Origin of the sequence: Pseudomonas nunensis (assembly GCF_024296925.1) — a bacterium.
Lineage (GTDB): Bacteria > Pseudomonadota > Gammaproteobacteria > Pseudomonadales > Pseudomonadaceae > Aquipseudomonas > Aquipseudomonas nunensis.
Map to the genome: position 1 here is coordinate 3845673 of NZ_CP101125.1, position 57671 is coordinate 3903343.

Annotated in this window: 44 protein-coding genes and 4 tRNA genes; 7 read left to right on the forward strand and 41 right to left on the reverse strand. The window is 60.2% G+C overall.

Annotation, left to right across the window (positions count from 1 at the left end; all coding sequences use genetic code 11):
• The first annotated feature begins 69 nt into the window (after window positions 1-69).
• Complete coding sequence (locus NK667_RS16560; protein ID WP_054615484.1) at window positions 70-894, forward strand: hypothetical protein; 825 nt, start codon at window positions 70-72, stop codon at window positions 892-894.
• Window positions 895-913: 19 nt separating this feature from the next.
• The gene (locus NK667_RS16565; RefSeq protein ID WP_054615485.1) at window positions 914-1483 is read left to right on the forward strand and encodes a hypothetical protein; all 570 of its coding nucleotides are present in this window, start codon (window positions 914-916) and stop codon (window positions 1481-1483) included.
• Window positions 1484-1764: 281 nt separating this feature from the next.
• Here the strand turns inward: NK667_RS16565 and NK667_RS16570 are convergent.
• Window positions 1765-1841, reverse strand: a tRNA-Val gene (locus tag NK667_RS16570).
• 183 nt (window positions 1842-2024) lie between these two features.
• Here NK667_RS16570 and NK667_RS16575 point away from each other — a divergent pair.
• Complete coding sequence (locus tag NK667_RS16575) at window positions 2025-3308, forward strand: NAD(P)/FAD-dependent oxidoreductase (protein ID WP_054615486.1); 1284 nt, start codon at window positions 2025-2027, stop codon at window positions 3306-3308.
• A gap of 265 nt (window positions 3309-3573) precedes the next feature.
• Here NK667_RS16575 and NK667_RS16580 read toward each other — a convergent pair whose 3' ends face one another.
• On the reverse strand, window positions 3574-4422 hold the full coding sequence (locus NK667_RS16580) for an oxidoreductase (RefSeq protein WP_054615487.1): 849 nt from the start codon (window positions 4420-4422) through the stop codon (window positions 3574-3576).
• Window positions 4423-4537: 115 nt separating this feature from the next.
• Between NK667_RS16580 and NK667_RS16585 the strand changes: the two genes are divergently transcribed.
• Window positions 4538-5440, forward strand: a complete 903-nt coding sequence (locus tag NK667_RS16585; RefSeq protein WP_054615488.1) for a LysR family transcriptional regulator — start codon at window positions 4538-4540, stop codon at window positions 5438-5440.
• Between the two features lie 126 nt (window positions 5441-5566).
• Here the strand turns inward: NK667_RS16585 and NK667_RS16590 are convergent, their stop codons facing one another.
• The 32 genes from NK667_RS16590 to truA form a co-directional block, all read right to left on the reverse strand.
• Window positions 5567-6538: an XdhC family protein gene (locus NK667_RS16590; protein ID WP_054615489.1), complete on the reverse strand. Its 972-nt coding sequence runs from the start codon at window positions 6536-6538 to the stop codon at window positions 5567-5569.
• A 1-nt stretch (window position 6539) separates the two neighbouring features.
• Window positions 6540-7775, reverse strand: a complete 1236-nt coding sequence (locus NK667_RS16595) for a c-type cytochrome (protein WP_054615490.1) — start codon at window positions 7773-7775, stop codon at window positions 6540-6542.
• A gap of 2 nt (window positions 7776-7777) precedes the next feature.
• Complete coding sequence (locus tag NK667_RS16600) at window positions 7778-8317, reverse strand: (2Fe-2S)-binding protein (RefSeq protein WP_054052983.1); 540 nt, start codon at window positions 8315-8317, stop codon at window positions 7778-7780.
• A complete protein-coding gene (locus NK667_RS16605; protein WP_054615491.1) occupies window positions 8310-11141 on the reverse strand; it encodes a xanthine dehydrogenase family protein molybdopterin-binding subunit in 2832 nt (943 codons plus the stop codon). Before NK667_RS16605 ends, NK667_RS16600 begins: the two co-directional genes overlap by 8 nt.
• 372 nt (window positions 11142-11513) lie before the next feature.
• Window positions 11514-12146, reverse strand: coding sequence for an RraA family protein (locus tag NK667_RS16610; protein WP_054615492.1), 633 nt, complete (start codon window positions 12144-12146; stop codon window positions 11514-11516).
• Window positions 12137-12922 (reverse strand): IucA/IucC family C-terminal-domain containing protein, encoded by a 786-nt coding sequence (locus NK667_RS16615; protein ID WP_054615493.1) that lies wholly within the window; start codon window positions 12920-12922, stop codon window positions 12137-12139. The genes NK667_RS16610 and NK667_RS16615 overlap by 10 nt, the downstream gene beginning before the upstream one ends.
• Window positions 12919-13710, reverse strand: a complete 792-nt coding sequence (locus NK667_RS16620; RefSeq protein ID WP_054615494.1) for an ABC transporter ATP-binding protein — start codon at window positions 13708-13710, stop codon at window positions 12919-12921. Before NK667_RS16620 ends, NK667_RS16615 begins: the two co-directional genes overlap by 4 nt.
• A gap of 12 nt (window positions 13711-13722) precedes the next feature.
• On the reverse strand, window positions 13723-14754 hold the full coding sequence (locus NK667_RS16625) for a FecCD family ABC transporter permease (protein WP_054615495.1): 1032 nt from the start codon (window positions 14752-14754) through the stop codon (window positions 13723-13725).
• Window positions 14747-15736, reverse strand: coding sequence for a FecCD family ABC transporter permease (locus tag NK667_RS16630; protein ID WP_054615496.1), 990 nt, complete (start codon window positions 15734-15736; stop codon window positions 14747-14749). Before NK667_RS16630 ends, NK667_RS16625 begins: the two co-directional genes overlap by 8 nt.
• Window positions 15733-16647, reverse strand: coding sequence for an ABC transporter substrate-binding protein (locus tag NK667_RS16635; protein ID WP_054615497.1), 915 nt, complete (start codon window positions 16645-16647; stop codon window positions 15733-15735). The genes NK667_RS16630 and NK667_RS16635 overlap by 4 nt, the downstream gene beginning before the upstream one ends.
• Window positions 16637-18466, reverse strand: a complete 1830-nt coding sequence (locus NK667_RS16640) for an IucA/IucC family protein (RefSeq protein ID WP_054615498.1) — start codon at window positions 18464-18466, stop codon at window positions 16637-16639. The genes NK667_RS16635 and NK667_RS16640 overlap by 11 nt, the downstream gene beginning before the upstream one ends.
• 4 nt (window positions 18467-18470) lie before the next feature.
• Window positions 18471-19244 (reverse strand): HpcH/HpaI aldolase family protein, encoded by a 774-nt coding sequence (locus NK667_RS16645; protein WP_054615499.1) that lies wholly within the window; start codon window positions 19242-19244, stop codon window positions 18471-18473.
• Window positions 19238-21097, reverse strand: coding sequence for an IucA/IucC family protein (locus NK667_RS16650; protein ID WP_413786145.1), 1860 nt, complete (start codon window positions 21095-21097; stop codon window positions 19238-19240). Before NK667_RS16650 ends, NK667_RS16645 begins: the two co-directional genes overlap by 7 nt.
• Window positions 21098-21115: 18 nt before the next feature.
• Window positions 21116-22531, reverse strand: coding sequence for a DHA2 family efflux MFS transporter permease subunit (locus NK667_RS16655; RefSeq protein ID WP_054616288.1), 1416 nt, complete (start codon window positions 22529-22531; stop codon window positions 21116-21118).
• Window positions 22528-23739: a type III PLP-dependent enzyme gene (locus tag NK667_RS16660; RefSeq protein ID WP_054615501.1), complete on the reverse strand. Its 1212-nt coding sequence runs from the start codon at window positions 23737-23739 to the stop codon at window positions 22528-22530. Before NK667_RS16660 ends, NK667_RS16655 begins: the two co-directional genes overlap by 4 nt.
• Window positions 23732-25513, reverse strand: a complete 1782-nt coding sequence (locus tag NK667_RS16665; RefSeq protein ID WP_054615502.1) for an IucA/IucC family protein — start codon at window positions 25511-25513, stop codon at window positions 23732-23734. The genes NK667_RS16660 and NK667_RS16665 overlap by 8 nt, the downstream gene beginning before the upstream one ends.
• A 197-nt stretch (window positions 25514-25710) precedes the next feature.
• Window positions 25711-27087, reverse strand: coding sequence for a diaminobutyrate--2-oxoglutarate transaminase (locus NK667_RS16670; RefSeq protein WP_054615503.1), 1377 nt, complete (start codon window positions 27085-27087; stop codon window positions 25711-25713).
• A 351-nt stretch (window positions 27088-27438) separates the two neighbouring features.
• Entirely contained in the window at window positions 27439-29862 is a 2424-nt protein-coding gene (locus NK667_RS16675; protein WP_054615504.1) for a TonB-dependent receptor, read from the reverse strand.
• A 67-nt stretch (window positions 29863-29929) separates the two neighbouring features.
• Complete coding sequence (locus NK667_RS16680) at window positions 29930-30880, reverse strand: FecR domain-containing protein (protein WP_054615505.1); 951 nt, start codon at window positions 30878-30880, stop codon at window positions 29930-29932.
• Window positions 30877-31386 carry a sigma-70 family RNA polymerase sigma factor gene (locus NK667_RS16685; protein ID WP_054615506.1) on the reverse strand — a complete coding sequence of 170 codons (510 nt, stop codon included), beginning with the start codon at window positions 31384-31386 and terminating at the stop codon, window positions 30877-30879. Before NK667_RS16685 ends, NK667_RS16680 begins: the two co-directional genes overlap by 4 nt.
• A gap of 391 nt (window positions 31387-31777) precedes the next feature.
• A tRNA-Asp gene (locus NK667_RS16690) sits at window positions 31778-31854 on the reverse strand.
• Window positions 31855-31946: 92 nt separating this feature from the next.
• Window positions 31947-32023 (reverse strand) — tRNA-Asp (locus NK667_RS16695).
• A gap of 55 nt (window positions 32024-32078) precedes the next feature.
• Window positions 32079-32154 (reverse strand) — tRNA-Val (locus NK667_RS16700).
• Window positions 32155-32452: 298 nt separating this feature from the next.
• On the reverse strand, window positions 32453-33229 hold the full coding sequence (locus NK667_RS16705; protein WP_054615507.1) for an SDR family oxidoreductase: 777 nt from the start codon (window positions 33227-33229) through the stop codon (window positions 32453-32455).
• A complete protein-coding gene (locus NK667_RS16710; RefSeq protein ID WP_054615508.1) occupies window positions 33226-34437 on the reverse strand; it encodes an O-succinylhomoserine sulfhydrylase in 1212 nt (403 codons plus the stop codon). Before NK667_RS16710 ends, NK667_RS16705 begins: the two co-directional genes overlap by 4 nt.
• Window positions 34438-34569: 132 nt before the next feature.
• Window positions 34570-36075: an amidophosphoribosyltransferase gene (purF, locus tag NK667_RS16715; RefSeq protein WP_054052943.1), complete on the reverse strand. Its 1506-nt coding sequence runs from the start codon at window positions 36073-36075 to the stop codon at window positions 34570-34572.
• A 41-nt stretch (window positions 36076-36116) separates the two neighbouring features.
• The gene (locus tag NK667_RS16720; protein ID WP_054615509.1) at window positions 36117-36677 is read right to left on the reverse strand and encodes a CvpA family protein; all 561 of its coding nucleotides are present in this window, start codon (window positions 36675-36677) and stop codon (window positions 36117-36119) included.
• A gap of 263 nt (window positions 36678-36940) precedes the next feature.
• The gene (locus NK667_RS16725; protein WP_054615510.1) at window positions 36941-37600 is read right to left on the reverse strand and encodes an SPOR domain-containing protein; all 660 of its coding nucleotides are present in this window, start codon (window positions 37598-37600) and stop codon (window positions 36941-36943) included.
• Window positions 37584-38891 carry a bifunctional tetrahydrofolate synthase/dihydrofolate synthase gene (folC, locus tag NK667_RS16730; protein WP_054615511.1) on the reverse strand — a complete coding sequence of 436 codons (1308 nt, stop codon included), beginning with the start codon at window positions 38889-38891 and terminating at the stop codon, window positions 37584-37586. Before folC ends, NK667_RS16725 begins: the two co-directional genes overlap by 17 nt.
• Window positions 38888-39808: an acetyl-CoA carboxylase, carboxyltransferase subunit beta gene (gene accD / locus NK667_RS16735; protein WP_054052935.1), complete on the reverse strand. Its 921-nt coding sequence runs from the start codon at window positions 39806-39808 to the stop codon at window positions 38888-38890. Before accD ends, folC begins: the two co-directional genes overlap by 4 nt.
• A 185-nt stretch (window positions 39809-39993) precedes the next feature.
• Window positions 39994-40623 carry a phosphoribosylanthranilate isomerase gene (locus NK667_RS16740; RefSeq protein ID WP_054615512.1) on the reverse strand — a complete coding sequence of 210 codons (630 nt, stop codon included), beginning with the start codon at window positions 40621-40623 and terminating at the stop codon, window positions 39994-39996.
• A gap of 63 nt (window positions 40624-40686) precedes the next feature.
• The gene (gene truA / locus NK667_RS16745; RefSeq protein ID WP_054052931.1) at window positions 40687-41511 is read right to left on the reverse strand and encodes a tRNA pseudouridine(38-40) synthase TruA; all 825 of its coding nucleotides are present in this window, start codon (window positions 41509-41511) and stop codon (window positions 40687-40689) included.
• 184 nt (window positions 41512-41695) lie between these two features.
• Between truA and NK667_RS16750 the strand changes: the two genes are divergently transcribed.
• Window positions 41696-42355 (forward strand): M24 family metallopeptidase, encoded by a 660-nt coding sequence (locus NK667_RS16750; RefSeq protein WP_054616289.1) that lies wholly within the window; start codon window positions 41696-41698, stop codon window positions 42353-42355.
• A 183-nt stretch (window positions 42356-42538) separates the two neighbouring features.
• On the opposite strand, the gene NK667_RS16760 is transcribed toward NK667_RS16750, so the two are convergent.
• From NK667_RS16760 to leuC, 7 genes are all read right to left on the reverse strand, one after another.
• Window positions 42539-45193 carry a FimV/HubP family polar landmark protein gene (locus NK667_RS16760; protein ID WP_054615513.1) on the reverse strand — a complete coding sequence of 885 codons (2655 nt, stop codon included), beginning with the start codon at window positions 45191-45193 and terminating at the stop codon, window positions 42539-42541.
• A 208-nt stretch (window positions 45194-45401) separates the two neighbouring features.
• Window positions 45402-46412 (reverse strand): aspartate-semialdehyde dehydrogenase, encoded by a 1011-nt coding sequence (locus NK667_RS16765; RefSeq protein ID WP_054615514.1) that lies wholly within the window; start codon window positions 46410-46412, stop codon window positions 45402-45404.
• Window positions 46413-46668: 256 nt separating this feature from the next.
• Window positions 46669-47781: an aspartate-semialdehyde dehydrogenase gene (gene asd / locus NK667_RS16770; RefSeq protein ID WP_054052925.1), complete on the reverse strand. Its 1113-nt coding sequence runs from the start codon at window positions 47779-47781 to the stop codon at window positions 46669-46671.
• Between the two features lie 69 nt (window positions 47782-47850).
• A complete protein-coding gene (gene leuB / locus NK667_RS16775; RefSeq protein ID WP_054615515.1) occupies window positions 47851-48933 on the reverse strand; it encodes a 3-isopropylmalate dehydrogenase in 1083 nt (360 codons plus the stop codon).
• Between the two features lie 58 nt (window positions 48934-48991).
• On the reverse strand, window positions 48992-49750 hold the full coding sequence (locus NK667_RS16780; RefSeq protein ID WP_054615516.1) for a class I SAM-dependent methyltransferase: 759 nt from the start codon (window positions 49748-49750) through the stop codon (window positions 48992-48994).
• 157 nt (window positions 49751-49907) lie between these two features.
• Window positions 49908-50552, reverse strand: coding sequence for a 3-isopropylmalate dehydratase small subunit (leuD, locus tag NK667_RS16785; RefSeq protein WP_054615517.1), 645 nt, complete (start codon window positions 50550-50552; stop codon window positions 49908-49910).
• Between the two features lie 10 nt (window positions 50553-50562).
• Window positions 50563-51981: a 3-isopropylmalate dehydratase large subunit gene (leuC, locus tag NK667_RS16790; protein WP_054052917.1), complete on the reverse strand. Its 1419-nt coding sequence runs from the start codon at window positions 51979-51981 to the stop codon at window positions 50563-50565.
• Between the two features lie 154 nt (window positions 51982-52135).
• On the opposite strand from leuC, the gene NK667_RS16795 reads away from it, so the two are divergent.
• Both NK667_RS16795 and NK667_RS16800 read left to right on the forward strand, forming a co-directional pair.
• Window positions 52136-53026 carry a LysR family transcriptional regulator gene (locus tag NK667_RS16795; RefSeq protein ID WP_054052915.1) on the forward strand — a complete coding sequence of 297 codons (891 nt, stop codon included), beginning with the start codon at window positions 52136-52138 and terminating at the stop codon, window positions 53024-53026.
• 69 nt (window positions 53027-53095) lie between these two features.
• A complete protein-coding gene (locus tag NK667_RS16800) occupies window positions 53096-56374 on the forward strand; it encodes a sensor domain-containing protein (protein WP_054052913.1) in 3279 nt (1092 codons plus the stop codon).
• Window positions 56375-57671: the final 1297 nt, after the last annotated feature.

Below are 57671 nucleotides of genomic sequence, written 5' to 3' on the forward strand. Positions count from 1 at the left end.
CGCCACCTATTAACAGATAGAAAATCGAAGCCTTGCTACAAACAAGACAAGGAATTGAGGAACAGCGTCATGGGTGACTACGCAAAAGCACTATCCGAACGGAACAAACACACCAAAATCATAAGTGGTCATTGCCTGATCTGTGGCGCTTACGGAATCCTCTCTCAGGATCATGTCCCCCCACAAGGAAGCATCACGGTAACTGCGGTCGAACAGGTTCACCTTACCGAAGCGTTCGATCTTCAACTCCCAAAAGTGAAAGGCGTACGGTCTCCGAATGGCAGCAAATTCCGTACAATCTGCCGAAACTGCAACATGACGGCATTGGGTCAGAATGACGGAAAAATCGCAGAGGTGTGCAAGACTTTCACCCTCAAAATCAACCACTTCTTCACCCATGCGGACAGCCCCGTTTCGAGTGTCCATTCCCCAGTTAATGCCCTGAAGTACGCACGAGCGATGGTTGGTCACATCCTATCTGCCACGTCAGTAACGGAATGCGTTAAGCCCGGCCAATCCACACCATACTTCGATCCATTGAAGAAGTTTGTACTAGGTGATGATCACGCGTTGAGCGATACACACGACATCTTCTACTGGTTTTTTCCACACAAGCATCATCAAAGCATCAAGCTCTTCAGCGTGAAAAACGGGCAAAACATGTGCTGCATGAGCCTACTTTCCTTCTTTCCATTGGCGTTCCTTGTCACCGAAAAAGACAAAGGCATTTATCCGGCAGGCGCGGTGAAGCTGGAGCTAACCGACAAGTCGCTGTTTTTGGATCTTTCGGGTCGAAATGTTCGATTCTCCGGCTTCCCAGCTGTCGAGTTACAAGGGGATCAGATGGTCGCATTGGCTGCCCAGATGTCTATCGTTAGTTACCCAATAAAATGAACGGCAAAAAGGAGCAAGCATGCGAAGGGCATGGAAACTAGCAGAACTGAAGCAACATATTCGAACAACCAAACCCGAAAAAAATTGGCTGCTAAGCACCGTCGATTCGGTGAGCCACTCCCTCTACATTTACCAGTATCACAAAAGCCTGGCTCGCAAAGCGTTTGATGCCTATCACGCCGAGCACGACCCGGATGGAATTAAAATGTTTGCTGCGGCAATGATGGCTGGGACAGATGAGGAGCTTGAGGAGTACGAGGAAGCTAAGCTCGCCAGCGAAGCGAATCTGATTGCAGCAATCAATATCACCCGTAATACCTTCGATATTCTTGCCCAACTAGTTAACGTCCTAGCACTTCCTCAACCACTATCTATTGAGCGATGCGAAATCGCCAAAGTGCGTGATGCTCTACAGGCATGCAAGCTGAAAACGGAATTAGAGCGAGTTCCCCAGCTTCCTTGGTATCGCTACTTAGCGGCATTCAGTAACACTATCAAGCACCGTCAACTCATCACACACACCTTCGCAAAGGTACGAGGACGGCACAGGCAAGTTTCTTGGAGGAGGAGCAGAGGTCGCCTCGTTTGAGTATAGAGAGGATCAATTCACGAGTTAATGGGTGCAGGAGGTGCTGGAAGGCACAGTCGAAATGCACAATGAAATTGTCAGTCTCGGCATCACTCTCAACGAACATTGCCTGACACCCGCTCTACCCTGACCGCAACAATACCAGCGTGCAACCAACGCTCACATTGCCCTGCGCGAACGAACCCGACATTTTCTGAACGCCCTGAAGAAATCCAAGACAACAAAAAAGGGCCCACCTTTCGGTGAGCCCTTCTAGACCGCCCAGCAGAGCGGATTTTGTTTGGTAGGCGCGATTGGACTCGAACCAACGACCCCCACCATGTCAAGGTGGTGCTCTAACCAACTGAGCTACGCGCCTGCTGTGAGGCGGCATTCTACGGAATTCCGGAGGGGTGTCAACACCTTTTTTCGAGCTAACCCTATGAATATGCAAAATATTTAATTTCGGTGCTGCGACGAAGATTTTCCGGTGGCTGGCGGTGGTTTTTTAACTCGGGTAGGATCGGCGGACTCGTAAAATATATTAAACAGAGGCTGCAGGATGGCGAACACCCCCTACCCAGAGTCCTATTACGCTGCATCGGCGAATGCGGTCCCGCCGCGTCCGGTTTTGCAGGATGACGTAGAGACTGATGTCTGTGTGATCGGCGCCGGTTACACCGGTCTGTCCTCTGCCCTGTTTTTGCTGGAGAACGGTTTTAAGGTAACGGTGCTTGAGGCGGCCAAGGTTGGGTTTGGGGCGTCGGGACGTAACGGTGGCCAGATCGTTAACAGTTATAGCCGTGACATTGATGTGATCGAGCGCAGTGTCGGGCCCAAGCAGGCGCAGTTGCTGGGGCAGATGGCGTTTGAGGGTGGGCGGATCATTCGTGAGCGGGTCGCCAAATATAATATCCAGTGCGACTTGAAGGACGGCGGTGTGTTCGCGGCCATCACAGCCAAGCAGATGGGGCATCTGGAATCGCAGAAGCGGCTTTGGGAGCGCTTCGGGCATACGCAGCTTGAGTTGCTGGATCAGAAGCGCATTCGTGAAGTGGTGGCGTGCGATCAGTATATCGGCGGCATGCTCGACATGAGTGGCGGGCATATTCATCCGTTGAACCTGGCGCTGGGTGAAGCGGCGGCCGTGGAGTCGTTGGGCGGCACTATTTATGAGCAGTCGCCGGCGGTGCGCATCGAGCGCGGGGCGAATCCGGTGGTGCATACGCCACAGGGTAAGGTTCGGGCCAAGTTCATTATCGTTGCGGGCAACGCTTACCTCGGCAATCTGGTGCCGGAGCTGGCGGCGAAGTCGATGCCGTGCGGGACGCAGGTGATTACTACTGAACCGCTGCGCGATGCGTTGGCCAAGGCTTTGTTGCCGCAGGATTACTGTGTCGAGGACTGCAATTACCTGCTTGATTACTACCGTTTGACCGGGGATAAGCGCTTGGTCTTCGGCGGTGGCGTGGTGTATGGCGCGCGGGATCCGGCGAATATCGAGGCGATTATTCGGCCGAAGATGCTCAAGGCGTTTCCGCAGTTGAAGGACGTGAAGATTGATTACGCCTGGACCGGAAATTTCCTGCTGACGTTGTCGCGTCTTCCGCAGGTCGGGCGGCTGGGGGATAACATTTATTATTCCCAGGGTTGCAGCGGGCATGGGGTGACGTATACGCATTTGGCGGGCAAGGTGCTGGCTGAAGCGTTGCGCGGTCAGGCAGAGCGGTTTGATGCGTTCGCGGATTTGCCGCATTACCCGTTTCCAGGTGGGCAGTTGTTGCGCACGCCGTTTGCGGCGCTGGGGGCTTGGTATTACGGGTTGCGGGATAAGTTTGGGTACTGAGCAATACCGCAACACCCTGTAGGAGCTGAGCTTGCTCGCGAAGGCGATATGTCAGGCAACAATGATGCTGACTGATACGGCCTCTTCGCGAGCAAGCTACGCTCCTACAGAGGGTTGCGGTGTCAGGTGACATTCATGTTGCCTGATACACCGCTTTCGCGAGCAAGCTTTGCTCCTACAGGGTTGGGTGTCAGGTGATATTGATGTTGGCTGACACGGCCTCTTCGCGAGCAGGCTCGCTCCCACAGGTTTTGTGTTTTGGCTATTAGTCGGGGAAGTCTGCACCTTCGCTGACGCTCGCCCAGCCTTCGAAGTCCTTGCGCAGGGCTTCGATTTTGCCTCGTCCACCGGCCAGCGCGGCTTTGCCCAATAGCAGGCGCAACGGTGGATTGTCGGCCTCGACCGCATCGACGATCGCCACCGCCGCTCGCACCGGATCGCCCGGTTGTTTGCCGTTGTAGCCACGGATCATGTCCATGCGTTTGCCCGCCGTTTCATCGTAATCGCTGATGGTCCGGTTCGCCTCGTTAGCCGAGCGCCCTGCCCAATCGGTGCGGAATCCGCTGGGTTCGACGATCAATACCTTGATGCCCAGCGGCCCGACTTCCTGGGACAGGGACTCGGAAATACCTTCTACGGCAAACTTGGTGGCGTGGTAGAAACTGACTGCCGGGAACGCGACGATGCCGCCGACGGACGAGATGTTCACCACCGAGCCGCTACGCTGCTGGCGCATGCCGGGCAACACGGCGCGGGTCATCTGTACGAGGCCCCAGACGTTGATTTCCATCATGTTGCGCACTTGCTCCAGATCGCTTTCTTCGAACGAACCGAAGTAGCCAATCCCTGCGTTATTCACCAGCACATCGATACGACCGAAACGCGCTTGAGCGGCCTCCACAGCAGCATCGATCTGTGCCGGATCGGTGACGTCCAATTTCAGGACCAACGCGATATCTTCGTGACCTTTGACGATGTCTTCGACCTGCGCCGGATTCCGCGCGGTAACCACGGTCGGGTAGCCGAGGCTGAGCGTGTGCAAGGCCAGTTGGCGGCCGAAACCTGTTGAGCAGCCGGTGATGAACCAGACCGGTTTTGTAGTCGATGCAGTCATGCGGATCTTCCTCCAGGTAACTGCCCGCAGGTGCGAGCGATGTCCTGAGTATGGACACGCCTGGCTTTGCGAAAAAGAGCCATAATCTGCAAGACCTTTTCGGAAAAACCACACAATGAAAGATCCGGATTTTCAGCAGCTGCGGCTTTTTATGCAGGTGGCCCACGCTAAAAGCTTCACCAACGCCGCCGATGCCACCGGGTTGTCGGTGTCCACGGTCAGCCATGCCGTGCGCGAACTGGAGAAACAGCTGGGGCTGCGCTTGCTGAACCGGACCACCCGTAGCGTGAACATCACGGAAGCAGGCGAACAGTTGATCAGCAAGATCGCGCCGTTGATGGAGGACTTGGGGCTGGCGTTGCGCAGCGCATCGGCAGCAGGTGATGAGGTGGCGGGGACGCTGCGTTTGAGCGTGCCCACCAGTGCCAGTCGGCTGATCCTGCAACCGCTGTTACAGCGCTTTCTGTTGGCGCATCCGGGGATCAATCTGGAAGTCGCAGTGGACAACAGCCTGATCGACATCGTCACCAAGGGCTACGACGCCGGCATTCGTTATGACGACGTGTTGGAAGAAGACATGGTGGTGGTGCCGATTCTGACGGACATGCGCTTCGTGGTGGTGGCCTCGCCCGAGTACCTGGCAGGTCGGACGATTCCACAGCAGCCGCAGGATTTGTTGCAGCACGAATGCGTGAATTATCGCAGCGCCACGACAGGCTCCCTGCCCCGCTGGGATTTCGAGAAGAACGGCAAGCACACCCGGATTGCGGTCAAGGGACGCCTGGCGACCAACGACAGTGAGTTGTTGCTACGGGCGGCTCTGGACGGGTTTGGTTTTGCGTACTTGTTCCATGCACCGATTGTGATGGACTACTTGGCCAGCGGGGAGTTGGTATCTGTGCTGGACGACTGGATACCGGCCGGCACGCTTTACCTGTATTACTTTGAGCGCAATAACACGCCAAAGAAGCTGCGGGCGTTTATTGATTTTTTGAAGGGTGATGCTGCGAACAATTAACCACCGACAACCACAAATCCCCCTGTGGGAGCGGGCTTGCTCGCGAAGAGGCCGTGTCAGTCAACATCGATGCTGAATGACACACCGCTTTCGCGAGCAAGCCCGCTCCCACAGAGGGAAATGGGGTTAGAGCCGATGACGGGGAATGCCGCTGCGGATTCGCAGGATATCGGCCAGGACGGCCAACGCGATTTCCGCTGGTGTCTTGCTGCCCAGGTTCAGGCCAATCGGCGCATGAATCCGCGCCAGTTCCGAATCCCCCAACCCACCAATCCTACGCAACCGCTCAAAGCGCTTCTGCGACGTCTGCATCGAGCCCATTACACCGATATAAAACGCATCGGTGCGCACCGCTTCCATCATCGCCAAATCATCTATCCGCGGGTCGTGAGTCAATGCCACCACCGCCGTGTCGCTATGACAGCCACCATCAGCGATAAACACCGATGGCAACTGACGCCGAATCTCGACGCCGTGCAGCACCACGCCTTCCAGCACTTCATCACGAGGATCACAAAGGATCACCTCGAAACCCAGACCCACGGCAAATTCCGCACACGCCTGGGCCACGCTGGAATACCCCGCCAGCAATAAGCGTTGAGCCGCGCCGATCCGCACGCGCACCCGGTCGATCTCGCGTTCGATGCGCACACCCTGCTCGCTGTCCGCGAACACACTGCGCGCACCGCTGGCCAGATCGACCTCGCGGATCAACCGACGCTGCCCGAGCAACGCCGATTCCAGTTCCCGCAAATGCGCCTGAACCTCGCAATCCGAATCAAGCTTCTCCACCAGCACATCGAGTACGCCGCCACAGGGCAGGCTCACCCGCGAACGCGGGTCATCGCCTTCGCCGTAACGCACGACGCTGACGGCTTGCTCGAACAAACCTTCGGCGACGCGCTCAAGGAAATCCTCCTCAACGCAGCCACCGGACAGCGAACCAATCCAATGCCCTTGCGCGTTCACCGCCAGCAGCGAGCCCGGCGCGCGGGGCGCCGAGCCGTAGGTGGCGAGCACCGTGCACAACCACACACGCTGCCCGGCCACCGACCATTCCAGCGCCCGGCGCACCACTTGCAGATCGAGATGCTGCATGTCAGTGCGCCTTGTGCTCGGCCGGTGGTGCGTCCGCTTGCAGCTTCTGCACATCGCTGACCGCCAGCTCACTCGACTGGCCGCCCCAACCCTGACGCAGGTAATTCAGCAGATCGGTCAGTTGCTCATGATTGAGTTTTTCGGCGAAGCCCGGCATCGGTTGCATGCGTTCGAACCCGGCGAATTTCTGTTCGCCGATGCCGTCCTCGATCACTCGCAGCAGGTTGCGCGGATCTTCCAGGCGCAACGTGGTGTTCCCGCGCATGGCCACCGCGATGTGCGGCTTGCCTTCGCCGTTCGGCGCGTGGCAACCGGCGCACACGTTCAGGTAATCCTGACGACCGCGCTGGGCGCTTGGGCTCATCTTGTCCAGCGGCACTTCGGTCACCACTTTGGCCGCAGGCGCTGGATCGCCCAGCAGGTAAGTCGCCATCGCCGCCAGGTCCGGGTCGCTGAGGCCTTGGGTGCTGTTGTGGAACACCGGGAACATCTCGTTGAACATCGTGCCCTGGGCGCTCATGCCGTGCTTGAGGAACGTGCTCAAGTCCTGATGATTCCAGCCGCGAGCGGCCAGATCAGTGGCCAACAGGCTTGGCGCCAGGTAGCCGTTGAGCAAACCGCCAGTCAGGCGTTTGTCCATCTGCATCGCACCGGGCAAACCGCGCGGGGTGTGGCATTCACCGCAGTGACCGAGCACTTCGACCATGTATTCGCCGCGCTTGAAGGCTTCACTTTTGCCTTCGGTGGGCGCGAGTTTCACGTCCTTGCCGTAGAGCATGTTCCAGCCCATCAAACCCAGGCGCACGTTGAACGGAAAGCTCAGGCTGGTGACCGGTGCTGCGCGCTCGATCGGCTCGACGGTTTTCAGGTAGGCGTGAATCGCGTCCGAATCTTCGCGCGGCATCAGGTGATACGAGGTGTAGGGCATCGCCGGGTACAGGTTCGCGCCATCCCGGCGCTTGCCTTCGGTGAGCGCGGCGAAGAATTCGTCATCGGTATATCGACCGATGCCGTGCTCTTTGCTCGGGGTGATATTGGTGCCGTAGATCGTACCGAACGGCGAGACGATCGGCAGACCCCCCGCATACGGCGCGCCGCCCGGTGCGGTGTGGCACGCCATGCAGTCAGCTGCGCGAGCGAGGTATTCGCCGCGTTTCACCTGATCATCCGCGTGGGCCAATAACACCGGCGCAGCCAGGCCGACCGCCAACGCGAGGCGGGAAAGTAGTTGCTTCATGCTTAACCCTCCTTGACCAGGCCGAGATCGGTCAGCACATTGCGCGTCGCGCTGTAGTAGCGCACATAGCCGGTGCAGCGGCAGATGTGATGGCCGAGGCTGTCTTCAATGACTTTTTCCAACTGGCTTTTCATGATCGGCTGACGCTGGAGTTTTTCCACCAGCACCGTCGCGGCATTGACGAAACCCGGCGCGCAGTAGCTGCACTGGAAGGCGAATTCATCGACAAAGCGCTGCTGAATCGGGTTCAGTTCGGTGACCTTGCCCTGCTCATCGCGGGTCGCGTGGCCTTCGATGGTCCGCACTTTCTTGCCTTCGAAGTAGTGCGCGCCAGTAATGCAGGTGCGCACTTCCTCGCTGGTGCCGTCGGGGTTATCGACGATCACCACGCAGGCGTGGCAGATGCCCTGGCCGCAGCCCAGGCGCGAGCCGGTGAGGTTTTTGTATTCGTGCAGGTAGTCGATCATCGGCAGGTCATCAGGGATGTCCACCGGGCCGACGGATTGACCGTTGAGGGTCAGTTGAAGCGGACGGTTAGCCATTGAGGGCCTCCTTGATGCGTGCGGAAGTGATAGGCAGGTCGCGGACCCGTTTGCCGATGGCGTGGGCCACGGCGTTGCCGATGGCGCCGACCACCGGGATCATCACCACTTCGGCAATGCCCTTGGACGGATCGCTCGGCGACAGTGGCGGCAGGATCTCGGCGGTCTGGTTCCAGACGGCAACGTGCCGAGCCATCGGCAAGCGGTAACGGTTGAAGTTCCAGTCACCCTCCCCCGGCCCGCCTTCGTACAGCGGCATCTCTTCGAGCAGCGCATGGCCGATGCCCATGGCGATCCCGCCTTCGAGCTGGCCCTTGACCAGTTCTTCCACCAGCACCCGACCGCACTCGACCCACGAGTGATGGTTGAGCACTTGCACTTCGGCGGAGCCCTTGTTCACTTTCAATTCCACCAGCGTCGCGACCGGGCTGTAGTAAGTCACCGCCGCGTTGTTCAACTGAGTGTCCGGGTAGTGCACGTTCTGGCGGTCCAGCAAGTGGAAACCCGCGCTGGTCATCTGCGCTTTCTTCGCGTTCGGGGCACCGTCGCCGTACTTCACCGCCAAGCCATCCAACGGCAGACGCTCACGTACACCGTCGATGCTGAACTCGGCCTCGGCCCAGCTCCAGCGGTTGAAACCGTGCACGGTCGCGCCGGTCACCAGGCCTTTTTCGTGGGCGTGTTTCGCCAGTTGTTCAAAGCTCAGCGGCTGCATGCCGTTGGCGGTGAGTTTGCCGTCGACCCAATGCGCATCTTCGCGACGCACCACATACGGGTTGGCCTGACCGCCGTAAGGGCCCTGGCCCCAGATCTGCAACGCCGCCGGCCACAAGCCGTGGTTGAACAGCACGCGGGACGCTTCGCGGGTGGCGTGGCTGAAGTAATACGCAGAGTTGGTCGCTGACGAAGCCGAGGCGATTTTACCGACCCAGCGCGGGTTGCGCAGGAAACCGTCCTGTTCGGCCTGGCTCATGATGTACGGGTTGCCGCCGGTGATCAGCTGCAACTCTTTCCATTCGGTTTCGCCGGTCTTCACTTCGGTGGCCGGGATGCCGATGAAATCCGCCACCACCAGGGCTTGGGAGGTGGACATGCCGGTGCCGATTTCGATGCCGATATGGCGCAGGGTCACGTGGCCTTCGGCGGTGAATTCGATGCTGGCCATCGGCGCTTCGGAACCGGTGCCAAAGTCTTTCTGGCAGATGGCAAAACCGACGCCGTACCAGTGATCCGGGTCAGCGGCTTCGCGTTGCAACTTGATCAGGTCGCGGCTTTTCCAGACTTCGTGGGCAGAGGCCTTGTCGAGAATTTCGTGCAGACGCAAGGCACCGGCCGGGACCGCGCCCTGGGTGTTTTTCATGCCCGAGAGCATGGCGTTTTTCTTGCGCAAATCGATGGCATCGATGCCGAGGCGACCGGCGATTTCATCGACCATCATCTCGGTGGACGCCATGCTTTGCAGGGTGCCGTAACCGCGCATAGAGCCGGCTTCAACAGCGCGGGAATGGTAAGCCGTGACCTGCAAATCGTTCTGCGGCATGTAGTAGATCGACTGCGCCGCCGTGGCGCCAACCGCCGCTACTGAAGGGCTGTAGTTGATCCGTCCGCCACCGTCGACGCTCATTTCGGCGCGGAAAATCTTGAAGCTGTGATCGTTTTTGTCCACGGCCAATTGGTAGCGGATGTCGAACGGGTGACGCTTGATGCCGCTCTGGAATTGCTCGTAACGGTCGTTGGCCAGACGCACCGGCACACCGGCGCCGTACAACGCAGCGAGGGCAGCGTAGTAGACGAAGATGTTGTGGTCTTTCGAGCCGTAACCGACGGTGTAACCGGGGTGCATATTAAGATTGGCCAGGCCGAAACGCGACGGCGCGATCATCTTCGCGGTCTCGGTGGCGGCTTCCAGCGGGCACTGGGTAGCGACGACAAAGTGTAGGGTTTTGGTCGCCGGGTCGTACCAGCCGTTGCCGTTGTCCGGCTCCATCGCGGCGGGTTCGATCGACGGGGTTTTGTAGCGCTCGTCGAACACCAGCCAGTTGTCTGGAGGGCTGTCGATTTGCTGCTTCATGCGGTCGGCGTAGAACAAGCCGCGCTCGGTCAGGTTGCCGTGCAAGTCTGGTTGGGAATTCCACACCGGGCGACGGTTTTTCAGCATCGGGAACAGGATCGAATCCTTGAGGCTGGCGAATTCATCTTCGTCCGCCGAGGTCGCACCGCCGACCCGCACGTAGCGGAAGCTGCCATACGGATCGCCTTCGTAGAACGGCACCTGAGCACCGTAACGAATCGCTTTGTCATTGAATTTGAGTTTGGCCTTGGCCTGACGGAAGCGCTCGAAGTCGTTCCAGATCAGGATCGCCACCGGATGACCGATAAACATCGGCACCTTGCCTTCGGGCAGCAGCGGATCGGGCGCGTGCTCTTCCGGGAAGACAATGCCGTCCTTGTCGAGGTCAGCGGCGGTGACGATGCGGTCGGGCTGCAAGTCAGCGCCGAGCCACGCCAGGTCTACACCTGCGTAAATGCGGTCGGCCTTGGTGGTTTTCAGCAACATGGCGTGGCCCTGCTGCTGCGGCCAGCCCGGCATGTCCTTGGCGCGGATGTCGCGGGCAAAGACTTTGCTGCCACACACCTTGGACAAGGCATCGTTACGCGAGCGTGCCTTGCCGTTGTTGCCGAGCCATTGCTCGGACGGCACGGTCACGCTGTTTTCCATCAAGGCAGCCAGCGCCTGGGAGCTGAGCGGCGTGAGCGTCACGCTCACACCCGCCACCAGCCCGCCCTGAAGGAACGAGCGCCGGGAGATATCACGGTTGGACATGGATCATCCTCTGGACGGTTATGGGTCCGCCCTTCTGGTTATGTTCTGGGGATCTCGAGTCTTGCAGAAGCGCTTTTGGACGAAGCAAAAGGCTGTATTTGACAGTGCAAAGCTGACCGAAAGGTTAACTTTATAGGTTTCTGCGCTTGCGGCAAACAACCGGTTACAAAAAAACTGACCAACGAATCAAAATATTGCTGCGTTGCGCTGCAATACATCGCTGGAATGCGGGTCCTGTGGGAGCGAGGCTTGCCCGCGAAGGCTTCCTTGAGATCGCTATCGCGGGCAAGCCTTGCTCCTACAGGTGGTGCCCTCGAAGACGCCTTCGCGGGCAAGCCTCGCTCCTACAGGTTTTACGTGAGCCGGGCAGCTCTAGCTTCGTCGGGCTTCGAGTTTCTGGAGGAATTCCGCGCGGCGGCGTTGGTCGGTTTCTTCTTTAGCCAACAGGTCGGGCAGCAGCTCGGCAGCTCGCCCGGCATCGAGGATGTAAACACCGTCATCGTCACCAATGACCAGATCCCCCGGATGCACTGTCACCTCGCCAATCCGGATCGGCTGATTGACCTCACCCTGGGCGCCAATGCCACGCGTGGTGTACGCGCTGACGTTGCGACAAAACACCGGCAAGCCATGTTGGCGTAGCGCACTGACATCGGTGACCGCGCCCGACACCACCACCCCAGCCAACCCTTTGATCAGTCCGGCCAAGGTCCGCAACTCACCCCAACAGCCGCATTCATCATCACCCACGCATTCGATCACCAGCACATCCCCCGGTTGACTCAGCAACAGCGCCTCACGCAAAACACTGCCATCCGGCGGGAAGACTTTGACCGTGACCACGTTGCCGACCATGCGAATGTCGTTGAACAGCGGCTTGATCCCGCGCAGGAAGCCGTGGTCGGAGAAATGGCCGATGGTGGACGACGGGATCGTCCGGTACTGGGCGATCAACTCCGGGCTGAGGTTTTGCTGGCGGGGATTGATCAGGTAACTCATCGGCATTTTTTCCCCGGACGCAGCAATGGGCAAGTCGAGCAATATTCAGCAGGCTCGGTGGCCAGGTAGTAGAAGCAACAGGTGCGGCGAAAACGAATGCTCCGCTGCCCGTCGTCCACCAGCGTCGGCGGTCGGCGGAAATGGCTCAGCGGGTTGTAATCGAGTCCGAACAGCGCGGGTTCGGCTTGGGTCATCAGCCAGGTGAAATCCACTTCACAGCGCTCGCGCACCGAAGGATCTTCGATTTTCGCCATGCGTTTTTCATACAGCGAGTACACGCGCACCGCAGTGTTTTCCCAAAGGATGCGCCGGGAAACGCCGGTGATGCTATTGAAGGTTTGCCACAGTGGTTTCAGCACCTCAGCGAACAATGCCTGCACGATGGCTTCGCGCCAGGCCTCGCGTTCGCCCGCTTCATACGTCAGCGGAACGGAATGGCTAATCGGCATCGACGACGTCCACAACCCGTCATCGTGGCCATACTCGACTACCGTGTTGTCCAGCGACATCAGCAAGCCTTTGTCGTACACCGACATCGCATACAAACACGCGCCGGTCGCCAGAAACGATAAACGCTTGCCGAGCAAGGAGGCGGTAATCGCCCGGGTTGGCGAGCCGATCACCGGGCCCAAAGCGTCCAGCAGTTGCACGCACACGTCCTCTTGCAACAAGTCGCGAGCCATCAACGAACGCAGCGAATCACGTTCAGCGCTGTCCTTGAGCCGCAACCCGCCGGACAACACCGCCCACTCCGACTCAGTGAAATGGCCAGCCAGATTCATTGCGGCAATTCCCGGCCAAACGGAATGCACAGCGGCGTGCCGAAGAACGGATCGGGAATGATCCGGCAGTTGAGGTCGAACACGGTTTTGACCAGCGCCTCGGTCAGCACTTCATCGGGCCGGCCCTGGGCGAACGCGGTCTGGTTGTGCACCGCGACCATGTGGTCGGCGTAGCGGCAAGCGAGGTTGAGGTCGTGCAGGACCATGATGATGGTTTTGTTTTCGAGCCGATTAAGATCGCGCAGCAGGTCCAGCACTTCGATCTGGTGCGCCAGGTCGAGAAACGTGGTCGGTTCGTCGAGCAGCACGATGCCGGTGTCCTGGGCCAGGGTCATGGCGATCCATGCGCGCTGGCGCTGCCCGCCGGACAACGCGTCCACCGGCCGATCCGCCAGGGCCAGCAGGCTGGTTTGCGCCAGCGCGCGGTTGACCATGGCTTCGTCTTCCGCCGACCACTGTTGCATCCAGCTCTGATACGGATAGCGCCCCAGCGCCACCAATTGCCGCACGGTGATGCCCTCCGGCGCGCTCGGGGTTTGCGGCAATATCGCCAACTCCCGAGCCACGGCGGCGGTGGATTTTTGCTGGATGTCCACGCCGTTAAGTATCACCGAGCCCTGCTGCGGTTTCAGCAGGCGCGCGAAGGATTTGAGCAAGGTGCTTTTGCCGCAGCCGTTGCTGCCGATCAATACCGAAATCTTGCCTTGGGGCAGTTGCATGTCCAGCGCGTCAATAATCACCTGGCGCTGATAACTCAGGGTCAGGCCGCGACTTGCAATCGACGTCATACGTTGAATTCCTTAATGACGTTGTTTAATCAACAGATAGAGAAAAAAGGGTGTGCCGAGCACGGCGACAAAAATCCCGGCGGGCAGGTCCAGCGGCAAAAACAGCGTGCGCCCGGCCAGATCAGCCAGCACCACCAGGTTCGCGCCGACCAGCGCCGCCATCACCGCCTGACCGCCAAACCCCGGCGCTACCAGACGCTTGGCAATGTGCGGTGCGATCAACCCAACAAACGCAATCGCCCCGCCCCAGGCAATCGCCGCACCGGCCAAGGCCACGCTGACCAGCAACAGACCGGCACGCAACCACTGCACGCGCACGCCGATGCCCATGGCGAGGCTGTCATCCAGTTGTTGCACCATCACCTGCCGCGCCAGAAACACCAGCAGCGGACAAATGCCCAGCAACCACGAGCCCAGCGCCAGCGGTTCCGGCCAACTGGCACCGTACACGCTGCCGGTCAGCCAGACGTAGGCCGACAGGGTCGTGGTCAACGGACTGAACACCAGAATGAACGTGGTGGCGGCGGTCAACATTGCGGAGATGCCGACGCCGATCAACACCAGCCGCAGCGGTGAAGTCCCCTGTTTCCAGGCCAGCAAATAAATCGCCAGCGCCGCCAATCCCGCGCCGAGCATCGCCGCCAGCGGCAGATACTGTTGGCCCAGCGCCACCGAGAAAAACGACAAGTACAACACCGCCGCCGCACTCGCGCCGCTGGTGATGCCGAGCAAGTCTGGCGAGGCCAGCGGATTGCGGATGATGCTTTGCAGGATCAGCCCGGACACCGACAACGCCGCGCCCACCAGCGCCGCCAGCAACAGGCGCGGAAAGCGCAGTTGCTCGACGATAAACGTCAGGCTGGCGTCCTGGTTCGAGAACACTATTCGCAGTACCTCCAGCGGCGAGAGCATGACTTTGCCCAGGGACAGCGAGCCGAGCATGATCAATGCCGTGACAACCACGGCCGCCAACAAGCGCCATAACGTCGCGACATTGATCCGCCGGGAAAACCCGCTGCGACGCCAGGTCAGGACCTTATCCATAACGACCTCCACGGCGCGCCAACAGAATAAAAAATGGCGCACCGAACAATGCGGTCATCACGCCCACCGGCACTTCTTGCGGCAGGATCAACACCCGCGACAAGGTATCCGCCAGCAGCAACACAATCGCACCGAGCAGCGCACTCCCCGGCAGCAACCAGCGATGGTCAATCGACAACCCCTTGCGCACCATGTGCGGCACCAGCAACCCGATAAACCCGATGCTGCCGGCCAACGCCACCGCGCTTCCCGCCAGGCACACCACCAACACGGCCATCAACAAGCGGATCAAACCCGTGCGCTGTCCGAGGCCGGTAGCAATTTCTTCGCCGGCGTTCAGCACATTGACCTGCCCCGCCAGCAACATCGAGCCAAACAAGCCAAGCACGCCGCACAGCAACAACGGCGCGGCGACCGACAGGCTGCGTTCGGTCAACGAACCCGCGAGCCAGAACAGCACCGTGTCCAGCCCATCCTGATTCACAACGAGCAACGCCTGGCTGAACGCGGAGAACAACGCCGCCATCGCCGCACCCGCCAGCACGATGCGCAACGGGCTGAGGCTGCCCTGCCCCATGTTGCCGATCAGCCACACCAGACTGCCCGCCACCGCCGCGCCGATAAACGCGCACCACAGCCAGGCGTCCGGGGATGCCAGGGAAAACAACGAGGAACCGAGGATGATAAAAAACGTCGCGCCGGCATTGATCCCGAACAGACCGGGGGATGCCAGCGGATTGCGGGTCAGCGCTTGCATCAGTGCACCGGCCACCGCGAGGCTCGCGCCGACGGCCATGGCCATCAAGGTGCGCGACAGGCGCGTAGTGGTGACCAGCACATGACTGACGCTCAACGGATCGGGATGCACGAATGCCGCTGCAATTTCTGAAAGCGGAATCCAGGTTGCGCCGACCGCCAGGCTCAACACGCAGCTCAGCAACAACACAACGCCCGCACTCCACATCTTCAACGCATTGCTCATGAAGCTTTGACCAGACGGGCGACATCGTCGAGCATCAGATTTGCGCCAAGCATGCCACCCGACAGGCTCCATGCCACACCATCAACCCGCCACACCTGGCCCTGTTGCGGCGCGCGCATTTGCTGCCACAGCGGATGCTGCACCAGGCTTTCATAATTTCGCTGCACTGCCGCTTTCTCCGCGCGCAAGAAGATGAAGAAAATATCGGCATTCACCACGGCGAGGCTTTCCTTGCTGGTGAGTTTGATCGACACCCCGCTCGCCGCCCGACTGGCTTCGCTCCAGTCGAAGCCCAATTCGGTGATCACGGAGCCTGGAAAACTCGCCGGCAAATAGCTGCGGATGTGGTCTTCACGCACATCCAGAATCGACACCGTCGGCGGCCAGCGTCCGGCAAACTTCTGCTGCAATTGCAGGCGCAGTTGCGCCACCCGCTGTTGCCAGTGGGCCAAGACCTCGTCCGCCTGTTGCTGGCGGTACAACGCCAGGCCCATCAGCGCCAGAGTCTTTTTGAACTCGAACACTTCCTCCAGCATCACCACCGGAGCGATCTGCTTGAGCAAAGGGGCGATGCGTTCATGGCGAAAGCGCGAGGCGATGATCACGTCCGGTTTCAACAGCGCGATGTCCTCAAGACTGGGCTGGGTCTCCAGACCGACGTGGGGCACATCCTCCAGCGCCCAGCGCAGATAGTGATAGGTGGGTTTCTCGCTCCAGGAATCCACGATGCCGCACGGCGTAACGCCCAACGCCACGGCGCTGTCGGAGGCACCCTGAAACAAGGTGATCACCCGCAGCGGCGCGGCGTCGGTCTGCGCCCATGCAGGCATGGAAAACTTGACCGCAAGCACGCCCAACGACAGACGCAACAGCGTGCGCCTGGTGGGATGAGGTTGAAGGTCAGTCTTCACGATGCAACCGGTGGAACGGGTTCACCACCTGGCCTTTGCCGAACGGCATGCTGCCGGGGCCGCCCGCTCGCTCGATCATCGGCGTGAGCAGCAACTTCTGTGGCCAGTGCGGTGCTTCGAACAGTTGCTGTTTAATCATCGCCCGAGCTTCGGTGTCGAAGTCGATGGTGTCAACCAACTCGTTCAACACTTCGCCCATCGCCTTCCACAAATCGCGCTCCGGCAACGCGTAAACCAGCGCGAGAGTTTCGATGATCGAACGGAAGTTGACCTGAATGCCTAGGGTCTGCAGCCAGAACAGCAGGTCTTCAGGACGCTCGTGATACAGCGTGTTGGCGTGGCCCTTCTTCAACCGGTACGCCGGATCGGCGAGGCCGTTGCGTTCCAGCCATGGCACGAAGATGCGCAGCGAATCGTGGTCACGCAGCAGCAAGCCCTGGGCCTGACCGGCCTTCCACACCAGTACCGCGTTTTGCCCGTGGATTTCCCCGAGCATGCCGATGCGGAACATCCGCAGGTTGATGTCGAAGAAGCTGTGGCTCAATTCGCGGAACAACGTCATCACCGACGCGGCGTTGGCGGGCAATTGACGGTAGGCCATCCAGTCATCGAAGAAGTGCTGATTGCTGCCGGGCAGCGGCGTGCCGAGGGCGGCCATCGGCACCAGTCGGGTGTCCCGATCTTCCAGCAGCGCCGGTGGATAACCACGGACCATGGCGGCCAAGTGACGCGGCGCTTCATCGAACAATGTCGCGTCCGGCGGCATAAATGCCCACCACTTGGTTTCATCGCACAGGTGCAGTTTCTCTTGCAGGGTTTCGTCCTTGCCCAATGCCTGACGCAGCAGCTTTTCACTCAAGCCGCCGTTGATCATTTTCACTGCTGGCAGGTAACGCGAGGCGCCGAGGGAATAGATCGCCATCGGCAACTTGAGATAGTCGGCGCTGTTGAAACACGGGGTCATCGAGCGCAATGACGAAGTGGCGTAGAAATCACCGTCGTTGAAGTCCAGGCGCTGGCAGTCACCCTTGGCGAAGGCATCGCCGAGTTGCGCTTCCAACACATGATCGAACTGCCAAGGATGCACCGGCAGCGCGATATGGCTCTCGTAAATGCCCCGTTGCTGCATCTCGTGTTGCAGGCCGGCGTGCAGCGCGAATGGCAGCAAGTGCTCGGCGGGGTTGTCCAGCGCCAGGTCCGTCACACCGTCGCCGCATTGCAGCAAGGTGCGGTCGATCGCGACCCAGTTCAGCGCCACCGGGCGGGCGAATTCTGCTTGATAGTGCTGATATTCCGCGTCGTTCAAACCCTGCTTGGCTTTGGCCAACGGGTGATAAGGACGATCACGCAACGAAGCCCACTGCTCCATGGTCAGGAAAAAGTCGGCGTTGCTCTTTTCCAGCAAGCGCTCGCTGTTGACCCGATGGGCCAGGGACAGCTCGGTCTGGCGCACGCTGGTGCGCAGCACGTCGAGGAACAGCGCGAAGCCCTTTTCATTGTCCTGATAGCGGTCGGTCATCCCGGCCAGTATCTGCGTCATGAAGACCTCGGGGGACAGCTCGGTCAGTTGGCCATTTTCGCGACCCAATACCGGCGTGCCCGGCACTTTCTCCCATTGCTGGGTGATGCCGGGGCGCAGGGCGACGAAGATTGAACCCTTCCATTCCCAGATGCGCTGCTCGGCGCTCAACCCGCTGAACGGCTGGTCGGCTGCGGGCGCCACCAGGTTCAGCGGCTCTGTGCCGAAAAAATGTTCGGCCAGCAAACAATCGACCAGATCCTGCATCACCCTGTCGGCGGCCATTGTGGTGAAGTTCATCGGATTATTTTCCTTCTGCTGAAGTGGCGGCCAATTTGGCCTGGAGGGCACGAAAAGCGATGCCACGCTCGTCGCCCAAAACAAAACTTTTAACGCCCCGGCCCAACCACCGTTCGTGGTCGCCCGGCTGACGTGGAATCGCGCAATACGGCACACCAGCAGCATTGGCGGCTTGCCAACTGCTGAGCAACGCCTGCTGTACGTCGGGGCGGTCGATCTGCCACGGTGCCCCCATCGATTGCGATAAATCCGCCGCGCCTTCGAGGATCATGTCCAGGCCCGGCACCGCGGCAATCTCAGCCGCGCGCCGCACGCCTTCGGCGCTTTCGATCATCGCCACGATCATGATTTGCTCGTTGGCCAGACCGATGTATTCCGCCAGGCTGTGTTTGCCAAACGCACCGGGGCGCCCGGCATTCAGGCTACGAGTGCCCTGCGGATGGTATTTGCAGGCTCGGATGCTTTCGGCCAACGACTCGGGGCTTTCGATCATCGGCAACACGATGCCCTGGGCGCCGCCATCGAGCAGGCGCAACATGGTTTTCGGATTAAGGTCCGCCACCCGTACCAGCGGCGTGAGCGCGTAGCTCTCGGCGGTGCGGATCATGTTCTCCACGGTTTCCGGGTTGATCAGCACGTGTTCCATATCGATGATTACGAAATCGAAACCGGCTTCGGCAATCAACTCGATGGCCGCTGGCGCCGGGATCGAGCTGATCAGACCGTAGGCCGACTCCCCGTTAAGGAGCTTCTGCTTGAGCAGATTGGTCCTCAGCATGATTGCGGCCGGAACGCGTGCAGCGGATTCGGTACCTTTTTGAAGCGACGTTCGCCATCACCCAACAGGCGGCGCTTGGTCAGTTCCTCGACTTCATAGAACGGCGCGAACACATCAAATGCGTCATAGCGCACACGGTGTTGCGGGTGATCAGCCTGGTAACCGGTGATGACCTCGGCGGTCATCTGCCAGAACTCGGTTTCGGCCAGTTGATAGTGCTGATGCAGGAAGATCGCCATCTCGGCCAGGGCGATGAAAAAGAACGAGTCACAGGAGAAATCGCGCACCGCATCCACATCATCAGTGAGGATGAACGAGTTGCGGTTGAGCTTGGCGTGGCTGGCCGGCAGCGGCACCAGGGTTGGGCTCAGTTCGGGGCGGCCGAGGTGTTGCGGCGAATAGCGCACGCCGTCGTGGAAGTCTTTCAGGGCAATCCGTTGCGGCCAGCCTTGCTTGACGATCAGGACGATGTTCTGCCCGTGGGATTCCATGCCGATGCCTTCGGCGTAGAGCATGTGAATGATCGGCGACACCGCGACTTGCAGCAGTTGGCGAGTCCAGGCGTGCAGGCCGTGTTGCTTGATCCAGGCGTCGATAAACGGGGTTTGTTCACCGTCACCGTAGCGGTTGTCCACCGAGCTCAGGCCATTGAATGGCACCGCTTGCTCATCGTCTTCCAGGTACTGGTGAATGCTTTCGCGCCACAGCGTGCCCATGGTGCCGTAGGCCTGGGACATGCGCGTGGCGGGCAGGTGATCGTAGTCAAAACTGACGCCGAGCACTTCGCCGAGAATCACAAACCCGAGGTCGCGAGCGGTGCTGTCGCTGCGGATCAACTGGTGCAGCCAGTCGGTGATGATCGGGCCGTTCATCACGGTGTGACGGGCCAGGATGCGCGTGCTGGAGGTGTTGGTCATGCTCAGCGCGAGCTTGACGTAAGGCCGCTGCTTGTCCGTGACGTTGGCCAGGGTGCGGATCGATTGCTGCGCTTTATAACGATCATCCGTGGTGCCGAGATGGATCAGCTCACCGCTGACCAACTCCGGGTAGAACACCGGGACAACAACGTTTTCCCACTGCCACGGGTGCACCGGCATCAGCCAGTAATCGCCCATCGACTTGCCTTGATCGGTGAGGCTTTCTGCGAGTTCCTGCCAGCGCTGAGGGCCGAATTCCTGCTGGATGAAATCGTCGTAGTTCAGGTGTCGGGAGATGTTCATCGCCCCGCAGGTTTTCGCCACGGCCAGCCAGACAATGGCGACCGGCGTGGCGAACTCTGGCCCGTAATTGGCGTTGTCTTTCAGCGAAAAACCGATGCGCGATTTGTAGCAAGGGTGATAGCTGTGGGCGTCCATGAAGTGCTGTTCCAGCGCATCGACGTCCAGTTGATACGGTGGCTTTGCAGCCTGATAACCCTGGCTGCGCGATTGCAGGTCCTTGAGCAGGGTTTGCTCCAGTTCATGGGTGAAGCGTGGCAGGTGCGGGCTGTCCTGAAGCTCGCTCAGCAGTTCGGCCAGTGCCTGATGCAGGCGCGGCTGGCTGTGCTTGCCCTGGGCATCGACGCGCTCAAGGCTGGAGTAGTCGAGGCGGATCAGTTCGAAACTGGCGCTGAGCAAACCGGTGCAGTGGTATTCCACCGGTTGTTGCAGGGCATCAACGCCGCTGACGACAAACCGGTATTGGCTGCCAGCCAGAGTTGAATGTTGATACGGCAGCACGTTTTCATACAGCAGGGTTTGCAGCAGTTGGCCGACCACCCGCTGTTCCACTTGTTGATAGCGCTGAGTGTCAGCGGTCGCCAGCCAGACGCCTGGAACCTGAGGTGTTGCCTGAGATGAGGTCGCCATTGTCATACCTTGTCGATTAAAGAATTAACGCTGTTCGAGGGCCGAAGGCAGTGCCTCGGCCGGCTCATCGGATGCGTGGACGGGAAAACGCCAGGCGCAGGGCAGCGCCAGCAAAACCAGGATGCCGGTGGCCATGAACACTTCACTGATTGCCCCCGGCGTAGCGGCGGAATCAACCCCGGTCCCGAGACGAAACTCGAGCCAGAGTGAAGCGATGACGATGGCCAGTGACGACACGAGGCGCCGGGAAATGTTGTTCATCGCCGCGCCCTGGGTGACCATCGGTTCGGGCAGCGCATTGAGCCCGGCGGTGGTAATCGGGATGTACGACAAACCGAGCCCGGCGCCGCGCACCATCATCAGGAAGAACACCACGCCGATGGAGGTGCCGGCACCGAGCAGGCCCAGGCCCAGCGTCGCGGCGCCGGTCAGCAACAGCCCCCAGAGCACCACGCCTCGCGGACCGTGCCGATCCAGCCAGCGACCGCCGAGATGCCCAAACAGACTGGCAAACGCCGCGGTGCACAGCAGCGACAAACCGGTCCAGATCGCGCTGTAACCCATCACCACTTGCACCAGCAGCGGCAGCAACACCAGGCACTCGAACATGCCGACCGACTGCACCACCGCGATGATCACGCTCAGGCGATAACCGCGCAGGGCGAAGATCCGCAGATTGAGCAGTGGTGAGGTGCGGTTCAGTTCCAGGCGCACAAAGGCGACCAGACACAGGATCGCCGCCAGCAACATGCCGAGGTTGAGCGGATCGGTCAGGGCTTCGGCGTGACGCAAACGCCCCACCGCGACCATCAGCAGGCCAATGCCCGCCGCAATCAGCAGGTAGCCCGCCAAGTCGAACGGTTTGCGCTCGGACGCTTCGGAGGCCGGCAGCACGGCCACGCCAAGAATCAACGCGACGATGCCAATCGGCACATTCATCAGGAACAGCGAACGCCAACTGAACCACTCCAGCATCAGGCTGCCGCACAACGGCCCCAACGCCGGCGCCAGCATCACCGCAGCACCCCACATTCCCGTGACTCGGCCCCGCTCGCCTTTGGCGTAAACCGAAAAAATGATCGCCAACGACAGCGGGATCATCAGCCCGCTGGCAATACCCTGCACCACCCGCGCGGTGATCACCAGCGCGATGGAATTGGCCAGCGCACCCATCAGCGAGCCGCAGACAAACAGCGCCACGCCCCATAAATAGAGACGCTTGCGCCCTACCCGCTGGCTGAGAAAACTGGTGAGCGGCATGGTCATGCCCATGCTCACCATGAATGCCGCGACGATCCACGTGGCCAGCAGCGGACCGATCTCGAAGGCAGTCATGAACGCCGGTAATGCCGGGTTGAGCGAGCTGTTATTCAGGCTGACGGTCAATGTGCCCAACAGCACATTGACCACCACCAGCCAGCGCGGAGCGGCGACCGTCAAACCCAAGAGGCGCCTCCTGCGTCTTGCACGAACAGCTGTGGCGGTCGCGGATGACAGAGGAAATCGGCGTGGGAGATGTTGTAGCCGTAGGCACCGGCCAGCGGCAGCACCAGCATGTCGCCGACTTCGACACCGGTCAGCGGGCAATCGCGGCTCAGCACATCCTTGGGCGTGCAAAGTTGCCCGACCACGGTCCATTTCTGCTGCACTGCACCGGAGGTTGCGGGATGCCGTGGCAGATGAATCACCGGGTGATCGTGCCCCTGCGCCACCGGCAGGCGGAAATGGTGGGTGCCGCCGCGACAGACCAGGAAGTGCTTGCCGTGACTGGTTTTGCTGTCCAGCACTTCGATCGCGTAATAGCCGCAATACGCACTGATGAAACGACCGGGCTCGAAGCGCACGATCGGCGCATCGGCACACGCCGCCAGGGATTCCCCCAGATGAGTGCACAAACGCTGCCAATCGAATTGCTGCGGACCGAGGTAATTCACGCCGATGCCGCCGCCGACATTAAGGTGGGTGATGGTCGCAGGATTCGCCGACAACGCCTTCCATTGCGGCCAGCGTTCCAGGTACAGGTCCAGCAGTTGCTCGTGACGTTCCACCAGCGACTGATGGGACATCGCGTGCACATGGAAACCCTTGAGCCGCAGGTGACTGGCGTTATCCACCCAGCTCACCGCTTGGGCCAGTTCCGACTCGTCAATCCCGAACGGCGTAGCAGTGCCGGCCATCGCCAGTTTGCTCGACAGTGGCGACGGCAGTTCCGGGTTGATCCGCAGCAACACGTCCTGCACCCGCCCCGCTTCCAGCGCCAGCCGTTGCAGACGGACGATTTCATTCAGGCTTTCGATGTGAATCGCTTCGACCTGATGTTGCAGCGCTGAACGCAGGTCGGAGTCGAGTTTGCCGGGACCGGAGAAGATGAACGGTTTGGGCGTCGGGCAAGTATGGAGCCGATCAATCTCGCCGCCGGAGGAAATCTCGAAGCCGTGCACCAACGGCGCCACGGTGGCGAGGATTTGCGGTTCGCTGTTGGCCTTAATCGCGTAGTAAAGCTCCACGCCTTTGGGCAGTGCCGCCATCACTTGAGTGACGTGCTGTTTCAGCGCGTCCAGGTCGTAGATGAACAGCGCCAGCGGGTCTTCGTTTTGGATACGGGCTTCGTCGATAGCGGCCAGCACCGTTGCGGGCAGCTTATCCATGCAGGGTCTCCTTGCCCCACGGGGACTCCAGGGTGACGTAGCCGGCCTGACGATCAGCCTTGGCCGCCAGACGCACTTTCAGGTTGGTCTTGCAGGCAATCGGCTGACCGTCGATCAGCGCATCCAGCTCCGGTGCCGCGCGAGTCAGTTCGGCGCGGATGCTGATCAGTTGCTGCTCGACCCGTTGCCACATCAGCGGCGCCAGGTGCGGACGCTCCCAACTCAGGGCCAGCACGGCCTCGGACAAGTTGTTGACGAACAGGCAATAGACGATGCGGTTCCAGCCTTGTGCGCGGGTATAGAGCAACGACTCACGCACCCGTGGATGCACGTCGGCGTCGATCCGCGAGGCACCGAGTTCTTCGGTCAGTTTCACCCCTTCGAAATCCCGCAGCAGCAGGCGTTGCGGGCGACCGTTGTCATGCACCAACACGCTGTTTTGCAGGTGCGGTTCCATGACGATGCCGTGGTTGAAGAACAGCGCGAGCACCGGTCGCAGCAGCAGCGCTTGGTAATCATCGAACCAGCTCAACAGTTGTTGATCGTCGATGTCGTTGCCGTTGAAACGGCTCAGGAACTCATGCACCAACGGCCGCAGATGCAGGCCGCGAGCGAACAGCGTGCCGGCCATGATGCTGCAGTCGGTGCCGCTGTCGAGGCAGAAGTTCTCGCGCAGGATTGCTCCGGTCTGTTCACGGAACCAATGGCTGTCGGCTTCGCTGGCGCAGTGCGGCGCCCAGCTCAACAGGCCCGGTTCGGCCACCACCGACAAACCGCCAAGTGTCTCGGGCTGGGTCAGTTGCAGGTTGCGGAAAATGCGGTCGATCATCAGCGCACTTTCCAGTTCGTACCAGGCGTTTTTCCTGACGCAATTGGTGATGCGCACATTCAATGAGCCCTTGATAAAGAACTCATGACCTTCGATGTACCAGGTGCGGATCGACGCCGTGGGATTGGCCATCAGGCCCGTGGCGCCGAGATCGACAATCGCTTTGGACTTGAGCAATTGCTGCACCCGCCCGTCCTGCATGAACAACTGCGCCTGGACCGGGTGCATGCAAATCACTGCGTGCCCCGGACGCGCCTGGGACTGATCGGCAAAACCGGCCAACACTTGCGCTTTGCTCAGGCCGTTGGCGCCGACGCTCAAGCCTTCCAGCGGCACTTCGAACAGGTGCAACGACGTGCGCGCCTGGAATTCCGGAGCGTAGGTTTCCTGGGCAAGATGCGCTGGCCACAGTCGCGCCTTAGGTGCCGGGTGGTTCGGGTGACCAAACCACAAGCCCTGTTCGCTGGCCAGGTAACCGCTGAGCGGGTCCGAATCCTTCGGGGTGTTGTGGCCGACGATGGCGGCGGTCAGCAACTGGCTTTGCAGCACCTGATCCAGCAACTCGTCGTTGCTGGCGCGGGTCATGTGTTCGCACGCCGTGAGCAACTGCTCGACGAACTCGGAAAACCCCAGGCACGACCAGTCGCCCTCGCCGCGCCGGGCATAAACGTCCGACAGGTAACGGTGACTGCCGAGACCGTCACGGCGGTCCACCATCACAAAGAATTGCTGCTGGTTGGGCAGCTTGATGGTCAGGGGAATGCCCTTCCATTCCAGACCGTCGAGGTAACTGCCCGGAGCGATACCTTGCATCTGCGTCGGCCAACTGTAACTGAGGCAGTTTTCCGGCAAGGCGAACTCTTTGATCAAGCAATTAAGCAACGCGCACGTCGTTGCCAATTCACTGACCATATTCGGTAACACATTGCGATTTGGATGATTCATGGGTGCTCCACAGTAGCCCGTGAGGTCACTGAATACGTCTCGCGAAAAAATTAGTTGCTGATCGACTGATTTAACGGCCGAAGAAACTCCACATAACGACATGACTTCGTTGAGCCTTTTAAATAATCAATGGCATCTGCACCAACACCCTAAAACTGAAACATGGCGATTGGCTTACGCAACTTCGATGGATTAACTCAAGGGCGCAACTGCAATAAAGCAGCGGCCACGGCGTTATCAAAACGCTGAATCACTTGTTGGCATTGTTCATCGTCGATAATCAACGGTGGCAACAAACGGATAACATTGCCCTTGCGCCCGCCGCGTTCCAGCAACAAGCCTTGTTTGAAACACTGTTGCTGGATGGCCACGGCCAGCGCCGGGTCCATCGGGAAATGCCCGTGGCGATCAGCCGGTTGGCGTTCGTCGACAATCTCGATGCCCAGCATCAAACCGCGACCGCGCACCTGGCCCAGCGCCGGATAGTGCTTCTGCAACCCGACCAACCGGTCCTTGAGCCACTGGCCACGGCGCTCGGCGTGGGCTGCGAGGTGTTGCTGTTGCAGCACCTGCATCGTGGCCAGCCCGGCGGCCATGGCCATCTGGTTGCCGCGGAAGGTACCGGCGTGGTTGCCCGGCTCCCACGCGTCGAACTCGCGACGGATGCCTAGCACCGCCATGGGCAAACCGCCGCCGAGGGCTTTGGACATGACGATCAGGTCCGGCTCGATTTCGGCGTGCTCAAAGGCAAACATCTTGCCGGTGCGACCAAAACCGGTCTGCACTTCGTCGAGGATCAGCAGGATGCCATGCTTGCGCGTCACCTCGCGGATCGCTCGCAGCCAACTGACCGGGGCGCAGTTGACCCCGCCCTCGCCTTGCACCGCTTCGAGAATTACCGCTGCGGGCAGCGACACGCCGCTTTCGACGTCTTCAATGAACTGGGAGAAATAGTGGGTCAGCGCCTCGACCCCGGCCTCGCCGCCAATGCCTAGCGGGCAGCGGTATTCGTGGGGGAACGGCATGAACTGCACCCCCGGCATCAGGCTAGCGATCGCATTTTTCGGCGCGGTGTTGCCGGTCAGGGCCAGGGCGCCGTGGGTCATGCCGTGGTAGGCCCCGGAGAAACTGATGATGTTGTTGCGCCCGGTGTAGGTCTTGGCCAGTTTCAGCGCCGCTTCCACTGCATCCGCCCCGGACGGCCCGCAAAATTGCAGGCAGTAATCGCGCCCCTGGTCCGGCAACAGGCTGAGCAGCGTCTCGCAGAAGGCATCTTTGACCGGTGTCGTCAGGTCCAGAGTGTGCATCGGCAAGCCAGACGTGAGGAAGCTGTCGAGGCAGGCCATGACCGCCGGGTGATTGTGCCCCAGGGCCAACGTACCAGCGCCGGCCAGGCAATCGAGATAAGTATTGCCCTCGACGTCAGTTACCCAGACTCCGTGTGCCTTGGCAATTGCCAGTGGCAATTTACGCGGATAGCTGCGTACATTTGATTCGAACTTGCTTTGTCGAGCCAGATAGTCGGCATTGGTTTTTTGCAATGGATTAGAGTGCAATAAGCCATCATTCAACATCGGTTTATCCTCGATAAGTTTCGATATGCAAACTATTCCCATTTAGAAATGGACGCAACTACTGGCCCTGACTTTTTTGGAATATTTACATAACTTGATATCCAGCTATTAAAACTTTTCGCGCACACAACCTCACAAGTTATGAAAACCTGAGAGTCGATCATCAGTGCCATTATCCGGCCATGTTCTTGTTATAAATCTGACAACTTTGTTATTACCTTGGAGCAGGCACTAACTTATAGAAATGTATCGTGATAGTTCATCAAGTCAGGGTGAGCATGGTTTCTTCCTCTAAAGGAAATAGCTGACTGCGGCGCCCCTCCCTGTGGCGCAGCGCACGTTTGAATGGATTCAGAAGTCGACGGTCGCCGACAGGAGATAGGTTCGTGGGGTCGACAGCGTCAATCCAGGCTCGCTGTCATCCGAGGCACCGGCCGAACTCCAGTAGCGTTTGTCCGCCACGTTCTCGACGTTGGCACGCAAGGTGATGTTCTTTTCGTCGACCTTAAAGGCGTAGCGAGCGCCGACATCCATACGCGTCCAGGAATCGATTTCCTTGACGTTGGACTGGTCCAGGTACTGCGAGCTGGAATAGATGGCGCGGCTGGTCAGGGTCAAGCCTTCCACGGAGCGCACGTCATATTCGGCGCCGACGTTGACGTTGTATTTCGGCGTCGCAGGCGCACGATTGCCGTCGAAGGTGCCATTGGTGGTGTTTTTCAATTCGCTGTCGATGTACATGACGCCGCCGAGCAAGCGGACTCCTTCGAGCGGTTCGCCAAACATGCTCACTTCCACGCCGGTGTTTTCGCGCTTGCCGTTCGGGCCGAAGACGCGCGTCTGGGCGTTGGTCTCATAGGCCGGCTGCTTGATGCGGAATACTGCGGCGGTGACGGCGAACGGACCCGCGTCATACTTGGCACCGACCTCAACCGAACGGCTGATGAACGGTGGGAAGATTTCGTCTTCGTTCACCGAAGTCGACGGCGCGATCTTGCCCTGGCTCAGGCCTTCCATGTAGTTGGCGTACAGCGAAAGCTTGTCGGTGGCCTTGAACAGGATGCCGCCCGACGGCGAAACTTTTTCCTCGTCGTAGGCCGTGTCGCCTTTGATATTGTCCGACCAGTCGTCAACCTTCACGCGCTGCCAGCGGGCACCGAGTGTCAGCAGTACACGGTCATCGAAAAAGCCCAGAGTGTCGGACAACGCCACGCCGCTGAAGCGGTTCTCGGTGTAAACCTTGGGATCCTGTCGCGTGGGTCGGACCGGCGTCGGCGTTTCCACCGGGTCATAGAGGTTGCTGGGGGACGCGGCATAACGGGCGCCGCCGTTTTCAAAGTCCATGTAGAAGTAGCTGGCTGCCAGGTTGACTTCATGGCTTACCGGACCGGTATGGAACCAGTTGCGCACACCGAAATTGGCCGTGCGGACATTTTCGTCACGGGTGAAGTCGCGCGGTTGAACGCTGAAATCGCCCGCGTCGTTGGTAACCGAAACGGCATGCCGGAGGAAGTCATGATTACTTTTCCGGGCGCCCACACCACCGTAGAGCATTACGGAATCACTGACATCGAATTCGCCATTCACCGTGCCGAAGGTGTCCTTGGTCCGGGCCTTGCTCCAAGGCTGCGCATAGTTGCTGCGGACTTCGCTGGCATGCGGAACCTGGGCGTTGGCGCCGACGATCACACGCTCCTGCGGGGCGTCGGTATCACGCTCGGTGTGCCCGACGTCGGTCGAGAGGCGCAGGCGCTCACCGCGAAAATCCAGGCCCAGCACGAACATGTCGCGGTCGACGCTCTGGTGATCCCATTCGGTATCACCGGACTGCTTCACGCCGTTGAAGCGCAAACCGAACTTGTCATCCTCACCAAAGCGCCGACCGATATCCACGGCGCCGCCGATCTGGTTGTTGGAGGCGTAGTTGGTAGTGAACGAGGTGATCGGCTTGTCGGTGGCGCGTTTGGGCACCACGTTGATCCCGCCACCGACGCTGCCCCGGGGCGAGATGCCGTTGATGAGCTGGCTCGGGCCTTTGAGGATGTCGACGCGGTCAGCCATCTCCATGTCGATCGTGTAAGTCGGCAGCACACCGTAGAGGCCGTTGTAGGAAACATCGCTGTTGAACAGGCTGAGACCGCGAATGGTGAACTGCTCATAACGTCCGCCCGCCGGGTTGGTCGCACGAACGGAAGGATCGCTGGCAACCAGATCGCCCAAGGTCCGCGCCTGCTGGTTCTTGACCGCCTCACTGGTGTAGGTGGTCATGCTGAACGGCGTTTCCATGAAGTCTTTTGAGCCCAGCAAGCCTTGCGAGCCTTTGCGCGCGACCTGGCCACCGGCATACACCTCGCCGTCCGATCCGCCTGTGGCACCGAGAATCGAAGTCGGCGCCAGTTGCAGGCTGCCGCCTTCCGGCGCCGGGGTCAGGATGTAGGCCTGTTCGCCCACCGGTTGCAGTTGCAGACCGGAACCTTGCAACAGCCGGGCAAAGCCCTCTTCGACGGCGAAGTCACCGGAAAGACCCGGGCTGTTACGCCCGCTGACGAGTGCCGGGTCCACCGACAGATTGACTCCGGCAAGCCCCGCGAAACGGGTCAACGCGGCACTGAGGCTGCCGGCTGGCACCTGATAACTGCGTTTAGACGCATCGGCAGCCCAACCGGAAGTGATGAACAACGGGCAGGCACTCAGGCTCAATAACAGACTCAAGTGCAACAACGGGCGCAGCCTGGATGGAGCCAGACGCGTACTGCAAGGCATCACTGCGGGCATTGAGAATCTCTCTGATTTCGTTTCACTTGCCTTCAATGACAAGCGACGCGAAAAAAGGGGACACACCTCAAACAATATTTTTGCGCGGCAGCAGCGTTACCCAATAACGCGTACGCGAATGCACCTCCAGCGGCAGGCTGGCCGCTAGCAACGCAAGGATGCGATCAGTGTCTTCCAGACGAAAACTGCCGGTGACGCGCAGGGATTCCAGTTCCGGCTCCCAACGCAACACACCAGCGCGATAGGTGCTGAGCTCGCGCAGAAAATCCCCCAGAGGCTGGTTCTGCGCCATCAGCACACCGTCACGCCAGCCTGGGGCGAGCACGTCGAATGGCTCGACAGCGCCGGCGCCCATCGCCTGAAGGTTGACTTGCTGGCCGCCGCGCAAGGAAAAGACCGGCCCGCGCAAAGGCTGCAACTGCACCGTGCCTTTAAGCACCGAGACCTTGCATCCTGCCTGCCCCTGACGAACGCAGACTTCGCTCTGACTGACGATCACTTGCCCGAAGTGCGTCTGGATCGTCAGCGGCGAGGTCCCGGGCACGTTCAGCGCGATTTCGCCTTCCACGAGTTTCAGCAGCCGATTCTTCATGTCGATATCGACGGCGCTCGCGGTATTCAATTGCAGCGTGCTGCCATCGGCCAACTGGACTTTCTTGCCCTCCCCGGTTGCCGTTCGCAGGTCGGCACTCCAGACATCCAGCGGCAACTGTCGACTGATCAGCCAGGCGGCCGGAACCAGCGCCACGGCGCCGACAGCGCGTTTGAGGACGGTGCGCCGACTCGCTTGCGGCCGATCCAGACTGGCCATCGCCAAGGCTGGAGGCAAGTCGGCAAAACGCTGGCGCAAGAGTTGCGCTTTTTGCCAGGCTTGTTCGTGACTGGAATGACTGTCGCGCCAGCTCTGCAACTCGGCACGATCGCGCTCATTGGCAGAGCCGGACTCCATCAGCGCCAGCCACCGCGCGGCGGCCCGCACGACCTGGCGGGCTTCAGCCGAAGGTGCTGAACCGATCACAGCTCCACCAGCAGGCAATGTTCATAGGCTTGAGCCATATAGCGCTTGATCGTGCGTTCCGAGACTTGCAGGCGTTCGGCGATCTCTTGATAACCCAGGCCTTCGAGCTGACTCCAGAGAAACGCCCGTCGCACCGGGCTCGGCAAGCCATCGAGCAATTCGTCCAGGGCTTGCAGGGTTTCCAGCAGGATCCAGCGCTGCTCGGGGGACGGCACGCAGTCCTCTGGCAGCAGCGCAAATGCACTGAGATAGGCCTGCTCCAGGCTGCGGCGCTTGTAGAAGTTGGTCAGCAGGCGCTTGCCCACTGTCGCCAGGTAGGCGCGGGGTTCTTGCAGGTCGGCGATGCTCTGGGAGCTGGCGAGTAAACGCACGAACGTGTCCTGACTCAGGTCCGCGGCATCACTGCCGTTGCTCATGCGTCGTCTTAACCAACTTTCGAGCCAGCCCCGGTGGTCGCGGTACAGGTCGTGGAAGGTTTGCCCCGTCGGCATCGCTGCATCACTCATCTAATGGAACCCTGCGCGAAGAAATATTTTAAATGCGACTCATTCTAATTAGTGATGGGACTTCAAATAAAGCGCTTTGTGCGGTTTGCACCCAGTAAATACTTGAATAAATCAGTCACGAGAGGGGGATTTCGGCACGCAAGCACCGGTTAATCAGGGCTGCGGGTATTTGAGAGGAATTATCACGAAACGTCAGAATTCATTGCAGATCGCGCCTGTTCGGCGGATGCGAATCCCTGAGGCGAGGGAAAAGGAAGGAAAAGCCAAATCGCAGACACAAAAAACCCCGGTCTTTCGACCAGGGTCTTTGCTATCGACTCGAAGTGGATACTGGCATGACCAGCGTCTTTCTTCGTAGCTTCAAGGCGTTCAGTGGGCCTTGAAGCAGATATGGCGCAGCGGACGGGACTCGAACCCGCGACCCCCGGCGTGACAGGCCGGTATTCTAACCGACTGAACTACCGCTGCGTATCGCTTTGGACTTGCGTCCAATTAACTCGTCTGACTGAAAGCTTCGAGGCTTTCAATCTCGAACCAGGGCAAAACCTGCTTCGCAAATATGGCGCAGCGGACGGGACTCGAACCCGCGACCCCCGGCGTGACAGGCCGGTATTCTAACCGACTGAACTACCGCTGCGCGTCGGTGGAGGCTTTTAAAAGCTTCCATCTTGCTTTCGCAAGACTCTCGGAAGTGGTGGGTGATGACGGGATCGAACCGCCGACATTCTGCTTGTAAGGCAGACGCTCTCCCAGCTGAGCTAATCACCCGTTTGCATCTCCGAGGCCGCGAAATTTACGCAGGTAGCGAACCTAAGTCAATAGCAGGATTGAAGTTTTTCTGAAAAAGACAAAATCGTGTCATTCGACAGCGCGTTGCCAACCGCCATCATCATGCTTATGCCGACAGACCGCTTTCGCGAGCAAGTCGAATCGTCGCACCGCCGCTCCCACAGTTGATTGGCAGTAAACAGATATTATGTGTACGACACACAAACCCACTGTGGGAGCGGGCTTGCTCGCGAAGACGGCGGTACATTCAGCATCAATGCATCCAGAATGATGCGGACTACTCGCTGTAGATCATCTTCTTAGTCATGCCGCCATCCACCACGAACTCCTGGCCCGTGACGAAACCGGCATTCCTGGATAACAACCACGCCACCATCGCCGCCACGTCCTCGACCGTCCCTACCCTGCCCGCCGGATGCTGGGCATGGTCGGCATCGGTCAACGGTTCGGCACGCCGTGCCGTCGGATCCCGGGCATCGATCCAGCCGGGGCTGACCGCGTTGACGCGGATCTCTGGCCCCAGACTGATCGCCAACGCGTGAGTCAGGGCTAACAGGCCGCCCTTGCTCGCCGCGTAAGCCTCTGTGTCCGGTTCCGACTGCCCGGCGCGGGTCGAGGCCAGATTAACGATTGCACCGTTGTGAGCACGCAGGTACGGCGCACAGTGCTTGGCCAGCAACATCGGCCCACTGAGGTTGACCGCCAAAACGCGGTTCCAGTAGGCCAGATCGAGGCTTTCCAGAGTGATGTTATGCGGATCGGCGACCGCCGCGTTGCACACCAGCGCATCCAGACGCCCGAACTGCCCCAGCACTTCGGCGACGCCCAGCGCGACCTGTCCTTCGTTCGAGACGTCCATGGCGATGAACCAGGCGTTGTCGCCCAGCACCTTCGCCACTTTCGAACCGCGAATGCGATCCAGGTCCGTCAACACCACTTGCCAGCCTTCGCTGATCAGCCAGGCCGCGATGCCCAGGCCGATACCGCGTGCGGCACCGGTAACCAGCGCCACACGACCATGGGTGCCCGTACTCGGCGTAGACAACTCGATCACAAGGCAGCCAACCCGCGCGCCAGATCGGCTTGCAGGTCGGCTACATCTTCCAGGCCGACCGCGATGCGGATCAGGCTGTCACGGATGCCCGCCGCTTCACGCTCTTGCGGCGCCAGACGGCCGTGGGAGGTGGTGCTCGGGTGGGTGATAGTGGTCTTGGTGTCGCCGAGGTTGGCGGTGATGGAAATCAAACGGGTCGCATCGATAAAGCGCCACGCGCCCTCTTTGCCGCCCTTGACCTCGAAACTCACGACCGCGCCGAAGCCCTTCTGCTGACGCAGGGCCAGCTCATGCTGCGGATGGCTTTTGAGACCGGCGTAATGCACTTTCTCGATACCGTCCTGCTGCTCCAGCCATTCGGCCAGTTGCTGGGCGTTGGCACAGTGAGCCTTCATCCGCAGGTTCAGGGTTTCGAGGCCCTTGAGGAAAATCCAGGCGTTGAATGGGCTGAGGGTCGGCCCGGCGGTACGCAGGAAGCCGACGATTTCTTTCATCTGCTCGCTGCGACCAGCCACCACGCCGCCCATGCAACGGCCTTGGCCGTCGATGAACTTGGTCGCCGAGTGCACAACGATGTCTGCGCCGAGCTTCAACGGCTGTTGCAAGGCCGGCGTGCAGAAGCAGTTGTCGACCACTAGCATCGCGCCTTTGGCGTGAGCGATTTTCGACAGTTCGGCGATGTCCACCAACTCGGCCAGCGGGTTGGACGGCGATTCGACGAACAGCAACTTGGTGTTGGCCTTGATCGCCGCATCCCAGCCGGACAGGTCCGCCAGCGGCACGTAGTCGACTTCGATGCCGAAGCGCTTGAAGTACTTTTCGAACAGACTGATGGTCGAGCCGAACACGCTGCGCGACACCAGCACGTGGTCGCCAGCGCTGCACAGGCTCATCACCACCGCCATGATCGCAGCCATGCCAGTGGCCGTGGCCACCGCTTGCTCGGCGCTTTCCAGCGCGGCGATACGCTCTTCGAACGCACGCACGGTCGGGTTGGTGTAGCGCGAGTAAACGTTACCCGGCACTTCACCGGAAAAACGCGCCGCCGCATCGGCAGCGGTGCGGAATACGTAGCTGGAGGTGAAGAACATCGGATCACCGTGTTCGCCTTCCGGCGTACGGTGCTGACCGGCGCGTACGGCCAGGGTATCGAACGCTACGCCATCGAGGTCGCTGTCCAGCCGACCGGCATCCCAATCCTGACTCATGCTGTCACTCCTTGCCCTACTCGGTAATAGATACAAAACCGGCCTGCAGGAGCATGGCTTGCCCGCGAAGGGACCTTTGGGAACGCCAAAAGCTTCGCGGGCAAGCCTCGCTCCTACAGGCCGTTCGTTTACTCAGTTGTTATACAGATCAATGATCGCGCTGACTGCCTGAGTCTTGACCTTGGAGGCATCGTTACGCGCCTGCTCGATCTTGTTCAGGTAAGCCTCGTCGACATCGCCGGTAACGTACTGGCCGTCGAACACTGCGCAATCGAACTTCTCGATCTTGATCTTGCCGCCACCGACCGCTTCGATCAAGTCAGGCAAGTCCTGATAGATCAACCAGTCAGCACCGATCAGATCAGCCACGTCCTGAGTCGAACGGTTGTGCGCGATCAGTTCGTGAGCGCTCGGCATGTCGATGCCGTAGACGTTCGGGTAGCGAACGGCCGGGGCCGCCGAGCAGAAGTAGACGTTTTTCGCGCCGGCTTCACGGGCCATCTGGATGATCTGCTTGCAGGTGGTGCCGCGAACGATCGAGTCGTCCACCAGCATCACGTTCTTGCCGCGGAATTCCAGTTCGATGGCGTTGAGCTTCTGGCGTACGGATTTTTTCCGTGCAGCCTGGCCCGGCATGATGAAGGTCCGGCCGATGTAGCGGTTCTTCACGAAGCCTTCGCGGAACTTGACGCCCAGGTGGTTCGCCAGCTCCAGGGCAGCGGTGCGGCTGGTGTCCGGGATCGGGATGACCACATCGATGTCGTGCTCAGGACGCTCGCGCAGGATCTTGTCGGCGAGTTTCTCGCCCATGCGCAGACGAGCCTTGTAGACCGACACGCCGTCGATGATCGAGTCCGGACGCGCCAGGTAGACGTGTTCGAAGATGCACGGAGTCAGGGACGGGTTGGTCGCACACTGACGGGTGTGCAGCTTGCCGTCTTCAGTGATGTAGACCGCTTCACCCGGTGCCAGGTCGCGAATCAGGGTGAAACCGAGCACGTCCAGCGACACGCTTTCGGAGGCGATCATGTACTCGACGCCTTCGTCGGTGTGACGCTGGCCGAAGACGATCGGGCGGATGCCGTGCGGGTCGCGGAAACCGACGATGCCGTAGCCGGTGATCATCGCCACGACCGCGTAACCACCGACGCAACGGTTGTGCACGTCAGTTACGGCGGCAAACACGTCTTCTTCGGTAGGCTGCAACTTGCCGCGCTGGGCCAGTTCGTGAGCGAACACGTTGAGCAGCACTTCCGAATCGGAGTTGGTGTTGACGTGGCGCAGGTCAGATTCGTAAATCTCCTTGGCCAGTTGTTCAACGTTGGTCAGGTTACCGTTGTGCGCCAGGGTAATGCCGTAAGGCGAGTTGACGTAAAACGGTTGAGCCTCGGCCGAAGTCGAACTGCCCGCGGTCGGATAACGCACATGGCCAATGCCCATGTGGCCGACCAGGCGCTGCATGTGACGCTGATGGAACACGTCACGCACAAGACCATTGTCCTTGCGCAGGAATAACCGGCCATCATGGCTGGTGACAATACCGGCAGCGTCCTGGCCGCGGTGCTGGAGCACGGTTAGCGCGTCATACAGCGCCTGATTGACGTTCGACTTACCGACGATACCGACGATGCCACACATGCGACGCAACCCCTACTTAATGGATCTGAACTGAACACCACTTACTGAGGCGTTTTGGCCGTCGGCAAGAGGTGATCCTTGAACGGAATTTCAGCGGGTACGCTGATTCCGCTGGCAAGCCACTGACTGCTCCACCCGAGGATCAGGTTTTTGGACCAGTCTGCGACCAATAAAAATTTTGGCACCAGCTGTGATTCTTTCCACCAGCTGTCCTGCTGTACCGGCCCCAGGCTCAACAGCCCGACCGCCACGACCACCAGCAACACGCCACGTGCGGCGCCGAAGGCCATGCCGAGGAATCGATCGGTCCCGGACAGCCCGGTGACGCGAACCAACTCGCCGATAAGATAATTGATCATTGCGCCTACGATTAACGTGGCGACAAACATGATGGCGCAGCCCGTGATCACACGAGCCGAAGGCGTTTCGATGTATCCGGCGAGGTACTCGGACAATGAACCACCGAACATCCAGGCGACGACTCCTGCGATGATCCAGGTCACCAGCGATAATGCTTCTTTAACGAAGCCGCGGCTCAGACTGATCAATGCGGAGATGGCGACGATTGCAACGATCGCCCAGTCAACCCAGGTAAATGGCACAGTGCAGCCTACAGACGGATAAGGCGGCGCATTTTAGCAGAGCCCATGCTTATCGGTAAGCTGCGATTGTCAGTGCATTTCAAATCGGGGCGATAGTATTAACCCTTATCGAGCAGCGCTACGTCCTGTAGCAGCTGGCGAAGCCTGCGTTCGACTGCGCAGCAGTCGCAAATTCAGCCGCCGCGGCCGTAATAAGACCGTGGACGCAGGGTTACGACTGCTTCGCAGCCGGACGCAGCCTCGCGGGCTCGGCAGCTGCTACGTTAGCCGCGTTCAGGCTGGAAGCGTACGACAAAACCTTTGAGGTTTTGCTGGCGACCCAACAAATCACGCAGGCGATCGGCTTCTGCACGCTCGATCAGCGGCCCGACAAACACCCGATTCTTGCCATCGGCGGTACGGATGTAGGCGTTGTAACCCTGGCTGCGCAGGGATTTCTGCAGGCTTTCGGCGCTGGCACGACTCGACAGGCTGGCCAGCTGCACCGACCAACTGACTGACAAGCCATTGGCATCGACGCGGCTCTGGGTGGTGTCTGGCTTCGCCGGTGCGGCAGCAATCGGCTGGGCTGGCGCAGGTTTGGCGACAGGCGCAGGTGGCGGCGTCACCGGTTTTGCGGCAGGTGCCGGGGTCGAAACCACGGGAGCAGCCGGAGCAATCGGTGTCGATGGCGCTTGCTGATCGGCAATCTCGTCGTCGCTCGGCACGGGTTCCTGAGGCAAAACTTGCGGTTCAGGCACCACCACTGGCTCGACCTGCAACTGTGGCACCGACGGTGCTTGCGGCGCAGATGGCGCCTGCACCGTCACCTGACGTTGTTCGTCCTGACGGGAAAACAGCATCGGCAAGAAAATCACTGCCAGCGCGATCAGCACCAGGGCACCGACCATGCGCTGTTTGTACGCCTTATCCAGCAAAGCCATTTGCCGCTTCCTCCGTGGAGCGCCGGGCCAGCCATTCAAGGGCCTCGGCAACACAATAAAATGATCCGAACAACAGAATCTCGTCGTCGCTCGTCGCCAGTGCGCACTGCCCTTCCAGGGCGGCCGCCACACTGCCATAGGACGTTACCGACGCGCCAAGGTTCTGCAAGGCCGCGTGTAAATCCGCAACCGGACGCGCCCGTGGAGAATCCAGCGGCGCGACAGCCCATGACTGGACACTAGCATTCAATTCGCCGACAACACCATCCAGATCCTTGTCCGCCAGCAATCCGAACACCGCCAGACGCTTGCCAACCGGTGGACGACTGGCCAGACGCCGGGCCAGATACTCTGCCGCATGCGGGTTGTGTCCCACATCCAGCAACACATTCAACTGCTTGCCCTGCCACTCGAACTGCCGGCGATCGAGACGACCGACGATTCGTGTAGCTTTCAACGCTTCAATAATCTGTGCATCGACCCACGGCAAACCGAGCAACAGATAAGCCTGCAGCGCCAGCGCCGCGTTTTCCATCGGCAGATCCAGCAACGGCAAGTCATGCAGCTCGACCACGCGCCCTTGAGCGTCGAGACCGCGCCATTGCCAGTTTTGATTGGTGATGCCGAGGTCGAAATCGCGCCCACGCAAGAAAAACGGGCAAGCCAGCTCGCGCGCTTTATCCAGCAAAGGTTGGGGAGGATTCAGATCGCCACACAGCGCAGGCGCGCCTTGGCGGAAAATGCCGGCCTTTTCGAAAGCCACGGACTCACGGGTATCACCCAGGTAATCGGCGTGATCGACGCCGATGCTGGTGACCAGCGCGATATCGGCATCCACCACGTTGACCGTGTCCAGACGCCCGCCCAGGCCGACTTCCAGCACCACGGCATCGAGACTGGCCTGTTGAAACAGCCAGAACGCCGCCAAGGTGCCCATTTCGAAGTAGGTCAGGGTCGTCTCGCCACGGCCAGCCTCGACTGCAGCAAAGGCTTCGCACAGCTCGACATCAGAAGCTTCGACACCGTTGACCTGCACCCGCTCGTTGTAACGCAGCAGGTGCGGAGAACTGTAGACACCAACGCTCAGGCCCTGCGCCCGCAGCAACGAAGCCACGAACGCACAGGTGGAACCCTTGCCGTTGGTGCCGGTGACCGTGATCACCCGAGGCGCCGGCTTGCCCAGTCCCATGCGGGACGCTACCTGTTGCGAGCGCTCCAGGCCCATGTCGATGGCCGAAGGGTGCAACTGCTCAAGGTAGGCGAGCCACTCGCCAAGGGTACGTTGGGTCATATGTTGGCAGGTACCGGCGGAACCACAATTGGCTCGATTGGCGCGGCGACGAATTTCGGCGTCGGCAGGCCCATCATTTGTGCCAGCAGGTTGCCCAGGCGCGGACGCAGTTCCTGACGGTGAATGATCATGTCGATCGCGCCGTGTTCCAGCAGGAACTCGCTGCGCTGGAAGCCTTCCGGCAGTTTTTCACGCACGGTCTGCTCGATTACGCGCGGACCGGCGAAGCCGATCAGGGCTTTCGGCTCACCGACGATCACGTCGCCAAGCATAGCCAGACTGGCGGAAACGCCGCCGTAGACCGGGTCGGTCAGTACCGAGATAAACGGAATGCCTTCTTCACGCAGACGCGCCAGTACCGCGGAGGTCTTGGCCATTTGCATCAGCGAGATCAGGGCTTCCTGCATCCGCGCACCACCGGAGGCGGCGAAGCAGATCATCGGGCATTTGTTTTCCAGCGCGTAGTTGGCGGCGCGAACGAAGCGCTCACCGACGATGGCGCCCATGGAACCACCCATGAAGGAGAATTCGAACGCCGAGACAACCACCGGCATGCCCAACAGGGTGCCGCTCATGGAGATCAGTGCGTCTTTTTCGCCAGTCGCCTTTTGCGCAGCGGTCAGGCGGTCCTTGTACTTCTTGCCGTCGCGGAATTTCAGACGGTCAACCGGCTCCAGGTCAGCGCCCAGTTCGGCACGGCCTTCAGCGTCGAGGAAGATGTCGATACGGGCGCGGGCGCCGATACGCATGTGGTGGTTGCACTTGGGGCAAACGTCCAGGGTCTTTTCCAGCTCTGGACGATACAGCACAGCCTCGCAAGACGGGCATTTGTGCCAAAGACCTTCAGGCACCGAGCTCTTCTTGACCTCGGAACGCATGATCGAAGGGATCAGTTTGTCTACTAACCAGTTGCTCATGCTTTCTTTCTCCAGTACCGGCGGCCCGAACGCTTTGGTTCGCAGCCCCGCGTATGCCCTTGAGCTAAATTCATGTGTGTGGCGATGATCAGCGGGTTGCCGGGTCAGCGAAACTGACCTGCGTACACCCCAAAAACCCTCAGCCGTGCCTGCTTTCGTGCAAGTGAAGTTATGGACGGCGGCAGTTAGCCAGCCGTCACATCACGTATTGCTTTGATAAATGCGCGGATCTTTGCGTGATCCTTGATGCCTTTGCTCGCCTCTACTCCACCGCTGACATCCACCGCATACGGCCGGACCCGGGCAATCGCCTCGGCAACGTTTTCAGGGTTGAGCCCGCCCGCGAGGATGATCGGCTTGCTCAAGCCTTGCGGTATCAATGACCAGTCGAACGCTTCGCCGGTTCCGCCCGGCACCCCTTCGACATAAGCATCAAGCAGGATACCGCTGGCACTCGGAAACGCATCGCATGCCGCCGCAATATCATCCCCGGCCTTGACCCGCAGAGCCTTGATGTACGGTCGATGCCAGCCTTCGCATTCTTCAGCGGTTTCGTCACCGTGGAACTGCAGCAGGTCCAGCGGCACCGCGTCGAGGATCTCTCCCAACTCGCAGCGACTGACATTGACGAACAAACCCACGGTGGTCACGAACGGCGGCAAGGCCTTGATAATCGACCTCGCCTGCTGAAACGTCACCGCCCGTGGGCTCTTGGCGTAAAACACAAACCCGATCGCATCGGCCCCGGCCTCGACTGCCGCCAGCGCATCTTCTATGCGGGTAATCCCACAAATCTTGCTGCGAACGGCTGACATGTCGATAAAACCCCAGGGCAAATCCGAGAAAGTCCCGGATGGTAACAAATGCGTTCGAGGGCGTCAGCCGTCAAGTTCGGCGAAACCGGTCAAGAAGTGCGGCCCAATGTAACGTTCGGGCAACTGGAACTCGTCGCGGTATTCCACCTGCACCAGATACAGGCCGTACGGGTGCGCCGTCACGCCGCCGGAACGGCGAATGCGGCTCTCCAGCACTTCTTTCATCCACTCCACCGGGCGCTCGCCGGAGCCAATGGTCATCAGTACCCCGGCGATGTTGCGCACCATGTGATGCAGGAAAGCGCTGGCGCGGATATCGAGCACGATCATCTTGCCGTGTCGCGTCACGCGCAGGTGGTGCAATTCCTTGATCGGCGACTTGGCCTGGCATTGCCCGGCGCGAAAGGCGCTGAAGTCGTGAGTGCCGACCAGGTACTGCGCGGCTTCAGCCATGCGCTCGACGTCCAGCGGACGATGGTTCCAAGTGATTTCTTCGTTCAGGTGCGCCGGGCGGATCTGATCGTTGTAGATCACGTAGCGATAGCGCCGGGCGATAGCCTTGAACCGCGCATGAAAATGCGCCGGCATGACCTGCGCCCAACTGACGCTGACGTCGTGGGGCAAATTGATGTTGGCGCCCATGACCCAGGCTTTCAGCGAGCGCTCGACCTGAGTGTCGAAATGCACCACTTGGCCGCAGGCATGCACGCCCGCATCGGTGCGCCCGGCGCAATGCAGCGACACTGGCGAATCGGCGACTTTGGACAGTGCATTTTCGAGGGTTTCCTGCACGGTCAGCACGCCAGAGGCCTGACGCTGCCAGCCGCGATAACGCGAGCCTTTGTATTCAACGCCCAATGCGACCCGGAAAAAGCCGTCGGCCGCCATTTCAGCAGCCGGATTATCTATATTTGCCAAGGGGTGACAGCCTGCTGATCTACGCAAAGGCGGGCATTATAAGGCCGCAGGTCGATGACGCCAGAGCTGTGTGGCGTTTGGACCATTGCATCGCTCCCGCCGACTTCGCTATATAGATGACTACACAACGAAAACATAAAACCGAGACCTGATGATGACCGCCACCCTCAAAGAAGCCGTAGGCCTGGCTTATAGCCTGGACGGCATGCTCCACGCCAAACGCAAGACCTGGGAAGCCATCGAAGAAATGGCCCGCCGCGTCAAACCCGGCATGCTGGAATCCGAAGCCCAGGCGATGAGCCTTGAAGTGCTGAACGAACTGGGCATGGACCGCATCTGGCACCCATCAAAGATTCGTTTCGGCGAAAACACCCTGAAAACCTTCAAGCAGCGCTCCGACGGCGATCCGGTGCTGGCGCAAAACGATATTTTCTTTATCGACCTCGGCGTGGTCTGGGATCGTCACGAAGGCGATTCAGGGGCGACCTTCACGGTCGGCGACGATCCCGAGATGAAGGCGTGTGCCGTGGCGGCGAAAACCCTGTTTGATCAGGTTCACGATTACTGGCGCACGCAACAGGTGGCCGGGCCTGAGTTGTATCGCTATGCCGATGAGCAAGCGACGGCGATGGGCTGGAAGTTGAACCTGGAGATCAAGGGGCATCGGGTCAGCGATTTCCCCCATGCGATTTACCGGGCGGGGGATTTGGGCAATTTCGAAGACTGCCCGAATGTCGGGTTGTGGATTCTGGAGATCCAGATTGCCCACCCTACCCGGCCGTTTGGTGCGTTTTATGAGGATTTGTTGGCCTGATTAGCGCAGTAGATCCCCTTGTGGGAGCGGGCTTGCTCGCGAATGCGGTGTGTCAGTCACCATCAATGCTGAATGACACACCGCATTCGCGAGCAAGCCCGCTCCCACAGGGGATTTGCGGTGATACAGAAACAAAAACGGCAGCCTCAATGGGCTGCCGTTTTGTTTACTGCCGATCTCGAATCAAGCCAGGCGCGAAAGCATTTCCTTGGCTTCGCTCTTCTGACCTGCATCACCCTCGGTCACGACTTCGTTGAGGATGTCGCGGGCGCCGTCGTTGTCGCCCATGTCGATGTAGGCCTGGGCCAGATCGAGTTTGGTGGCGACTTCATCGGTACCGGAGAGGAAATCGAATTCCGGCTCGTCAGCCACCGAGGCGGCCGCGTCTTCGGCGGTGAAGGTGGGCTCGTTGATGGTCTGGGACAGACGATCCAGCTCGGCGTTGACGTCATCCAGCTCAGCCGCGAACGCATCCTTGGGCTCAGGAACGTCCATTTCGTCAGCCAGGGACAGGTCGAAATCGGCCGGCAGCTCCAGGTCATCCAACGCCGCTTCGTTCACGGTTGGCGCATCGACAGGAGGCAGGTCTTTGACGCCTTCGTCCAGGTCCAGCAGGAAATCATCTTCGGCCAGGGTCGCTGGCGAAGCATCGCCACCGAGGTCCAGGTCCAGATCGAAGTCCGACAGGTCGTCGAGGTTTTCCTTGATGTCGGTCTGCTGCTGCAGCACCGACTCAAAGCTCAGGTCGTCGTCCAGCGGGAACTCGTCCAGTTCGGCCAAAGGTTCCGGCGCTGGCGTTGGAGCAACCACTGCCGGAGAGGCGTTTTCCAGATCATCCAGGCTCAAGTCGAACGCGCTGTCGAGATCATCTTCAGCGGCCGGAGTTGGCGCTTCAGGTTCATCCAGCAGCAGGTCTTTGACGTACTGGGCGTCCAGTTCGGCGGCGATAGCGGCGGCAGCGATGCCACCCGCCGCCGCGAGGGCCATGGCCGGGAAACGGCTTTTCAGCTGTTCGACCTGAGCGAAGTTATCGCCATTGGCCACCAGTTGGCGTTCCTGGGCGACGAACGCATCACGATCGCCTTGCTGACCGTAGACTTCCATCAGCTTCAGGCGCAGGTCGCTGCGTTGTGGTTCTTGCTTGATACCGTCTTCGAGCAACGCTGCTGCCTGGTTCAGGCGACCCGCGTTGATGTGAGACTGAGCGTGGCTCAGCACGTCGTCATTGCGCTCGGCGGCTGGCGAAACCAGCGGTGCGGCGATCGGCGGAGTGACGATAACCGGCGCAATTACCGGAGCCGGTGCTGGCGGAGGCACTGGCGCCCCTGGCTTAGTGAGCGTCACCGCTGGCGGCGGAACTTCAAGGCCTTCGAAGCTGCTTTCCGGCAAGTCTTGCTCGGTGGAAAACTCTTGCTCTTCAGCCAGGGCACGCGCCATGCGCAGGTGCTTTTCGGCTTCTTGCTGGGCTTTGCGGCGACGGGCCAGCAGCAACAGCAACAGCAGCAGGACGATGGCACCACCGCCCACCAGACCCAACAGGATCGGATTGGTCAGCAGGTCGTTGAACTTCTGGTTGTCGGACGCGGCAGGCGTCGATTCGACTGGGGTTTCAGCCGGGGCCGTTGTGGCCTCAGGTGCGGTGACAACAGGCGCAGGTGTAACCGGAGCCGTGGCGGTCGGTGCAGCTTCAGCCGGGGTTGCCGCCGGTGCAGGAGCAGGCGTCAGTTCCGCCGAGATCGACGGAGCAGCCGCCGTCGCCGCTGGAGCGGCCGGAGCAGCAGCGCCTTCAGCCTGCAACTTGGCCAGTTGATTGTTTTTCAGTTCGATCAGGCGTTGCAGCTTGTCCAGCTGACTTTGCAGATCGGTCATGCGGCTTTTCAGTTCAGCGTTGTCACGACGGGTCGTGTCGAGGCTTTCCTGGGTCACCGCCAGTTTGTTGCTCAAATTCTTCGCATCACCGGCGGCACCCTTGCGGCCCTTGCCGGATTCGGCAGACACCAGGCTCAGCTTGTCTTTCGCTGCCTGGGTCGGAGTGGCATCGGCACTTCCACGCTTGGTGGCATCGAGTTGCTGCTGGCCGGTGCCAGGCTTGGCCACATAGCGACGACCCTGGCGCCACGCGGTGTTCTGCGCGGCGACTTCAGCGATGGCCTTGGGTTGCGGCAGGCTGGTGCTTTGCACCTGATCCGGCATGCGCAGGACCTGGCCGGTTTTCAGCAAGTTGATGTTGCCGTTGATGAAGGCATCCGGGTTCAGCGCCTGGATGGCCAGCATGGTTTGCTGCACCGAGCCGCCATTGCGCGCCTTGGCCGCGATTTCCCACAGGGTATCGCGCGGCGTGGTGGTGTAGGTCGTTGGCTTGGTAGCACCGGTCATCGGCGCGGTCACTGCCTGGGACGGCGCAGGTTGGGCGGCGGCATCGGCAGTTTGCGGCGAGAATTTGGACGGATCGAGCAGCACGCTGTAATCGCGCAACAAGCGACCGTTAGGCCACATCACCTGAACCAGGAATTTCACCATCGGTTCGGAAAGCGGTTTGCTGGAGGTCACGCGCAGGATGCTTTTGCCGCTGGCGTTGAGCACCGGAGTGAAGGTCAGGTCGTTGAGAAACGCCTGGCGATCAACCCCGGCCTTGGCGAAATCTTCTGGCGAGGCCAGGCTCGGCACCACTTCGGCAGCGGTGAGGTCCTTGACGTCGAGCAGCTCGATTTCTGCGACCAGGGGCTGGTTCAGCGTCGATTTCAGGGTCAGTTCCCCGAGCCCGAGAGCATGCGCCATACCGGAGGACAGCGCCGAGGCGGCCGCTATTGCTAACACCAGTTTGCGAACTTGAACCATAGCCTCATCCTTTGTTTGAACATTCCTCGGCCAGCGAGAAGGTATTGAAAGTCGCTGCCGTAAGGCATTGCGCGCGGCGGCGAAGGGTCGTCGCGCGCGATCATTTCTTTGATGCCCCGGAAAGTCCCGTAGGGTGACTTGCCTTTAGCACTCCGGCCAAGCATAGCGCTCGGCTAGAATCATTCGACAAATTGTTGCCAAGTATCTTTTACAGCAGGTCTTTTATCAACAATTCAGCCACCTGCACAGCATTGAGCGCCGCGCCTTTGCGTACGTTATCTGACGTCAGCCACAAATTAAGTTCCGACAGGTCGTCGACACCGCTGCGTACCCGACCAACGTAGACCACATCCTGCCCGACCGCATCACCTACCGGTGTCGGGTAATCGCCGGCTTCCACCAGTTCGATACCCGGCGCGTCTTCCAGGGCGGCGTTGACTTTAGCCAGGTCCACAGCGCTCGATGACTGCAAGGTCACGCTAAAGCTATCGCCAAAAAACACCGGGGCTTGAATGCAAGTTGCGGAAATCTTTAATAAAGGTAGCGCCATGACCTGACGCAGCTCTCGCACCAGGCGCTTTTCCAGCAGCGTATGACCTTGCTCGTCAGGTTTGCCGACCTGGGCCAGCAGGTTGAACGCCATCTGCCGATCGAAGAATGTCGGCTCCAGCGGACGCACGTTGAGCAGCTCGGCGGTCTGCCGGGCCAGTTCGGTCACGGCTTCGCGGCCTTGGGCGGAAACGGCCAGGCTGGCGGTCACGTTGACCCATTGCAGGTCGATCACGTCGAGCAACGGCGCGAGCACCACGGCCAGTGTGGTGGCCGACGGGCTCGGGCTGCTGACCTGGAATGGCTTTTTCAGACCGGCCAGTACCTGGGCGTTGGCTTCCGGCACGATTTGCGGCGCTTCATCGGCCGACAGTGCGCCGGACAGGTCAATCAGCGAGCAACCGGCCGCGCGGGCACGGGAGGCGAAGCTCAGGGTGACTGCCGGGCCGGCGGCGAAGAACACCAGTTGCACCTTGCTGAAATCGAACTCATCGACTTCGCGCACGCGCACGTTCTTGCCGCGAAACGGTACCGAATGCCCGGCGGATTCGCTGCTGGCCAACAGGTGCAGGTTGGCGACCGGGAAGTCCCGCTCTTCGAGAATCTGCACGAGCGTTTCGCCGACGGTACCGGTGGCGCCGATCACGGCAATATCGAAGGACTGGCTCATGGTTCTACCTCTGGCGAAACGGGGGGAGCGGCACTTTACCGGGTGGGTGGCGTGCAGGCAATTTCTGCCGGGATTTGTAGTGGATGTTCCGGCCTCTTCGCGAGCAAGCCCGCTCCCACAGGGTAACCGCATTCCCATGTGGGAGCGGGCTTGCTCGCGAAGGCGGCCGATCAGGCAACCCATCAGCATCAGGTTGCCGCCCATAAAAAAACCCGCACCTCTTTCAAGGCACGGGTTCTTTCACAGCTTTAAACGATCAACGCTCAAGCAGGATCCGCAGCATGCGACGCAGCGGTTCGGCCGCGCCCCACAGCAGTTGGTCGCCAACGGTGAAAGCGCCGACGTACTGGGTGCCCATGTTCAGCTTGCGCAGACGGCCAACCGGTACGTTCAGGGTGCCGGTGACTTTCGTCGGGCTCAGTTCCTGAATGCTGGCTTCGCGGTTGTTCGGTACCAGCTTGACCCAAGGGTTGTGCTGGCTGATCAGCCCTTCGATATCAGCGATCGGCACGTCTTTGTTCAGCTTGATGGTCAGCGCCTGGCTGTGGCAACGCATGGCGCCGATGCGCACGCAGATGCCATCGACCGGGATCGGGCTCTTGAAGCGACCGAGGATCTTGTTGGTCTCGGCCTGGGCCTTCCACTCTTCGCGGCTCTGGCCGTTCGGCAGTTCCTTGTCGATCCACGGGATCAGGCTGCCGGCCAGCGGTACGCCGAAGTTTTCAGTCGGGTAAGCGTCGCTGCGCATGGCTTCGGCCACACGACGGTCGATGTCGAGGATCGCGCTGGCCGGGTCGGCCAGTTGATCGGCGACAGCGGCGTGGGTCGCGCCCATTTGCTTGATCAGTTCACGCATGTTCTGCGCGCCGGCACCGGAGGCCGCCTGATAAGTCATGGCGCTCATCCACTCGACCAGGCCGGCTTCGAACAGACCGCCCAGGCCCATCAGCATCAGGCTGACGGTGCAGTTGCCGCCGATGTAGTTCTTGGTGCCCGCGTCGAGCTGCTGGTCGATGACCTTGCGGTTCACCGGGTCCAGCACGATCACCGCGTCATCCTGCATACGCAGGCTGGAAGCGGCGTCGATCCAGTAACCCTGCCAACCGGCTTCGCGCAGTTTCGGGAAGACTTCGCTGGTGTAGTCGCCACCCTGGCAGGTCAGAATCACGTCGAGGGTCTTCAGCTCTTCAATGCTGTAAGCGTCCTTGAGCGGAGCAATGTCCTTGCCCACGGACGGGCCTTGGCCACCGACATTGGAAGTGGTGAAAAACACCGGCTCGATAAGATCGAAATCCTGCTCTTCCAGCATCCGCTGCATGAGCACGGAACCGACCATACCGCGCCAACCGATCAGACCTACACGTTTCATCGCAACTACACCTTCTTTAAAAAGTGGGCCGCTGCTTTCGAAGTTGAAAGTGGCAGCGGGCCCGAGAGATTACAGATTCCGCAGCGCGGCGACTACTGCGTCACCCATTTCCTGCGTACCGACTTTAGTGCAACCGGTCGACCAGATGTCGCCAGTGCGCAGGCCCTGGTCCAAAACCAGACTGACGGCCTTCTCGATCGCATCCGCCGCATCCTGCAAGTTGAAGCTGTAACGCAGCATCATCGACACCGACAAAATGGTCGCCAACGGGTTGGCAATGCCTTTGCCCGCGATGTCCGGCGCCGAACCGTGGCACGGCTCGTACATGCCCTTGTTGTTGGTGTCCAGGGACGCCGAGGGCAGCATGCCGATGGAACCGGTGAGCATCGATGCCTGGTCCGACAGGATGTCGCCGAACATGTTATCGGTGACGATCACGTCGAACTGCTTCGGTGCACGCACCAGTTGCATCGCGGCGTTGTCGACGTACATGTGGCTCAGTTCGACTTCAGGGTAATCCTTGGCCACTTCTTCGACAATTTCACGCCACAGTTGGCTGGAGGCCAGTACGTTGGCCTTGTCCACCGAGCAGAGCTTCTTGCCACGAACCATGGCCATGTCGAAACCGACACGGGCGATACGGCGGATTTCGCTTTCGCTGTACGGCAGCGTGTCGTAGGACTGACGTTCGCCGTTTTCCAGGGTACGCGTACCGCGTGGCGCGCCGAAGTAGATGCCGCCGGTCAGTTCACGGACGATCAGGATGTCCAGGCCCGCGACGATTTCAGGCTTCAGGCTCGACGCCTCGGCCAGTTGCGGGTACAGGATCGCCGGACGCAGGTTGCCGAACAGGCCCAGTTGCGCACGAATTTTCAGCAGGCCGCGCTCAGGGCGGATATCACGCTCGATGGTGTCCCATTTCGGGCCGCCCACGGCGCCCAGCAGTACCGCATCTGCAGCGCGCGCGCGATCCAGGGTTTCGTCAGCCAGCGGCACGCCGTGCTTGTCGATGGCGGCGCCACCGATCACGTCGTGGCTCAGCTCGAAGCCCAGGCTGTACTTGGTGTTGGCCAGTTCCAGCACTTTGACTGCTTCGGCCATGATTTCCGGGCCAATACCGTCACCTGGGAGAATCAGAATCTGCTTGCTCATGCTTTCCTCATGTCATCAGTCGGTGTGCCCTCAGGCACACCCGGAAAAATTCTATCGCTTATCTTTCAGCCATCAGCACCAGTACATCTGTACTGAACGAACCATCGGCCTCAATCTCAAAATATTCGCGTACTTCATTGCCCATCGACTGCTGCAACTCGCGGATCGCCGCGCGCATCACTTGCGGTGTGCGCATGCGTTCGACCCAGCTGTTGTACTCCAGACGCAGCCGCTGACGCGTGGCGCTGCGGGTATGCAACCCCGCTTCGCTGACCTGGCGCAACCACTCGCCAGCAGAATAATCGCGTACATGGCTGGTGTCGCGCAGCACTTCGACGCTTTGCAGGTAGGTGTCGAACAACGGACTGCCGGGCGACAGCACGTCGACGAACGCCGCCACGCCGCCCGGCTTCAGCACCCGGCGCACTTCCCGCAGAGCCAGGCCGAGATCGCTCCAATGGTGCGCCGAATAACGGCTGAACACGAAGTCGAACTCGCCATCGGCGAACGGCAGGCGCTCGGCGGCACCGTTGACCGTGGTGACATTGCTGAAACCACGATCAGTCGCTGCGGCAGCCACCACGTCGAGCATTTGCTGGGACAAGTCGTAGGCCACGACTTCTTTCACCAACGCGGCGACGTGGAAACTCACGTGACCGGCACCGCAACCCAGGTCCAGCACGCGGGCGTTGCCCTGCCCGGCCAGTTCAGCCTGTAGCAGCGCGAATTCAGTGCCTTGAGCGTGAACGGCACTGCTCAGGTAGGCCGAGGCCTGTTCACCGAATTGCTTTTGTACGACTTGGCTGTGCTGGGTCATGGGGACTTCCTTTTTGGGGTTTAGTCTTGTGGTGTCTGGGCTGCCGTCTTCGCGAGCAAGCCCGCTCCCACATTGGAATTTCGTCGTTCACAAAACCCCTGTGGGAGCGGGCTTGCTCGCGAAGAGGCCGGCCCTGTCTACATCAATCCCGGATCAATCAAACATCGCGAAACAACCAGGGCTGGCTCGCCCGGTGCTTGCTTTCAAACGACGCAATCGCCTCGTGGTCCATCAATGTCAGACCGATATCGTCCAGACCATTCACCAGGCAATGCTTGCGGAATTCATCCAGCTCAAAGTTGTAGACCTTGCCATCCGGCCGGGTCACGGTCTGGGCTTCAAGGTCGACGGTCAACTGGTAGCCAGGATTCGCTTCGACTTGCTGGAACAGCTCATCCACCTCAGCGTCGCTCAAGATGATCGGCAACAAGCCGTTCTTGAAGCTGTTGTTGTAGAAGATGTCGGCATAGCTCGGCGCGATGATGCTGCGGAAACCGTACTCTTCCAGGGCCCACGGCGCGTGTTCACGGCTGGAGCCGCAACCGAAGTTCTCGCGAGCCAGCAACACGCTGGCGCCTTGATAACGCTCGGCGTTGAGCACGAAATCCTTGTTCAGTGGACGCTTGGAGTTGTCCTGGTAGGCATAGCCCACGTCCAGGTAGCGCCACTCGTCAAACAGGTTCGGACCAAAACCGGTGCGCTTGATCGACTTCAGAAACTGCTTCGGAATGATCTGGTCGGTGTCGACGTTGGCTCGGTCCAATGGCGCGACCAAACCGGTGTGTTGGGTAAAAGCTCTCATGTGCGGTTCCTCAGATCAGTTCGCGAACGTCGATGAAACGACCGTTGACGGCAGCCGCCGCGGCCATGGCCGGGCTCACCAGGTGCGTACGGCCACCGGCGCCCTGACGCCCTTCGAAGTTGCGGTTGGAGGTCGAGGCGCAATGCTCGCCCGATTCCAAACGGTCCGGGTTCATCGCCAGGCACATCGAGCAACCCGGTTCACGCCACTCGAAACCGGCTTCGAGGAAAATCTTGTCCAGGCCTTCAGCCTCGGCTTGCGCCTTCACCAGGCCCGAGCCCGGCACCACGATGGCTTGCTTGATCGTCGAAGCGACTTTGCGGCCCTTGGCGATCACCGCCGCAGCGCGCAGGTCTTCGATCCGCGAGTTGGTGCAGGAACCAATGAATACGCGGTCCAGCTGAATATCGGTGATCGCCTGATTGGCGCTCAAACCCATGTATTTCAAGGCGCGTTCGATGGAACCGCGTTTGACCAGGTCCATTTCCTTTGCCGGGTCCGGCACGTTCTGATCAACCGCCAAGACCATCTCGGGCGACGTGCCCCAGCTGACTTGTGGCTTGATCTGGGTCGCGTCGAGCTTGACCACGGTGTCGAACACCGCATCGGTGTCGGAAACCAGGTCTTTCCAGGCTTCGACCGCCATGTCCCATTCCGCGCCTTTCGGAGCGAATGGACGGCCCTTGACGTATTCCACGGTTTTTTCGTCTGCGGCTACCAGACCTACGCGAGCGCCAGCCTCGATGGACATGTTGCAGATAGTCATGCGGCCTTCGATGGACAAGTCGCGAATCGCGCTGCCAGCGAACTCGATGGCGTGGCCGTTACCGCCGGCGGTGCCGATCTTGCCGATCACCGCGAGCACGATGTCCTTGGCCGTCACGCCGAACGGCAATTTGCCTTCGACCGACACCAGCATATTTTTCATTTTCTTGGCGACCAGGCACTGCGTGGCGAACACATGCTCGACCTCGGAAGTGCCGATGCCGTGGGCCAATGCGCCGAATGCGCCGTGGGTCGAGGTGTGCGAGTCGCCGCAAACCACGGTCATGCCCGGCAACGTAGCGCCCTGCTCCGGGCCGATCACGTGAACGATGCCCTGACGCACGTCATTCATTTTGAACTCGGTGATGCCGTATTCGTCGCAATAGTCATCGAGGGTCTGAACCTGCAAACGCGAGACCTGGTCGGTAATCGCTTCGATGCCGCCCTTGCGATCCGGGGTGGTCGGCACGTTGTGGTCCGGGGTGGCGATGATCGAGTCGACGCGCCAAGGCTTGCGCCCGGCCAGACGCAGGCCTTCGAAAGCTTGGGGCGAAGTCACTTCATGGATGATGTGGCGGTCGATATAGATCAGCGACGACCCATCGTCGCGCCGTTTCACTTCATGGGAATCCCAGAGCTTGTCGTAAAGCGTTTTGCCGGCCATCAGACGGTCCTCATCAGCTTGCTTCTATTTTCTATGCCTTGGGTTGTGCAGCGGTTCAATAACCCCTTGGCTTGTGAGGTCGATCCTAGGGGGTTACATTAAATAACTCAAATTCATATTTTTTATGCTTTGGATAACCAACTGGAATACATGAATGGATCTGGCCAACCTCAACGCCTTTATCGCGATTGCCGAGACCGGGAGTTTCTCCGGCGCGGGCGAACGGCTGCACCTGACCCAACCGGCGATCAGCAAGCGCATCGCCGGGCTGGAACAGCAATTGAAGGTGCGCCTGTTCGATCGCCTGGGCCGTGAAGTCGGCCTGACCGAGGCCGGGCGCGCCCTGCTGCCGCGGGCTTATCAGATTCTCAACGTGCTGGACGACACCCGCCGCGCCCTGACCAACCTGACCGGTGAAGTGAGCGGTCGCCTGACCTTGGCCACCAGTCACCACATCGGCCTGCACCGTTTGCCGCCCTTATTAAGGGAGTTCACCCGTCGTTACCCACAGGTCGCGCTGGATATTCAGTTCCTCGATTCGGAAGTGGCCTACGAAGAAATCCTGCATGGCCGCGCCGAACTGGCGGTCATCACCCTGGCGCCGGAGCCCCATGCGCTGGTCAAGGCCACGCCGGTGTGGGACGACCCGCTGGACTTCGTGGTCGCCCCGGAGCACTCGCTGATCAGCAACGGCCCGGTCACCCTCGCGGATATTGCTCTGCACCCGGCGGTTTTCCCCGGAGGCAACACGTTCACCCACCACATCGTCCAGCGTCTGTTCGAAGCGCAGGGCCTGACGCCGAACATTGCCATGAGCACGAATTATCTGGAAACCATCAAGATGATGGTCTCGATCGGCCTGGCCTGGAGCGTTTTGCCGCGCACCATGCTCGATGATCAGGTGGCGCGTATAGCTTTGCCGGGCATACAGCTCACTCGCGAGCTAGGCTATATCCTGCACACAGAAAGGACGCTTTCGAATGCGGCACGCGCCTTTATGGCCCTGCTGGATGCACAAATTGATCTGCCAAGGACCCACGGCTAACTTGTGCTACTCCTATAGAGCTGCAAAACCCCGTGCCTAACGCCCCATTCAGCCCAAGGCCTGCTGCCAATGCCCAAATCTGTTGACCGTATTCCGCCGATGCCGCGTATTCAGGCCATTGACCCGCAGCGGTCGGAGCAGAGCTGGGAAAGCGCGCCGCAGCTGTTGGCCGCGCTGAACGGCGCGCGCCTGGGGGCGTGGTATTGGGACATCGAACGCGGGCAGATCAGTTGGTCCCGGGGCACCCAGGCACTGTTTGGTTTCGACCCCAAGCAGCCCTTGCCGGCGGACCTCGAATACTTGGACCTGCTGCCCCCGGAAGACCGGGCGAAAACCATTCGCGCGTTCCATCAGGTGATCGCCGGCGCTCCGCTGGAACAGGCGATGCATCACCGCATCCGCTGGCCCGACGGCAGTCTGCACTGGCTGGAGATCAACGGCAGCCTGTTGCCGGACAAGCACGGCCGGCCACGAATGATCGGGGTGATTCGCGAGATCACCCACCAGCGGCAGCGGGAACAGGCCCTGAGCAGCTCGGAAAAGCGCTTCGCCACGCTGTTCCATCTGTGCCCGAACATGGTGCTGCTGACCCGTCAGGAAGACGGCTTGATCAGCGAGGCCAACCAATATTTCGAAAGCCTGTTCGGCTGGCCGGTGCAAAGCGTCATTGGCCGCACCACTCTGGAACTGGGCCTGTGGGTGCATCCTGAGCAACGTGCATTGCTGGTCAAGGCGACCAAGGCCAAGGGCGAATTGATCAACATGGAAGTGCAGTTTCGCGCCAGCAACGGCCAGGTCCACGATGGCATTCTCAGCGCGCAAAAGGTCGAGCTCGAAGGCCAGCCGTATTTGTTGAGTACGTTCCTCGACACCACTGAACGCAAAGCCGCCGAACATGCGCTCAAGGACAGCCAGGAACGCCTCGACCTGGCTCTGGACTCGGCGCAGCTCGGTACGTGGGACTGGCACATCCCCAGCGGCATGCTCTACGGCTCGGCGCGGGCGGCACAGCTGCACGGCATGGAGCCCAAGCCATTCCATGAAGCCTTCGATGAATTCTTCGAAGGCGTGCCCGGCGAAGAACGCAACAGCATGCGCAATGCCTACCGCAGCTTGCGCGAAGGCCCGGCCGGCAATTATCAACTGACCTATCGCGTGCAATTGGCCGATGGCAGCTCGCGCTTCCTGGAAAGCCGTGCGCGGCTCTATCGCGATGAAAACGGCCAGCCGCTGCGCATGGCCGGTACCCTGCTGGACATCACCGATCAGGTCGAACGCGAGCAGCAACTGGTGGCCTCGGAGGAGAAATTCGCCACGCTGTTCCAGGTCAGCCCCGACCCGATCTGCGTGACTCGCCAGGACAGTGGCCAGTTCATCGAGATCAATTCCAGTTTCACCCAGATTTTCGGCTGGACCACCGACGACGTGATCGGCCGCAGCGCCGATGAAATCGGCCTGTGGGACGCTTCAGCGAAAAGCCTGCAACGGATCGAGCAAGTGATCCGCGAGCAAGGCCTGAGCAACGTCGCGATCCTCGTTCAGCACAAGGACGGGCAAACCCTGACCTGTGTGATTTCCAGCCGACAGATCAGCGTCGGCGAACAACCGTGCATCGTCACCACCCTGCGCGACATCACCCAGCAACAGCGTTCGGAAGCGGCGCTCAAGGCCAGCGAAGAGAAATTCGCCAAGGCGTTCCACTCCAGCCCCGACGCCATCACCATTACTGAACGCGACACCGGGCGCTATCTGGAGGTCAACGACGGTTTCTGCCGCCTGACCGGCTATCGCGCCGATGAAGTGGTCGGCAAAACCGTGTATCAAGTCGGCATCTGGGCGGAAGAAAAACAACGTTCGTCGCTGCTGGCCGAGTTGCAGATCAAGGGTCGCGTGCACCACCAGGAGATGCTCGGGCGCAATAAACGCGGGGAACTGCTCACCGTCGAAGTCTCGGTAGAACCGATCACCCTCAACGAAACCGCGTGCCTGCTGCTGACCGCTCGCGACGTCAGCCTGTTGAAAAACGCCGAAGCGCAGATCCGTCACCTCGCCTACCACGACCCGCTGACCAACCTGCCCAACCGCGCACTGTTGATGGATCGCCTGAGCCAGCAGATTGCCCTGCTCAAGCGCCACAACCTGCGTGGCGCCTTGATGTTTCTCGACCTCGACCACTTCAAGCACATCAACGACTCCCTCGGTCACCCGGTCGGCGACACGGTACTGAAGATCATCACCGCGCGCCTCGAAGCCAGCGTGCGCATGGAAGACACCGTAGCGCGCCTCGGTGGTGACGAGTTTGTGGTGCTGCTCAGCGGCCTGGAAGGTTCGCGCAGCGAAGTCAGCGAGCAGGTTCGGGATCTGGCCGACACCTTGCGCGAATTGCTCTCGGAACCGATGTTCCTCGACGGCCAGCGCCTGCAAGTCACGCCAAGCATTGGCATCGCGCTGATTCCCGATCACGGCTCGACCCCGACCGACCTGCTCAAGCGCGCCGACATTGCCCTGTACCGGGCCAAGGATTCGGGGCGCAATACCACGCAGATGTATCACAACACCATGCAGAAGGCCGCCAGTGAACGGTTGCGCATGGAAACCGACCTGCGCCTGGCCCTTTCCCGGGGTGAATTCAGCGTGCATTACCAACCCCAGGTCGATGCCCAGGACAACCGCATCATCGGCGCCGAAGCACTGGTGCGCTGGAACCACCCGGAACTCGGCGCGCAATCGCCCACTGAATTCATCAAGGTCCTGGAAGACAGCGGGCTGATTCTGGAAGTCGGCACCTGGATCCTCGACGAAGCCTGCGATGCCTTTAAACAATTGATCGCCAAGGGCTTGATTGACCCGCTCAATTTCAGCCTGTGCGTGAACATCAGCCCACGCCAATTCCGCCAGAACGACTTCGTCGAACGCATCGAACGCAGCCTCAGCAGCCATGGCCTGCCTTGTTCGCTGCTGAAACTGGAAATCACCGAAGGCATCGTCATCCAGAACCTGGAAGACACCATCAACAAAATGCGCCGCTTGAAAAAACTCGGCGTGAGCTTTGCCATGGACGACTTCGGCACTGGCTATTCTTCGCTGACCTACCTCAAGCGCCTGCCGGTGGACACGTTGAAAATCGACCAGTCGTTCATCCGCGACGCCACCACCGACCCCAACGACGCCGAAATCATCCGCGCCATCGTCGCCATGGCGCGCAGCCTGGCACTGGAAGTGATTGCCGAAGGGGTTGAGACGCCAGAGCAACTGGAGTTTTTGCAGGGATTAGGTTGCCATTTGTATCAAGGCTACCTGCACAGCCGGCCATTGCCGGTGGAGGCGTTTCAGACATTGCTCAAATAAATCACGCCCCCCCGTAGCAGCTGTCGAGCCCCAGCGAGGCTGCGTCCGGCGGCGAAGCCGTCGTAAACCCAGCGTACGCGGTTTACCTGATACACCGCGCTGTATGATTTCACGACGGCTTCGCCGCCGAACGCAGCCTCGCTGGGGCTCGACAGCTGCTACGGGGCCGGGAATTGCGAGTTTTTGTCTCAGCCTGTAGGGTCGCGTTTTTTGCGCCGCCTCAAAGAGATCAACCATGCAGGATGCAACCCTCCCCCGCCCAGCCTTGCTGGGTATCGACCTTGGGACCACTAATAGCCTGATCGCCGGTTGAGGCGTTTCAAACGTTGCTCAAATAAATCCCCCGTAGCAGCTGTCGAGCCCCGGCGAGGCTGCGTCCGGCGGCGAAGCCGTCGTGAGTTCATACGACGCGTTGTATCAGGTAAACCGCGTGCGCTGGGTTTACGACGGCTTCGCCGCCGAACGCAGCCTCGCTGGGGCTCGACAGCTGCTACGGGGACGGGAACTGCGAGTTTTTGTCTCAGCCTGTAGGGTCGCGTTTTTTGCGCCGCCTCAAAGAGATCAACCATGCAGGATGCAACCCTCCCCCGCCCGGCCTTGCTGGGTATCGACCTTGGGACCACCAACAGCCTGATCGCCGTCTAGCCGGCCATTGCCGGTGGAGGCTTTTCAGACGTTGCTTAAATACCCCCCCGTAGCAGCTGTCGAGCCCCGGCGAGGCTGCGTTCGGCGGCGAAGCCGTCGTGAGTTCATACGACGCGTTGTATCAGGTAAACCGCGTGCGCTGGGTTTACGACGGCTTCGCCGCCGAACGCAGCCTCGCTGGGGCTCGACAGCTGCTACGGGGCCGGGAATTGCGAGTTTTTGTCTCAGCCTGTAGGGTCGCGTTTTTTGCGCCGCCTCAAAGAGATCAACCATGCAGGATGCAACCCTCCCCCGCCCAGCCTTGCTGGGTATCGACCTTGGGACCACCAATAGCCTGATCGCCGGTGGAGGCGTTTCAGACGTTGCTCAAATAAATCCCCCGTAGCAGCTGTCGAGCCCCAGCGAGGCTGCGTCCGGCGGCGAAGCCGTCGTGAGTTCATACGACGCGTTGTATCAGGTAAGCCGCGTGCGCCGGGTTTACGACGGCTTCGCCGCCGAACGCAGCCTCGCTGGGGCTCGACAGCTGCTACGGGGCCGGGAATTGCGAGTTTTTCTCTCAGCCTGTAGGGTCGCGTTTTTTGCGCCGCCTCAAAGAGATCAACCATGCAGGATGCAACCCTCCCCCGCCCGGCCTTGCTGGGTATCGACCTTG

Excerpts from the sequence above, each read along its gene's own strand:
- NK667_RS16740 (WP_054615512.1), bottom strand. The coding sequence starts at position 40,623 with ATGTCAGCCGTTCGCAGCAAGATTTGTGGGATTACCCGCATAGAAGAT.
- NK667_RS16590 (WP_054615489.1), bottom strand. The coding sequence starts at position 6,538 with ATGCAGCATCTCGATCTGCAAGTGGTGCGCCGGGCGCTGGAATGGTCG.
- leuC (WP_054052917.1), bottom strand. The coding sequence starts at position 51,981 with ATGGCCGGCAAAACGCTTTACGACAAGCTCTGGGATTCCCATGAAGTG.
- NK667_RS16645 (WP_054615499.1), bottom strand. The coding sequence starts at position 19,244 with ATGCTGAGGACCAATCTGCTCAAGCAGAAGCTCCTTAACGGGGAGTCG.
- NK667_RS16710 (WP_054615508.1), bottom strand. The coding sequence starts at position 34,437 with ATGAGTCAGGATTGGGATGCCGGTCGGCTGGACAGCGACCTCGATGGC.
- NK667_RS16560 (WP_054615484.1), top strand. The coding sequence starts at position 70 with ATGGGTGACTACGCAAAAGCACTATCCGAACGGAACAAACACACCAAA.
- NK667_RS16585 (WP_054615488.1), top strand. The coding sequence starts at position 4,538 with ATGAAAGATCCGGATTTTCAGCAGCTGCGGCTTTTTATGCAGGTGGCC.
- NK667_RS16725 (WP_054615510.1), bottom strand. The coding sequence starts at position 37,600 with ATGGCTTTGCTGGATAAGGCGTACAAACAGCGCATGGTCGGTGCCCTG.
- NK667_RS16765 (WP_054615514.1), bottom strand. The coding sequence starts at position 46,412 with ATGAGCCAGTCCTTCGATATTGCCGTGATCGGCGCCACCGGTACCGTC.
- NK667_RS16650 (WP_413786145.1), bottom strand. The coding sequence starts at position 21,097 with ATGACAATGGCGACCTCATCTCAGGCAACACCTCAGGTTCCAGGCGTC.
- NK667_RS16630 (WP_054615496.1), bottom strand. The coding sequence starts at position 15,736 with ATGAGCAATGCGTTGAAGATGTGGAGTGCGGGCGTTGTGTTGTTGCTG.
- purF (WP_054052943.1), bottom strand. The coding sequence starts at position 36,075 with ATGTGTGGCATCGTCGGTATCGTCGGTAAGTCGAACGTCAATCAGGCG.
- NK667_RS16605 (WP_054615491.1), bottom strand. The coding sequence starts at position 11,141 with ATGTCCAACCGTGATATCTCCCGGCGCTCGTTCCTTCAGGGCGGGCTG.
- NK667_RS16795 (WP_054052915.1), top strand. The coding sequence starts at position 52,136 with ATGGATCTGGCCAACCTCAACGCCTTTATCGCGATTGCCGAGACCGGG.
- NK667_RS16760 (WP_054615513.1), bottom strand. The coding sequence starts at position 45,193 with ATGGTTCAAGTTCGCAAACTGGTGTTAGCAATAGCGGCCGCCTCGGCG.
- NK667_RS16565 (WP_054615485.1), top strand. The coding sequence starts at position 914 with ATGCGAAGGGCATGGAAACTAGCAGAACTGAAGCAACATATTCGAACA.
- NK667_RS16575 (WP_054615486.1), top strand. The coding sequence starts at position 2,025 with ATGGCGAACACCCCCTACCCAGAGTCCTATTACGCTGCATCGGCGAAT.
- NK667_RS16780 (WP_054615516.1), bottom strand. The coding sequence starts at position 49,750 with ATGACCCAGCACAGCCAAGTCGTACAAAAGCAATTCGGTGAACAGGCC.
- NK667_RS16800 (WP_054052913.1), top strand. The coding sequence starts at position 53,096 with ATGCCCAAATCTGTTGACCGTATTCCGCCGATGCCGCGTATTCAGGCC.
- NK667_RS16595 (WP_054615490.1), bottom strand. The coding sequence starts at position 7,775 with ATGAAGCAACTACTTTCCCGCCTCGCGTTGGCGGTCGGCCTGGCTGCG.
- NK667_RS16620 (WP_054615494.1), bottom strand. The coding sequence starts at position 13,710 with ATGACGTCGATTGCAAGTCGCGGCCTGACCCTGAGTTATCAGCGCCAG.
- NK667_RS16670 (WP_054615503.1), bottom strand. The coding sequence starts at position 27,087 with ATGTTGAATGATGGCTTATTGCACTCTAATCCATTGCAAAAAACCAAT.
- NK667_RS16675 (WP_054615504.1), bottom strand. The coding sequence starts at position 29,862 with ATGCCCGCAGTGATGCCTTGCAGTACGCGTCTGGCTCCATCCAGGCTG.
- NK667_RS16610 (WP_054615492.1), bottom strand. The coding sequence starts at position 12,146 with ATGCCGATGAGTTACCTGATCAATCCCCGCCAGCAAAACCTCAGCCCG.
- leuB (WP_054615515.1), bottom strand. The coding sequence starts at position 48,933 with ATGAGCAAGCAGATTCTGATTCTCCCAGGTGACGGTATTGGCCCGGAA.
- NK667_RS16615 (WP_054615493.1), bottom strand. The coding sequence starts at position 12,922 with ATGAATCTGGCTGGCCATTTCACTGAGTCGGAGTGGGCGGTGTTGTCC.
- asd (WP_054052925.1), bottom strand. The coding sequence starts at position 47,781 with ATGAAACGTGTAGGTCTGATCGGTTGGCGCGGTATGGTCGGTTCCGTG.
- NK667_RS16685 (WP_054615506.1), bottom strand. The coding sequence starts at position 31,386 with ATGAGTGATGCAGCGATGCCGACGGGGCAAACCTTCCACGACCTGTAC.
- NK667_RS16625 (WP_054615495.1), bottom strand. The coding sequence starts at position 14,754 with ATGGATAAGGTCCTGACCTGGCGTCGCAGCGGGTTTTCCCGGCGGATC.
- NK667_RS16660 (WP_054615501.1), bottom strand. The coding sequence starts at position 23,739 with ATGGATAAGCTGCCCGCAACGGTGCTGGCCGCTATCGACGAAGCCCGT.
- NK667_RS16665 (WP_054615502.1), bottom strand. The coding sequence starts at position 25,513 with ATGAATCATCCAAATCGCAATGTGTTACCGAATATGGTCAGTGAATTG.
- NK667_RS16580 (WP_054615487.1), bottom strand. The coding sequence starts at position 4,422 with ATGACTGCATCGACTACAAAACCGGTCTGGTTCATCACCGGCTGCTCA.
- NK667_RS16600 (WP_054052983.1), bottom strand. The coding sequence starts at position 8,317 with ATGGCTAACCGTCCGCTTCAACTGACCCTCAACGGTCAATCCGTCGGC.
- NK667_RS16640 (WP_054615498.1), bottom strand. The coding sequence starts at position 18,466 with ATGAACTTCACCACAATGGCCGCCGACAGGGTGATGCAGGATCTGGTC.
- leuD (WP_054615517.1), bottom strand. The coding sequence starts at position 50,552 with ATGAGAGCTTTTACCCAACACACCGGTTTGGTCGCGCCATTGGACCGA.
- truA (WP_054052931.1), bottom strand. The coding sequence starts at position 41,511 with ATGGCGGCCGACGGCTTTTTCCGGGTCGCATTGGGCGTTGAATACAAA.
- folC (WP_054615511.1), bottom strand. The coding sequence starts at position 38,891 with ATGACCCAACGTACCCTTGGCGAGTGGCTCGCCTACCTTGAGCAGTTG.
- NK667_RS16750 (WP_054616289.1), top strand. The coding sequence starts at position 41,696 with ATGACCGCCACCCTCAAAGAAGCCGTAGGCCTGGCTTATAGCCTGGAC.
- accD (WP_054052935.1), bottom strand. The coding sequence starts at position 39,808 with ATGAGCAACTGGTTAGTAGACAAACTGATCCCTTCGATCATGCGTTCC.